Source organism: Clostridium sp. Marseille-QA1073, from assembly GCF_054863625.1.
Genome location: NZ_JBSVQM010000006.1, coordinates 57,672 through 115,342 on the forward strand (window position 1 = coordinate 57,672; position 57,671 = coordinate 115,342).

The window sequence follows — 57,671 nt, forward strand, 5'->3', positions numbered from 1 at the left end:
GTTTTTCATAAATAAAATCTTAAATATTAATTCTAATATTGCAAAAATCAAGGATTTAATATTTGGATAAAACTTTTAAAAGAACATTTTAAATTCTTAGGATTACTATGCCAATGTACTATGGAATAATAATCCTATTAATGAAAAATTATCTTTTAGCACAACAGGTTATAATATAATTGCTTATTATTGTTATAAAAATTTTTAGCATAGCTTGTCTACTGTTTAAAATTCTTAATTTTAAATTTAATAAAATAAATACTTTTATCTTTTCTATAATAATGCTTTAATTTTATATTCCATATTGATATTATATTCTTTAACTTAATAAAGTAAATGTTTTCATTTTTTCTTATTCTTCTCTTATTACCTATTATTGTTATAAGGTTTTTGAAAATCTTAACTTTTTATTTATTTTGAATCTAAGATTTAAAATTTAATTATTAAGATTAAAAATCCTTTTTTAAAATAATAAAAATCTTATAATGTCACAGGCTATTATGTCTATTTTTCAACTTATACCAAATCATATTATTTCTCAAAAGATATTATAGCATAATATCTTCTAACTTCAATTGATAATATGAAATTTATATAATAAATATTCAATTTTATTGTATATTTATTAATTTATAAAATATAACATTAATTCTTCATATATGTTAAAGTTTTTTAAAATTTTTTATATATTTTTTAAAAATTAATCTTCTTCTTTCCATTAGACTCTTCTTAAAATGTGAAAAATTTTAGTATACATATTTTTTAATTTAAAAATATTTATCTACTATTTTACATTATCAGTATTTTTTGTTATAAGTCAACAAATTTATTATCTTTTAAAAATCTTCATCCGTACTTTTAATAATTACTAATATTTGATAAAAATTTTTCTATAAGAACATAGAAAATTCAGCGTCTTATAATTATTTAAATTTACCTATTACTATAACTATTCCATAATTAATTCAATATTTAATTAGCGAAAATAAGCCTTATAATAATATCCTTATATAATATTACAATAAAGGTAGCTATGGTTATAAAAGGTGTATAAGGAATAGTTTTTTTTCTACTTTCTCCTTTAGCTATCATGTATATACATATAATAGTAGCTAATATGTTAGCCAATACAAAAATTAATATACTACTTGTGGTTCTAAAAATTCCTATTATAATTGAAATTTCTAAATCTCCGTATCCTATTACTTCTTTTTTATATATAAATCTAGTAATAAGAATCAAAGTTAAAAAAACTCCGCCTCCTAATATAGCTCCAAGAATATAATCTTTAATAGGATATCCATTAATATATTCTATTAGCATAAATGTACTGCCTAAAATTATAGCCCCATAAGCAGTATTATCATATACATATCTTGTCTTAAAATCTATAACTCCAATTATAATTATGAAACAAGATAAACCGTAAAGTTTTATTAATTGCAAACATAATCCATATTTAATGTATAAAAGTAAAAACATAGTGCCCGTTACTAGCTCAAGCAATAAACTCTGAAAATTATACTCACAATTTTTATTTTATTTTCCTCATCATTTTTAATTATTTCATTTATGCAAAAGTTTAAGAATTTTCCTAAAAAAACTCCAACTACAAATATAAAACTATATACTAATGCCATGCTACCTCCAATTTTAATTACATGCTATTTCAAAAATCTTAATATCTTTACCTTCTGATACTTGTGTATCATTTTTTAAACTAGGATAAACTTGTCTAGTTCCCGTAAATATAAATATTTCTCCATCACTTTTTATATGTATAGAAAATTTATTTGGTAAGCTATTATCTACTAAAGCTTGTTGTTTTATTTCTTCGTTATTAAAATACTGTTTAACCACCTTTTCATCTATTTGAAGGGGTGATTTTCCTTTTGATAATTCTGTATTTATTGCCATTGCTATATTTTTAGCAGTTGCTACGTCTGCCTTTTGCTTAGCATTCTCCTGTATATTTCCAAATTTAGGTACAGCTATAAAAGCTAATATAGCAATAATTGATATAACTACTATTATTTCTATAAGAGTAAATCCCCCTCTTTTTTTCTTAGAATAACTCACTGTTTTACCTCCTTTTATTTATAGTACTCATTTAATTGTTATTATTGACAATTATAAGAATAAATAACATATTTTTTTTATTCTAAAATTATACTATGAAATTTTATTTGTATAAAAATTTTATATTGAGCCTTTCTAATAAATAAGAGAAAATAAAAATAGAATGTTTTTCGTAGCAATGAAAAAACATTCTATCATTCTTATAATTTTATTTATACAAATAAATCTATAAAACTTTCTGTACTAAATTCATATAACCCTTTAGTAGTTAGTTTGATTTCAGGAATCACCGGAAGGGATAAAAAAGAAAGAGTTATAAATGGATCAAAATCATGCTTTATTCCATAGCTTCTTGCTATTCTATTAAGTCTTTTTACATTTTCACAAACAATATAAGGTTCTTGAAATGTCATTAATCCTCCTATTGGAAGTGATAAATGTGATATTAATTTTCCTTCAGAAACTATAACTATTCCGCCTCCTATAGTAATAAGAGAATTAACAGCTACCTCCATATCCTTATCATTATCACCAATTACAATAATATTATGAGAATCATGTGCAATAGTTTGGGCTATAGCACAATCTTTTAATCCTAATCCTTCAACATATCCTATAGAATACTTTTTACTTCTTTTGTGCCGTTCAAATATTGCCAATTTTAAAGCATCTTTACTATTTATTTTTGAAATATATCCATTTTCCGCCGTAATTTTTCTTATTTCTTTTATAGTCTCTAAAGATTGTGGCCTAACTTTTATTACATTAATTTCATTTCCTATAGCAGGAATCTTGAAATCATTAACTGATACAAAATCTACATTCATAGAGGTCTTAATATTATAAATAACACTTGCCTTAGCATTTAATGAAGGATCTTTCCCATTTTTTAATACTCTTTTAATATTTATTTGTTTAAGACTTTCAAAAATAACTAAATCTGCTTTATATCCCGGAGCTATAGCTCCAATATTTTTTAATCCATAACACTGCGCAGCATTAAAAGTTGCCATTGTAAAGGCTTTAACAGGATCTATCCCCTCTCTTATAGCTATTCTTAAACAGTTATCAATTGATCCTTCTTCCATCAAATCCTCTATATTTCTATCATCGGTACAAAATAAAAATCTATGATAATTCTCATCTTTAACAGCTTTTAATAAAGACATTAAATTTTTAGCTGCTGATCCTTCTCTCATTAATACATACATACCTTTTGAAATTTTGTTTAACGCATCTTTGTAATTTGAACATTCATGATCAGTCTTAATGCCACTAGTAACATAAGCGTTTAGTTCTATAGGAGATATTATGGGACTATGGCCATCTATGGGCTTGTCATTAAAAGATTTAAGTTTACATAATATCTCTTCCTCTTTATTCATAACTGCCTGAATATCCATTACTTCTCCTAATCCTAAGACTTTAGGATGCTTTGACAATTTTAAAAGCTCTTCGCAATTTAAAGTATATCCATTATCTTCAAAACTTGTAGCAGGAACACAAGATGGTAACATAAAGTATATATCAATCATAGCATTTTCAGAGTTTTTAAGCATAAATTCAATTCCCTTTATTCCCTCTACATTTGCTATTTCATGGGGATCTGCTATTACAGTGGTTACTCCATTTTTAATTGCTATTGAAGAGTATTTTTCTGGTGTTATCATTGTGGATTCAATATGAATATGGGAATCTATAAAACCTGGAGCTACATATTGTTCTGAACAATCAATTTCTACATCTCCCTCATATTTACCAATCCCTATGATTGTATCATCACATATCCCTATATCTCCCTGTTCAATTTGTCCATTAAACACATTGATATAAAATGCATTTTTTAAAACTAGATTACACTTTATTTCTCCAAGACTCATCTCAATTTTTTCCTTTATTTTTTCCATTGCTACCCCTTTCTTATAACTAATTGTTATGATTTACATTTTCAATTGCGCCTATATAAGCTTTAATAATAGAGTCAGAATACTGTGGATTCAATTCTTTAATATATAAGCTTTCTTTAATTTTATTCATAATAATATTTATTACAGATTGCTTATATAAATAATCAATAGGTTTACCTTCTAATAGAAGCTCAACTTCATAAATTCGTATAGCTTTTTCATGCTCTATAGTAAAAGCTACATTAAATTTTTCTATTCTATTATTTTTATGTCTTAGATAAACAATACTGTCAATGTCTGGGGATAATGATTTATTTTCGCTATTTATTCTAAAAAATCCTTTATATTTTCGTTTATTTAATAATTCTTCTACCTCTCTAAATGCATCTAATTGTTTTTTTCTATTTGTTGATATATTAGTATTAGAAATCATTTTATATACCCCCTAAATATTTATGTAGTAACATATAAAATAATATGTAGAAGACTTATTATTTTTTAGATTATTACTATATTTATTACAGTACTTTATAATATATAACATAAAAATATTAAAAGCTGTAACTAAATGGATTAAAACACCACTTAGCTACAGCTATTGTTTTCAATAACTTTATAATCAATTTTTTCTTCGTATTTAACAACATTTTCTTCTTCAATATCTTCAATAGAAGGAAATATATATTTATTCCAATTTACATATATATAAAACAAACTAACTACATCTTGCATATTGTATAATAAAATTTTTTCCTTTTTATCCACAGGCATTCTATTAAAATATTCTTCATCTTTCATAATTTTACTAAAAGTTTTAGCTAAATTTGATCCGCTAATTATTTCACTTTCTCTTGTAATATTAAATTTACTTTCTAAATTTTTAAGTCCTATAGAAGTTTTCATAGACTTCTCATAATATTTTTGTAAATCTATATCTTTAAAATGCTCTTCTATTTTAAAATTTATCTTATGTTTCTCATACAAATAATTAATTACTGTAAAATCATTATTACCTGAAAAAGTTATTATATATTTCTTATTGTATTCTTCAATCATAGTTTTAAAATAATCTTTTGATAATCTTAAAAGTTTTTTTAGTTCATATTTATTTTCAATCATATATTGAGTTATTCTTAAAGAATTTTCATTTTCATCATAATATGCACTACCAAAAACTCCTATACATATAGGCTTTTTATACACATAATGCTCTAAATCAAAAAAAATAGCATCTTTAAATAAATCCTTTTTATCATCAACTGTTAAACAATTCTCTTCATTAAAATCCTCTACATAAATCACATTTTCTTTAATAATCACCATATCACTCTTTTCTAAATTAAAGTTACCAAAATAATTAATACATAATTTATATTAAAATATTAAAATAATGGTAAATACAACATATTGATTATTATATCACATTCACCTATTTATTTTCTACAAATTATATATATACAAATACTTAAAATTATCATTGCTAAAAAAACTTTCTATAACTTATTATTATTTCCAAATACTATTTTAAATAACCTATTTTTCTAAAAAATATTGACTTTTTCAATAAATAATCATATAATGATACTGATAATTGTTATCAACAAGAGGTGAAAATTATGAGCATTAATAATTTAAATTTAAGTAAGGCTGCTTATGTGGAAGTAGAAGACTTAAGCATTAATGATTTAAATCTAGGCGATATCGCTTATATACAAAAATTAAATTGTGATGAGAAATTGTCTAAAAGACTTTTAGCTTTAGGATTTATTGAAGGTACTAAAATTATGATGAAAAAAGTTGCTCCCCTAGGAGATCCCATTATAATTAATTTGCGTGGAACGGATTTTGCTATAAGAAAAAAAGACGCAAGAAATATTTTTATAACGATGGAGGGGAAAAATTAATGGTTACTGTTGCATTACTTGGTAACCCTAACGTAGGAAAAACAACTCTTTTTAATTCTCTTACAGGTTCTAACCAATATGTTGGAAACTGGGCCGGGGTTACTGTTGATAAAAAAGAAGGCTACGTAGGAAAAAATGTTAAAATTGTAGACTTGCCTGGTATCTATGCTATGGATACATTTTCAAATGAAGAAAAAATTTCTAAGCAATTTTTACAAAGTGATGAAGTTGATCTAATTGTAAACATTGTAGATGCTACAAATTTAGAAAGAAATCTATATTTAACTTCACAACTAACAGAATTTAAGAAACCAATGGTTTTAGTCGTAAATATGATAGATGTTGCTAAATCTAAAAATATTCATATAAATTTTGATTTACTTTCTAAAAAATTAGGAGTAAATATCCTTCCTATCTCAGCTTCTAAATCAAAAGGTATTGATGAAGTTAAAAAACTTTTAAATAGTGAAGACTTTAATAAATTGGATACAACAATAAATGTTAAGCATAATTTTGGCAAAATGAATGAAGCTGAAGCATATGCTTATATAGAAAACATTATAAAATCTTGTGTAGAATTACCCAAAATTAAAAAAGAAACTGTTAGCGAAAAAATTGATAAGGTTGTATTAAATAAATTTTTAGCTTACCCAATATTTCTAGCACTACTATGGATTATATTTAAATTTACTTTTGAGTGGGTAGGTGCACCTCTTCAAGATTGGTTAGAAGGATTAATTACTGAAGATTTTGCAGGATTAGTTGGAGGACTTTTAGAAAATAGTAGTCCTTGGTTTAGTTCTTTAATAGTTGACGGTATAATTGGCGGTGTTGGAGGAATCATAACTTTCGTGCCAATTATATTAACTTTATTTTTGGGTATGTCTATATTAGAAGACAGTGGATATATGGCAAGAGCTGCTTTTATTATGGATAAGCTTATGAGAAAATTTGGCCTTTCTGGAAAAGCTTTTATTCCACTTATGATGGGATTTGGTTGTTCTGTTCCTGGAATCATGTCAGCTAGAACTCTTGAAAGTGAAAAAGATAGAAAGATAACTGCTCTAATACTACCTTTTATGTCTTGTAATGCTAGACTACCAATCTATGCACTATTTACCGGAGCATTATTTGCTAGTCACCAAACAGAAGTAGTATTTGGACTTTATTTACTTGGAATTTTAGTAGCATTTTTAGTAGCTATTATACTAAAAAATACTTTATATAAAAAAGCTGAAGAACCTTTTATAATTGAATTGCCTGAATATAAAGTGCCTGAAGCTAAAACAGTACTTCATCATACTTGGGAAAAAGGTAAAGGTTTCTTAAAGAAAGCGGGAACAATTATATTTGCAATATCAGTTATTGTTTGGTTCTTACAAAGCTTTAATATGAGTGGTATGACAGAAATTGATGAAAGCTTCTTAGCTTCTATTGGTAACTTTATTTCTCCTATATTTGCACCTTTAGGTTTTGGTACATGGCAAAGTTCTGTATCATTACTTACTGGACTTGCGGCTAAAGAAGTTGTTGTAAGTACAATGGGTGTGTTATATTCTGGAGAGTTAGGGGCCGCTATTGCAGCTAACTTTACTACTCTAAGCGCATTATCATTCTTAGCTTTCTCATTACTATATACTCCTTGTATTGCAGTAATAGGAGCTATGAAAAAAGAATTTGGTGGTAAATTCGCCTTATTCTCTGCTGTTTACCAAATAGCAGTAGCTTGGATAGCTGCATTCCTTATATATAATATAGGAGGCCTTATATTTTAATTGAGGTGATAATATGATAGAAATCTTAGTAACAGGTGGTATTCTCATAGCTTCAGCAGTTATATTAGTTAAACAAATTAAGAAAAAAGGCAAAGGTGAATGTAACTGTGGAAGTTGTGCATCCAAATGCCCTAATTACAAAGACACAATTTCAATAAAAAAATCTAATCAATAAAAAGAGCATGACATGAGTCATGCTCTTTTATGGCTCTGTAAATAATTTTGTGTAAACTGAATAATGAACTAAAGATAGTAAATAAATTACATGTCAAGGACACTCTTAATACTGGTGTGTTTTTATATTAGTCGTAAACTTTAAGGAAGTCTTCCTTCATACATTATGAATAGTTCTCTATAAACTTTCCCCCAGTTTCTAAGTGGTAAATTCCACTTTTTTATGGCTCCAAAAGTTGCTAAGTACAATGCTTTAAGTAAAGAAGTGTCACTTTGAAATACACTTTCCTAACGATTCAATCTACGATAAGTATTGTTAAGGATTTCAATAGCATTCGTTGTGTATATAACCTTACGTACATCAACAGCAAACTTAAATATAAGCTTATAACATCCTAATTAACTGACCAGCTTTTCATTTCATCGGGATAGTGTTCTTTGCTATTTTTCAGTAACTTTAACTATATGAGCATGTCCTTGTTCTTCAGCTGCTGCATGATATATAGTTTTTAAATCTGCAGCAAATTCTTTTTTACCTTTATCAACAATATACTTCAAAGTATTACGAACTTGATGCACTATATATTGTTGATATTCAGTGTTAGAAAAAGCTACATTAATAGACTCTTTAATTCCAGAAAATCCATCAGCATAAAGAATTAGTATATCTTTTACACCTCTATTTTTCAACTCATTTAGTTACACTACGCAAGTATTTGCTGCTTTTATTTTGACCTATTTGAATACTAATAACTTCTTTTTTCACTTCTTCATATCTTCTATTTGATCTGAAATTTGACGAGCTGTAAGATCTTTAGCATACATTTCAATTATTTTATCTTAAATGTTAGAGATATTCTTTTGTCTCTTTTTAACAACCTTCAGTTCAAAAGAGCAGTTATGATTCTGTAGTACATCGATTTCCATTTCAGCATATTTACTACGAATAAGTTTTTGCTTATTTCTATTTCCTGCATTTGAGTTATCTTTACGCACGTATGACCCATAACCTAGATGATTGTCCATTTCAGCTGCAAGTATACTCTCAAATACCTCTAAGTAGGTCTTTCAAATCCTCTTGAATATCTTCAGTATTTATCAAGCTATCCTCCTAGTTCCTAAGATTCTTTTACGTATTTTAATTTATAATTTATAATTTCTAAAATTCTTAAATCTTTCTTTAATATATTTATGCTTTCATTATAATCTTCTAATATTCTAAAATTGTTATCATTAGCTATTTTATTTAATATTTTTATTAATTTTTCTTCTATATCTTTTGTTAATATTTTATGCCCATACTTTACACCCAATACTTATGATATTGTATTGAATATACGTCTTCACGTCCATAATATAATAACCACTCCTTATAATTATTTGTATATATCATATGTAACTACCTTAAGCATGTTCTAACTCATGACTGAAGTCACGATGGTTTCATCAAATAAAAAAATCTATTTTTCAAGTGATCACTTATTAGATACTTGAAAAATAGATTTTTCATTTTTTATTTTGACTTAGTAGGTTTACATGAGCTATGACAGTCACAACAATCTCCGCCACAACAATTGCCATTTTTTTTATCTTTATAAACTTTGAATCCAACAAGAACAAATGATCCTAGTACTAATGTACCAATTATAAATGTAGACATATTTATTATCTCCTTATGCGCTATGCGCCAATATTCTCTACTTTATCACCTTTTATATTAGTTGAATTAGAAGAATCCTTATAAGGTCTAAATAGCATATACAAGAATCCTGCTAATAATACTAAAGCAACTAAAGTTCCAACGCCAAATCCTTTTCCTGTAAACAGTGATCCTAATTGATAAACTGTAAGTGCCACTACATAAGCTAATCCAGTTTGATATCCTATAGCTGCCCAAGTCCATTTAGTACTACCCATTTCACGTTTAATTGCACCAACTGCTGCAAAACATGGAGCACATAATAAATTAAATAGTAAGAATGAATATGCAGATAGTTGTGTAAATGAGCCTTGTAGAGTATTCCAAATTTCTACACCATCTTCTGCTACTTCTCCAACTCCGTATAAAATACCAAATGTACCAACTACATTTTCTTTTGCAACTAATCCTGAAATAGTTGCCACTGCTGCTTTCCAGTCGCCCCATCCTAATGGATTAAATATAGGTGCTATTACTTTACCAATTGAAGCTAATATTGAATCTGAAGTTTCTACCATTTCTAATGACCAATTGAATGTACTCAAGAACCATATTAATCCACAAGCAAGGAATATTATAGTACCTGCTTTTTTAACGAAGGATTTTGATCTATCCCACATATGAATAAGCACACCTTTTACACTAGGCACATGATATTTTGGTAGTTCCATAACAAATGGAGCAGGCTCACCTGCAAAAGCTTTTGTTTTCTTTAAAATTATTCCAGAACATATAATAGCTGCAATTCCAACAAAATATGCTGAAGGTGCTACCCAAGCTGCCCCTGGGAATAATGCCCCTGCAATTAAAGCTATTATTGGCAATTTCGCAGAACAAGGCATAAATGTAGTAGTAATAATAGTCATTTTCCTATCTGATTCATTCTCAATAGTTCTTGATGCCATAATTCCTGGAACACCACAACCTGTTCCTATAAGCATAGGAATAAATGACTTACCTGAAAGACCAACCTTACGGAATATTCTATCCATTATAAAAGCTATACGTGACATATAACCACAATCTTCTAAAATCGCAAGACATAAAAATAATACCATCATTTGTGGTAAGAATCCAAGTACAGCTCCTACACCGGCAATAATACCATCAAGTATTAAAGAATTTAACCAATCAGCAGTTCCTATAGATGTAAGGAAGCCTTCTACTGCAGGAGGTATAATATCACCAAACAACACATCATTTACCCAATCTGTAGCGCCAGTACCTATTGTTGAAATAGATAAGTAATAAACAAGGAACATAATAGCTGCAAATATAGGTAATCCTAAAATTCTATTAGTAACTATTTTATCTATTTTATCAGAAGTCGTTAACTTAGATTTGTTTTTCTTAACTACACATTTACTAATTATTTCACTTATGTAATTATAACGTTCATTAGTTATAATACTTTCTCCATCATCATCTAATTTATCTTCAAAGCTAGCTACAATTGCTCTAATTTTATCTTTTGAAGATTTTGAAATATTTCCTTGTTCAATTGCCTTTTCATCATTTTCAAATAATTTTATAGCAAACCAACGTAAATGTTCTTTCGGAACTTGATTTTGAATTTCATTCTCAATATCAGATAATACTTTTTCCACATCATCTGAAAAAGTATGTTCAATTGCATTAACTTTGTGTGATTTAGCTAATTCTATTGCTTTATTAATTAACTCTTTACATCCATCACCTTTTAAAGCAGATGTTTCAACTACGGTACACCCCATAGCCTTTCCCAACTTGTCCTTATTGATGATATCTCCATTTTTTCTGACAATATCCATCATATTTAAAGCTATTATAACAGGAATTCCAAGTTCCATTACCTGAGTTGATAGATATAAATTTCTTTCAAGGTTTGTACCGTCTACTATATTTATAATAACCTCTGGTTTTTCTGTAATAAGATAGTTTCTTGTTATAACTTCTTCTAAAGTATATGGTGAAAGTGAATATATTCCAGGCAAATCTATTACTTTTACATCTTTATATTGTTTTAATTTACCTTCTTTTTTTTCTACAGTTACTCCAGGCCAGTTACCTACATACTGTGAACTACCAGTTAAATAATTGAACATTGTAGTCTTACCACAGTTAGGATTTCCTACAAGAGCAATTCTTATATTTTCCATTTTATTCCCCCCTAAAAGGATTATAATTTATTTTTTTACTCTACTTCTATCATTTCTGCATCTGCTTTACGAAGTGTTAACTCATAATTTCTAATATTTACTTCTATTGGATCTCCTAAAGGTGCCAATTTACGAACAAAAATTTCAACCCCCTTAGTTATACCCATATCCATAATTCTTCTTTTTACAACTCCTTTTCCATGGAGTTTTACTACAGTTACTTTTTGTCCACACTCAACATCTTTTAACGTCATCATAGATAATTCTCCTCTCTAAATAATGATTCTATTAGCCATACTTTTGCCAATAGCTATTCTTGAATCTTTTACGTTTATTATCATATTTCCTGATATCTCTGATATGACAGTAACACTTTCTCCTTCTACAAAACCTAACTTTGCAAGAAATTGTCTCACATTGTCTCTACCTGTTATTTTCTTTATTTTATTTACTTCACCTTCTCTTGCCATAGCCAATGTCATAACACTCACCTCCTCTTAGGGCAGTTATTCAGAATGAATATTTTTATTCTAAAATATTCTATAAAATATCCTGTTTTTTAAATTTGATCTATTAAGTTATTAGCTAAAGTATTATATAATCAGATTTTTTCTATGTTAGTCTAAGCTAACCATTGTACAAAATAGATAAGTTAGCTCTACTACTTTGTTAATTTTAGTACAATGCTATTATATCATTATTGATAAAGGTTTTCAATGGGTATTGAAAACCTTTATCAAAATAATAACTTTCTTTCATATATCTGGAGCTGTCTCATTAGCAGTTAAAAACCACTGATACATAAGATTTTTTATTGATATATTATACAAATTCTCGTATAGATTTATTTATCCTCATTTTATAAGTTGCTATACTTAAAAATGCTAGAGTGAATAATATTAATATAGCTATATTGGGAATTAAAGCTTTAAAATGTAAATTACTCTGTATTTTTTCTATTCCATCTATAACATAGCTTTGAGGCATTAAGAAAGATATTTTTTTAAATATTTCTCCCCTACTGCTTATGGGCCAAAAGCATCCTCCTAACATGCAACTAGGGACTACTATAAAGTTTGTAATTCCCCCTATTGACATTGAAGAATTTGCAAAAGATATAATTAGAACTCCAAGGGATACTACAACGGTACCAAAAGTCATCATCAATATAAAGAAATTTAAATAATTTGTACTAAGTTTTATTATTTTTGTTAAAATTAATATTACTATAAATAGCTGAAAACCTATAACTAATAGATTTGTAAACATATTCCCAAGTATATACTGTTTTGAAGAAAAAGGGGCTACGCATATTCTGTAATAGGTTTTTTCTCTCTTCTCTTTTATTATAAGCTTAGAAATATTTATAGATGTATACATTAAAAACATTATAAATATTCCCATAGAATTTGTCGTAAAAACTTTTTTAGCGGTAATATCTTCTGTAGTTCTTCCCTCTAATGATAATCTTCCATTAAATTTATACCCTTGATATATATCATAAAATTCTTTGCTATTTTTACTTATATCGCTTATTATCTTTAAATTTTCTATATACATATTTATATAATTTTTAATCCATACTGTTGCATCTTGACCTTTTATAGTTAAAATTTCTATATTTTTAGGTTGATTTTTTAATATGCTATTTTCAAAATTTTCTGGAATTATAACAGCATAAGAAATCTCTCCTTTAGTAACTTTATCCTTTACTTCACTCTCCTTTATATTCAATAGAGTAAATTTTTTAGTATTCTCTAGATAACTTATCATATCTTTAGATAAAATCCCACTATCTTTATTTATAACTCCTATATTATATACTTCTGTTTTACTTAAAAATTGAATAAATAATAAAAATAATAAACTAAATATAGGGAGTAGTATATATGTGAATATAGAAGATTTCTTTTTAAATATTATTTTAAAATTATTTTTTACTATAAGAAAAGAATTTCTCATATTAATCCCCCATTCTTTTAAATAACATCATTGATATTAAAAATAATATTGCTGCAATACCAAAATTTAATGCTAAAGTATTATAAAATTTTGAGTAATCATTTGCGTAAATTACGCTGAAAACACTATTATTTGCCCATCGAACTGGTGAAATATTAGTTAATTTCATTAAAAATTCACTATTAAAGCTTTCTATAGATATATAACTTCCACCTAGGAAACATATAAATGCCAATAATATATTTAAAACTCCATAGCACTTTTCTTCTGGAATCATTAAAGACATTGAACATCCAATAGATATAGCTAATATACCAAGTGATGCTATAATTAATATTATGCTTATAAAATCATCTCCAAAATTTATATTAAATAAATATTTAAGCACAGATATTACTATAGTAAACTGAATACAATTCACTATAAATGCTCCTATTGTCATTGCAATAAACAGATTAAGTCTATTTATTGGAGCAATTATAAGTCTATCTAAAGTTTTACGATATCGTTCAGTATTAACTATAGACATTCCACCCATGGCACAATACATTACCATAGTTAATAGCATCATTATTCCACTGTAGTCTTTCGCAGAAGGACCTTTTAATTTATCTAAAGATTTTACTTCTACATAGTTATGGTTTTCAGATTTACTTACGGTATTTACTTTCGCTAAGCTTCCATTAGTGACTTTATTTATCTCCATAAGAATATTAAATCTTTCTACAAAAGAATTTAGAACCAGTTCCATTAATGATCCTTCAATATTATAATTTTCATTCTTATATATAATTACTTTATCTTCATTAGCATTGAGTTCAATGTAAGCAGAGGCTTTATTATTCTTAATTTGTTCAATTCCTTCTTCTAAACTATAAATTTCCTTTTTATCTATATTATTTAATTCTTTTATCATAGTTTTAAAGGCTTCAGATGATTCTCCTTGTCCTTCTATACAATATATTACAGGTTTTGAGTTGAAAACTATTTCATTTTCTAAATCGCCACCAGTAGCACTTACTAAAATTGCTGTTAAAAATATAGGAAATAAAATCATCAGCATCATATATGTTTTATCTCTTAAATGCTGTTTCATTTCCTTAACTATAATACTAATAAATTTCACTAATATCACTCCTCTTAATTTCTGAGCTTTCTACCAGTTAATTTTAAAAACACATCTTCCAAATTAGGCATTACAGTATTTATTTCTCTTATAGAAATATTATTATCTACAAAAACTCTCACTATCTTATCTATATTTATAATATCTTTATTAATCTCAAAAATAATTGTATTTTCTTTAATATTTATATTATTAATACCATTAATGTTTTTAAACTTTTCAATATCTAGATTATCCATATTATCTACATTAACTTTTATATAATTATAATCGGTAATAAGTGCCTTTAACTCTTCTTTAGTACCTTCAGCGATTAATCTTCCATGATCCATTATACCAACTTTACTGCATATTTCCTCTACTTCCTCCATATAATGCGAAGTATAGATTATGGTACTTCCCATTTTATTAAGTTTCCTTACAGAGTTTAATATATGATTTCTTGATTGAGGATCAATTCCTACTGTAGGTTCGTCCATTATTATAATTCTAGGTTTATGCACTATAGCACAAGCTATATTTAACCGTCTACTCATTCCCCCTGAAAAGTTTCTACAGGGCTCTTTAATTCTATCTATAAGTCCTACAAACTCTAATGCTTCTAATGATTTTTCCTCCAATTCTTTTCCTTTTAATCCATATAAACTACCAAAAAACTTTACATTTTCTAATGCTGTAAGTTCCCAATATACAGCCATATTTTGAGGCACAAGGCCTATATTTTTCTTAGTAGAATTCATATTTCTCTTTATATCACTTTCTAATATCTTCATTTCCCCTGTATCACTACTTATAAGTCCACAAATCGTATTTATTACAGTGCTCTTTCCTGCACCATTAGGTCCTAATAATCCGTAAATTTCCCCATCTTCTATTGAAAAATTTATATTATCAACAGCGGTTAAATCCTTAAATTTTTTAGTTAAATTATTTATTTCTAAAACCTTCATATCAAAATCCTCCATAAATTCTTTACTTATAAATATAATATAAAAAAATAGACCTTCTCTTAAGTGGAGAAGGTCATAATTTCAATATTACTAAAGTCACACCTTATATAGATAAACTACCCTAAAATTTAATATATGTCTGAACATAAGTTACATTTTGATATATTAATTTAAAACTCAGAACAATTCTCAATTCACAGTTCACAATGCACAATTATGGTTGAAATTATTTTTAGACAAAATAATTTCTTAAAACGTATTTTTGATTAGCAATATAAAATTGCTAGTAATTATGGCGAACACTGTTCATCTCTACAGAATAAATTCTAAATTTCTCAGAGGTAGCTGAGAAATTTCCATAATTGTGAATTGTGAATTAATTAAAGTAGTCCTTTTAAATAATATATAGCAATTTGAGTTCTATGATTGAGGCAAGTTTTGTCCAATATGGAGGAAATGTAATTTTTAACCGTTCCCTCAGATATATATAAATTTAATGCTATTTCTTTATTGGATAACCCTTCAGAAATTAATTTTATAATTTCCTTTTCTCTTTCAGTAAATTTATTATTTTCAGTAAAATTAACTTGATTTTCTTTATCATGGCTTATTATTTTATTTATAATAGTATCTTGAAGTACTATATTTCCATTAATAACTGTATATATAGCATTTTTAATTTTATCTGGAGAATTATTTTTAAGCAAATATCCCATAGCTCCATATTTTAGTGCGTCTTTTATATATTCATCTTCATCAAAAGTAGTTAGTATCAAAGTCTTTGTGCTACATTTCGATACAATCTCCTTTAAAGCCTCTACACCATTCATAACAGGCATTCTAACATCTAACAGTGCCACATCTATATCTTCCTTTAAGCAAGCTTTAACAGCCTCTAAACCGTTACTAGCAGTAGCTACTACTGAAATTTTTTCATCCATATTTAAAATAATCTTTAAACTTTCTCTAATAAGTTCATCATCATCTGCTATTAAAATTTTAACACTCATAATATCCCCCTAAAAATCAATAGGAAGTAGTGATATTACAGAAAAACCATCACTTCCATCAACTATAAGCTTTCCACCTATGCTTTCACATCTTTCCTCCATTCCCCTTATTCCCATACCCTTATTTATCTTCTTTACTCCTATTCCATTATCCTTTATTTCTAATTTTATAAGTTTATTATTAATTACAGATATGTTTATTGTTATTTTATTAGTTTCTGAATGTTTCAAACTGTTGGTTATGGATTCTGTAATATTATCATATATAATTTTCCAATGAATAAAAGAAATCTTATCTATATAGTTATCATGAAACAAAATAATTTCAACATCGCTATTTCTTCTTATTTCTTCTAATAATAGCATTATTTTGCTAATACCTATTTGCTCTTTCCCTGGCTTAATTTCTTTCAATGTATTTCTTATATTATCCATACCATCTCTTAACTTATTAATAGAATTACCGATAAAAGTTTTAGCTTTTTCTATATCCTTATCTAAAAGTAAATTTGCTGCTTCTAATTGAAATACAGTACCAGAGAGAGTATGTCCTAATTCGTCATGAATTTTCTGAGATATATTATTTCTCTCCTCTAATATAAAAGTATATTTTAATTGGGATTCAAATTCTTCTTGTCTATATATTTTATTTTTTAAAGTTTCATTTTTATTCTTTAAAGTAACTGTGTCTTTTACTAACTTTTCTATAGAATTATTAAAATGATTTAATATATAATATATAAAATACATAACTAAAGTTATAAATGTATATATCTGGATCAAATCATTAGGTAGTACTAATAAAATAATTAAAGCAATAAATACTTTTATATGTGGATAACTATTTATTTTAATATTTGTATATAAATTTAATGGTAAAAAAATAATCGTCTTACTATCTACATAAAAATATCCAAAATAAATTATCATAAATTTAATTAAAGTTAATATAAGATAAATACTTTTTTATGAAATATATTTTGTCCCATTGTAATAATGATATAAACTAGTATAAAAGCTACAGATAATATGCCAAAGTTAAAATTATTTATAATTTCTAAAACATAATATACTATTAATATAAATTCACTTATAAGCAAATAAATATCCATATTAAAATTCAAACCCCTTTTATATATTTTATTTAATACATCTTTAAATTACCTAATAATACTTTATTTTACATAGCTAATATAACTATTATAAAAAATTTATATTATTATCACAACAAAATACAATAATATTTTATTTGATAATGATTTTCACTTGCATTTAATTTCTTCATATGTTACTATTAAAAAGAAGAGCAAATAATATAAAATCATATATAAAAATGGGTGTTCAAAATTTATATTATAGGATTTTTTAAAATTTGCATTGTCCATTAATTACATCCAAATCTTCTAAATATACACATAAAAGGAAGCAAAAACTCTGCTTCCTTTTACGCTTTTTTGTAGATTTTAAACTTTTAGTTTTATTAAAATTTTACATATTAAAATGATTTTTATAAAAAATTAAGGTTGTTATACTAAAAGTATAACAACCTTAAAGCCTTTATAAATTCATTACTCTAAATCTACATTACTTCGATATATTACTTAGAATAATACTCTATAACCAATTGCTCAGTTATTTGTATTGGAACATCACTTCTATCAGGTATTCTTAGAAGTCTTCCAGAAAAACCTTCCATGTCTTTCTCTAAGTATGGTAAATGTCCTATTAAGGTAGATTCAAAATTCTCCTTAAACATTTCATTTTTTCTTGATGCTTCTTTTAAAGTAATTATATCTCCTACTTCAATTCTATAAGAAGGTATATCTACTTTTTCTCCATTTACCAAAAAGTGACCATGGTTAACCATTTGTCTAGCTTGACGAATAGAATTTGCAAATCCTAATCTATAAACTATATTATCTAGTCTACATTCTAGCATTTTTATAAGTGCTTCCCCTGGAATTTCTTTATTTCTCTTAGCATCTTTAATAGCTTTTTTAGCATATCTACTAAATTGCTTTTCAAGCACTCCATAGTAAGCTCTTAATCTTTGTTTCTCTAAAAGTTGAACACCATAATCTGATAATTTTTTATCAGCTCTAGAAGTTCCTCTCACTGCTCTTTCCATTGCTTTAGGATGACCTACAACATTTAGTCCTAATCTCCTACATAATTTAAAGCGTGGTCCCATCATTTTTGCCATATAAATTTACCTCCAATTTTTTGGTTTGCCGCGGTATAATTTAAATGCCAAATATATTATACAATAATAAATACCAATTGAAAATAGTTTTCAATAAAAAATATATTTTTTTATATAACTTTTTTTATAAAATACTAGCAATTATATTGCTAGTAAAAAATTCATTAAAGAAATTAGTTTTAATTAAACTAATTTCCACCATAATTGTCAATTGCCCATTAATTACATTTTATCTACTACTTCTAATCCTATTAAACCTAATCCATTTTTTAAAACTTGAAGTGTGGATTTAACTAAATTGATTCTAGCATTCTTTGTACCTTCATCTTCTGAGTTTGCGATATTATGAGCATTGTAAAATTTATTAAATGCCTTAGCTACTTCTATACAATATCTTGTAACTACAGAAGGTTGAAGTTTTTCTATGGCATTGTTTATTGCATTTTCAAAGCTAGCAAGCTCTTTAGCTAATTCAAACTCCTCCTTAGAATTCAATTTTCCATAGTCTACTTCTCCTGTTACTTCTTCTCCTACTTTTCTTAATATACTCTTGCCTCTTGCATAAGTATATTGAACATAAGGACCAGTTTCTCCTTCAAAACTTAACATTTCATCCCAGTTGAATACTATATCTCTTTCTCTTGAATTTTTTAGATAAGTAAATACTATTGCACCAATACCAACCTTTTTAGCTACTTCTTCTTTATTTTCAAGATCTGGATTTTTTTCATTTATTATTTCTAAGGTTTTAGCCACTGCCTCATTTAATAAATCTTCAAGGAATACTACATCTCCCTTTCTTGTAGAAAGCTTTTTATCAGCAAAACGTACTAATCCAAATTCAACATGAATACAATCATCTGCCCAATCATGGCCCATAAGCTTAATTGTAGTAAATACTTGTTTAAAGTGAAGTGCTTGATCTTTAGCAACTACGTATATATTTTTATAAAAATCGTAAGTCTTCTTTCTATAGAAAGCTGCTGCTAAATCACGGGTTGCATAAATTGTTGCTCCATCTGCTTTTTTAACTATGCATGGTGGCATATTATACTCATCAAGCATTACTACTTTGGCACCATTACTATCAGTAAGTAGTCCCTTTTCATCTATTTCCTCTATGACAGCATCCATTTTATCTGTATAAAAACTTTCTCCAGCAAAAGAATCAAAACTAACATTTAGGATTTTAAATAATTTATCAAACTCTTTTAAGCTTAATTCTTTAAATCTAGTCCAAAGTTTAACTTCTTCTTCATTGCCTTCTTCTAATAGTCTGAAGTGTTTTCTACCTTCATCTTCAAGTGCTGGATTCTTTTCAGCCTCGTCATGGAATTTAACATAAACTCTTAACATTTCTTTTATTGGATCACTTTCAAGAGCTTTTTCATCACCCCAGTTATTATAAGCATAAATTAGTTTTCCAAACTGTGTTCCCCAGTCTCCAAGGTGATTAATTCCTATTGCATTATATCCGTGAAAGTTAAATAATTTGTATAGAGAATTTCCAAGCATTGTTGTAAATAAATGTCCAACGTGGAATGGTTTCGCAATATTAGCAGAACAATATTCAACTATTACATTTTTTCCTTCTCCATTATTATTTGAACCATAATCTTGTTTTTCGTTTAATATTTTTTCAATAATATTTTTAACAAAGCTTTCTTTATTAACGAAGAAATTTAAATATGGCCCAAAAGCTTCTATTTTTTCAAAGTTTTCGTCTACTATTTTTTCTTTTAGTTCAGCTGATATCATATTAGGAGCTTTTCTCATAGTCTTTGCTAAACTAAAACAAGGAAAAGCAAAATCCCCCATCTCTGGTTTTGGTGGTATTTCTATTAATTTTTCTATATTTTCCTCATCAATTTCTATATGCTTACACAATAATTTAGCTATATAATTTTTATAATCCATTATTAAACCTCCTATAACATATTAAGTTATTATTTTCTATTGAAAACAAAATTATAACTTAATAAATTAATATTTCATTTATTTTTTACATAAAAAACCCGTCTCTAAAATAAGAGACGGGTGTAATATCCGCGGTACCACTCTAGTTGACAAAAGTCCACTCAATATTTTAACGCTTCTAGCGACAAACCCTATGCAAATAATAAATAAATTTTATAGTTAAAACCTATTTTATTCTTTCAGGTAGCTTCTCCAAGGTTCTCTTCCTATCTAATTATTAGATGCCTCTATGTTACCATTTTGGCTTCTTATTTTCTTACAGAGCTTCCACCATTCCTCTGCTCGCTTTAAGGTTTATAAGAAAGTACTGTCCTCTTCACAGAATTTTAATATTAAATTATGTTATATATTATATCCAATTTTTAAATTTTGTCAACAAAATAACTAGTTTATTTATACATTTCCGCAACTTTTCCTTGAACTTCCTCATTTTCTAAATATTCATCATAAGTCATTACTCTATCCATAATTCCTTTAGGAGTTATTTCAATTACTCTATTTGCAACTGTTTGTATAAATTGATGATCATGAGATGTAAATAATATAGTTCCACTAAAATTTATTAAACCATTATTAACTGCTGTAATAGATTCAAGATCTAAATGGTTAGTAGGCTCATCTAAAATTAACACATTAGCAGAGCTTAACATCATTTTAGATAACATGCAACGAACTTTCTCTCCTCCTGATAAAACAGAAGCTTCTTTTAGCGCTTCCTCTCCTGAAAATAACATTCTTCCCAAAAATCCTCTTATAAAACTTTCAGATTTTTCTTCTGAAAATTGTCTTAGCCAATCTACTAAATTTAAATTACAATCATTAAAGTATTCAGAGTTATCTTGTGGAAAATAAGCTTGAGATGTAGTAATACCCCACTTAAATTCTCCACTATCTGCTTCCATTTCTCCCATAAGTATTTTAAATAGTGTAGTTTTAGCTATACCATCTCCTAAAAATGATATCTTATCACCTTTATTAACCATAAAGCTAACATTATCTAAAACTTTAACTCCATCTATAGTTTTACTTAAATTTTTAACTTCTAATAAATCATTTCCTGCTTCTCTTTCTGGCTTAAATCCAACAAAAGGATATCTTCTTGAAGATGGGCTAATATCTTCAAGTGTAAGTTTATCTAATTGTTTCTTTCTACTTGTAGCTTGCTTAGCCTTTGAAGCATTGGAACTAAATCTAGCAATGAAAGCTTGAAGCTCCTTAATTTTTTCTTCTTTCTTTTTATTTTGGTCTTTAGACATTTGAAGAGCCAATTGGCTTGATTCATACCAAAAGTCATAATTTCCTACATAAAGCTGAATCTTTGCAAAATCTATATCAGCCATATGAGTACAAACTTTATTTAAAAAATGCCTATCGTGAGAAACAACTATAACTGTTCCTTCAAAATCAAGAAGAAAATTTTCAAGCCATTTAATAGATTTTACATCTAAATGGTTAGTAGGTTCGTCCATTAATAGTATATCTGGCTTTCCAAAAAGAGTTTGTGCTAATAGCACTTTAACTTTTTCTGATCCATTTAAGTCTTTCATTAATTTATAATGTAATTCTTCATTTACTCCTAATCCATTTAACAGTGTAGCTGCTTCACTTTCTGCTTCCCAGCCATTAAGTTCTGCAAATTCGCATTCAAGTTCTGAAGCTCTTATACCATCTTCATCAGAAAAATCTTCTTTAGCATATAATGCGTCTTTTTCTTCCATAATTTTAATTAATCTTTGATGACCCATAATAACAGTTTTTAAAACTTCTACTTCATCATAAGCAAAGTGGTCCTGCTTTAATACTGCTAGTCTTTGTCCTGGGGTTATTGAAACTTCTCCTGTATTAGCTTCTAGTTCTCCAGATAATATTTTCAAAAATGTAGATTTACCTGCACCATTAGCACCTATAACTCCATAACAATTTCCTTCAGTAAATTTTATATTAACATCTTCAAACAGCTTACGTGCACCGTATCTTAAGCTAACATTAGTTGCTTGTATCATATGTTATTACCTCCAACTTTATTATTCTTTTTATTACATTGATAATTATAAATTTATTTAAAATAATTAATTTTTTTACTTTCTTTGATTTATGTATAAATAACCTTTATAAAACGCAAGTCCTATTATATCATATAATAGGACTTTAACCTAATAAATTTCAGTATATATTATTATTTAAATTTTTTCTCAGAAGTTTTCTTGTTTTTTGATTCTTTATATGTTTTTTCTTTACTATTTTTATTATTCTTAAATTTAGTTTTTGGCTTAGACGTTATATCTTTATCTTTCTTTATAGACTGCTTTTCTTTAGGATTAATAATTTTACCATAATATATATCTTTTAAATCAATATTAATTTTAAATTTCTTTTTGTATTGAGAAATGATACTTTCTTCTCTTTCTGTTACTATTGATATAGCTACGCCTCTTTCATTGCCTCTTCCACATCTTCCTACCCTATGTATATAATCCATTGGATTCTCCGGTAAATCTAAGTTTATAACATGGGTGACACCTTTAATATCAAGTCCTCGAGAAGCCAAATCAGAAGAAACTAATATATTAGACTTACCATTAATAAAAGCATCCATAGCTTTTTTTCTATCACTTTTAAAAGATGTACCATGAATTGATTCAGCTTTTAGTTTATGATATCTAAGCTTCTCTGCCATTATTTCAATCTCATCACTTTTATTGATAAATACTATTGCTTTTCTAGGATTTAAAGCTGCTACCAGTTTTCTTACCATAATGATTTTATCTCTTCTATCGCAAACAAAATATATATGATCAATATTTTTATTTACGATATTTTCAGCTTCGCTTTTTATAATAATTGGTTCTTTCATCATTTCCTTTGAAAAATTAATAACCTCTTCTGTTAAAGTTGCTGAAAAACATAAAATTTGTCTTTCTCTTAAAGTAGTCTTTATTACAGCTTTTATATTTTCTATGTTGTTTATATCTAATAGTTTATCGCATTCATCTATAATTATAGTTTTTATTGTGTGACCAGAAATCTTCTTCATTTTTATTAATTCTAATATTCTTCCAGCAGACCCAACAATTATATGAGGTTTTTCTTTTAACTTTTCTGCCTGGCGCTTAATATTTACATTTCCAATTATAACTGAAGAAGTTATATTGTGATTGCTATTTTTAGACAAAGTATCTACTACTTTATGTACTTGCACTGCTAGCTCGTGGGTAGGAGTTAATATTATAGCTTGATTCTCTCTTTTTGAAGTATCGACTTTTTGAAAAAGAGGTAGCAGATAAGCTAAAGTTTTTCCACTACCAGTTTCTGACTGTGCAACTACGTCTTTATTGTCAGATATGTATGGTATAGATTTCTGTTGTATTTTCGTTGGTATCTTTATTTCTTGTGCCTCTAAACTCTTAATTATATTTTCACTTATATTTAAATCACTAAAACTATTTATCATCTTTCTCTCTCCTTAAGCTTTTCTATAAGGCATCTGAAAGAAAATAATAGATCAAAGATGTTAGTATATTTTAAGCATATGAAATAAAATAGCTAGTTAAAGATGGGTCATATATTTTGCATCCGACAAGAAGACAGGTTTTCATCATAGCTTAACTATCATGAAGTTCTGACAACGCAGTATGATACAAAACAGATAAGCATACTGACTAGTTATTTTTTGAATATGCTTCAATCAGACAAGGCGTTAGGTTCTGCTCATAGCGGCGCTATGGGCGGGTTCTGACGACGTAGTATGATGGAAAATAGGCTAATATACTGGTCTATTATTTTTTGAAGATGCCTGACTTTGTAAACTACATAAGTATACAGGAAAAAATGTTAAATTGAAATAATTTTTAATTTCAACTTTATAATTAGTATTATTAAAATTTATTTATTTATTATAGTCGCACTGTAATTACATGTCCTCTATAGAACATAAGTTTGATATTTAAAATCTCTTATGATATAATTTCTCTAAGAAATGAGGTGGTTCTATGGCTGATATTAAGAATAATAAACAAATTGAAATATATGAATTTTTAAAAGAACAAATATCCACAAAAGGTTATCCGCCTTCTGTTAGAGAAATATGTGAAGCAGTAAATTTAAAATCAACCTCTACGGTTCATGGTCATCTATCTCGTCTTGAAAAAAAAGGACTTATAAGACGTGATCCTACCAAACCTAGAGCAATAGAGCTTTTATTAGACTCTCCAATAAAAAAAGAGTTAATAGATATTCCTATAGTAGGTAAAATAACTGCTGGGGAGCCTATACTTGCTCATGAAAGTATTGAAGATACATTTTCTATACCAATAAATTTTATAAAAAATAGAAATGACCTTTTTATATTAAAAGTTTCTGGAGAAAGCATGATTGAAGCTGGAATATTTGATGGTGATTTAGCAATTATAGAAAAAACTTCTGTAGCTAATAATGGCGAAATTGTAGTAGCTCTTATCGAAAATGAGGCTACAATTAAAACTTTTTATAAAGAAGATGGCTATATAAGACTTCAACCAGAAAATGCTTCAATGAATCCAATTTTAGTAAAAGACTGCACTATTCTTGGAAAACTTGCAGGGCTATATAGAAAATATTAATAAAGCGTGACAAAATGTCACGCTTTATTACGCAAATATTTTTCCTAATGCAATCAATATTCCTGTTTTGGCGTGGTCAAAAGTCAATCCACCTTGAAGATATGCTATAAATGGATCTCTAATTGGAGCATCAGCAGATAATTCTATTGAAGAACCTTGAATAAAGGCACCTGCTGCCATTATAACTTGATCACTATATCCCGGCATATCCCACGGCTCACACTCTACAAAAGAATCTATTGGTGAACCTGCTTGAATTCCTTTGCAGAATTTTATTAATTTTTCTTTATCATTAAACTTAATTGCCTGAATTATATCGCTTCTTTCATCATTATACTTTGGAAGAACCTCAAAACCTGCTAATTCCATAATTCTAGCACAAAATATTGCTCCTTTAACAGCTTCAATAGCAATATGAGGGGCTAAAAATAATCCTTGAAATAGTGTTCTCATAACTCCAAAAGTAGAACCACATTCTCCACCTATTCCTGGTATAGTTAACCTATATGCTGCTTGATTTACGTACTCTTCTTTCCCAGCTATATATCCTCCAGTTGGAGCTATACCTCCACCAATATTTTTAATGAGTGAACCTGCTACTAAGTCTGCACCTACGTCTGTAGGTTCGATGATTTGTATAAATTCACCATAACAATTATCCACAAAACATATTATATCTTTATTTATTTCCTTAACTGCTTTAATTATCGGTCTTATATCTTCTACTAATAAAGAATTTCTCCAGCCATAACCTGTAGATCTTTGAATATGTACTAATTTTACAGTGTTATCTTCTCTTAATATAGATTTCATAGCTTCTATATCAACTTTTTTATTTTCCCCTAAATCTATTTGTTTATAATTTACACCATACTCTTTTAATGAACCTATATTTTCTTCTTTACTAATTCCAATTATGCTATGAAGAGTGTCATAAGGTGCTCCACAAACACTAACCATTGTATCACCAGGTCTCAAATTTCCAAATAAGGCTGCACCAATAGCATGGGTACCATTAACAAAATGAGGTCTAACTAAAGCAGCTTCAGTATTAAATACTTTAGCATAAACTTTATCTAATGCCTCTCTTCCTATATCTCCATATCCATACCCAGAAGAATTAGTAAAATGCATATCACTTATTCTTTCCTCTTGAAGTGCATTTAAAACTTTGAGCTGATTATATTCTCTTATTTCATCTAATTTTTCAAATTGTGGTTTTACATCTTCTAATGCATTTTCATAAAGCTCTAAGAGCGTAGAATTTATATTATATTTTTTCATTAGAAACTCTTTAGTTATATCTATCATAATTTATATCTCCTTATACAAAAACTACCTTCATAATACTAACATAGTAAATAATAATAATCAAATCTCAATAACTTGTTTAAATAAGAGTTTTATAAATTAGCTCATATTCAAAAATAGTTATTATAACGTTAAATATACAATATCTTGGTTAATTATTTTTTATACGCCTAAAATAAAATATACCTAGATTTTTTAATCTAAGTATATTTTATGTATTTAATCTTCATTGGAATTTTCATTTGAATTGTTGAATAAAATTGGTTTTAGAGGAGTAATTGTTGATATAGCGTGTTTATAAATTAACATTTGTTTTCCATCAGAATATAAAATAACTGTAAAGCTATCAAAACCAGTAACATTACCCTTTATTTGAAATCCATTTGTTAAATGTATTGTAACTGGTACTTTGTTTTTTCTAGCACCATTCAAAAATATATCTTGTAAATTATTTGTAGATTTACTCATTAAAAACACCTCCGTAAATATTAATTAACTTATTCTATGAATAATTATAAAATCCTTTTATTTGGAAAATTATTTAGTTTTAATTATTCATTAATATTTTTCTTTTAAAATCTTCTTCGATAAATTTAGTAACTTCATCATCATCATTAAACGTATCTTTGTCTACCCAAACTACTCTAGGATCTTTTCTAAACCATGTAAGCTGTCTCTTAGCATAATTTCTACTAAATTGTTTAATCATATCAATAGATTTTTCTAAAGATATCTCACCTTTTAAGTGATATAGTAGTTCTTTATACCCTATTCCTTTCATAGATTGCATATCTTCAGTATACCCTTTATTTTTTAATGCAATTACTTCTTCCAATAGTCCTTTTTCCATCATTATATCTACTCTTTTGTTAATTCGTTCATAAAGCTTTTCTCTATTCATTGTTAACACATAGTAATATACATTATAAGGTATATCATAAATATTTTGTTCAGCTAAATACTCACTCATAGTCTTACCTGTAGTCTTATATATTTCTAATGCTCTAATCACTCGTTTTAAATCATTGGGATAAAGCTTTTGAAAACTATCTTCATCTATTTCTTTAAGCATATTATGAACATAATCCTTGCCATTTTGCTCTGCTAGACTGCTTAAATACTCTCTATACTTTTCATCCTTACTGGTATCACCAAAACTATAATTGTAAATAAGGGAGTTAATATAAAGTCCTGTACCTCCTACCACCATAGGTAGCTTACTTTTATCATAAATTTTGTGGATAGCTTCCTCAGCGTATTCTTTAAATTGAGCTACACTAAATTCTTCACTTGGATTAATAATATCCACTAAATAATGCTCTATTCCCTTCATTTCCTCTTTAGTTATCTTAGCAGATCCAATATCCATTTCTTTATATATTTGCATTGAATCACAAGAAATTATCTCACCATTTAGTTTTTTTGCCAGCTTAATGGATATTTCAGTTTTTCCCACTGCAGTTGGTCCTGCAAGAATAAACAAATCCTTCATAAAATCTCACCTAAACTCTATTGTATTCTTTTAAATCTTTTTTCTAGTTCATTTAATGTTATTTTAATCATAGTAGGTCTCCCATGAGGACAAGTAAATGGTTCTTCAATATAACGCAAATCTTCCATTAACTTCTCCATCTCCATTATTGATAACTTATCATTAGCTTTTACTGCTGCTCTACAGGCAAGAGAGGCTATTTTATTATACTTAACTTCTGTAGTTTCTCCACTGCCTAGTTTTTTTAAATTATCTAATATTTCGTAAAATAGAGATTTTACATCAGGCTTACCTAAAAACATAGGTACTTCTCTTATACTTATAGTATTATCGCCAAAATCTTCAATTTTGAACCCAGCATTTTCAAAAGCCTCTACATTTTCACTATAATAAGGAAAATCCTCATAAGTTAGTTCAATAACTATTGGAGTTAATAAAATTTGAGAAACTACTTCTAAATTTTTTATTGATTTCCTATATTTTTCGAAAAGATATTTTTCATGAGCAGCATGCTGATCAATTAATATTAACTCATTATTACTCTCACCTATTATATAAGTATTATTAAACTGTCCAATAATATTTATATGTCCAAACTTAGGTTGTAAGTTTAAGTTTTCTATAGAGCTTTTTTCTATATTATTTGTTTTTAAAGTTTTAGTACTTATAGTTTCATTTTCAAATTTTTCTTCAGCTTTTTTTACTACTTCTTCTTTTCTTTCAAAGTTATTTATTAAATCTACATTTTTTAATGGTTTTAAATCTATAGGTATGGATTGAAATTCAATATCCTTATTTGATATTTTTCTTTCAAAAATACTGTCATTAAAGGCTTCTTGTTCATATTTAGGCTGTATATAATTATTATCTACATTTTCCTCTTCCTTTACAACTAAAACATCTTCTTCAATACTAAAAGAATACTGCATATATTCCCTTAATGCACTATGAACTCCATCAAATACTAGCTTAAATATAGATCTATCATCAAAGAATTTAATCTCTGCTTTAGTAGGATGGACATTAGGATCAATGAATTCAGGAAAAATATCTAAGAATAATACAAAGAAAGGAAATTTATTTATTGTTAAGAAAGATTTAAAGGCATTCTCTACTGCTGCAGTTATTGTACTATTTTTTATAAGTCTCTTATTTACAAATATAGATTGCCTATTTCTACTTCCTCTACTTATCTCAGCATTTCCTATAAAACCATGAACAGAAACTATATCATTATGCTTTTCAAAAGGAATTATATTTTCCTTTACTTCTTTTCCATATAATACTCTAATGGTCTCTACTATATCTTCTGTACCATAAGTATTTATAGTTACCTTACCTTTGTTAATTAGTTTAAAGGATATATCATGGTTTCCTAAGGCTAGTCTCAGCACTAAATCAGAAATTAATGAAGCCTCCCTTTGAGCTGATTTTAAAAACTTTTGACGAGCAGGCACATTGAAGAATAAATCTCTTACCTCTATAGTAGTTCCATCATTACAAGCTGTATCCATAATATGAACTACTTTGCCTCCCTCAACATATATTTCCTTTCCAAAGGGTTCATCCTTAGTTTTACTTTTTAATGTAACTTTTGATATAGCTGCTATGCTGGAAAGAGCCTCCCCCCTAAAGCCAAAACTATTAATATTATATATATCTTCTATACCTCTAATTTTACTCGTGGCATGTGGCATAAAGGCTTTTTCTATATCTTCAGGATGAATACCATCTCCATCATCACTGATTTTAATCAATTTATTTCCACTATCTTCTATTTCAATAATGATATTTTTTGAATTAGCATCAACACTATTTTCAACAAGTTCCTTTACAACAGAACTTGCTCTTTCTACAACCTCACCTGCCGCAATTTTATTTGAAGTTTCAAAATCTAAAATATTAATTCTTTTCAAAAAATCACCTCCTAATAAGAAAAGGTATTTTTATAGTGATTTTGCTTTCTTAATTAGTTCATATAGTTTATTAAATCCTTCCATTGGAGTCATATTCAAAATATCAATATTTTTGATTTCTTTCATTAAATTCATGCTTTGAATATCCTCGAATCCAAGCTGTATTTCTTCTAATACCTCAACTTTATTTTCTTTTTTAACTACTTTTTCTACATTTACTTTATCTATAGCTACTTCATTATTAGTAATTTCCTTTTGTAAGTCTTTCTCCTCTACAATTGCAGCGTTATTTTCAGTATAAATAGTAGTTATATCTTTATTATTGTTATTATCTTCAAGATGAGAGAGTATTTCTCTTGCTCTATCAATAACTTTATTTGGTATACCCGCTAATTTTGCAACTTCAATTCCATAGGATTCATCAGCACCTCCTGGAATTATTTTTCTTAAAAAAATTATACTATTCTCAACTTTTTTAACTGCAATTGAATAATTTTTAACACCTTTTATCTTGTTTTCTAACTTTGTAAGTTCGTGATAATGAGTTGCAAATAGAGTTTTACATTTAATATTGGAACTTTTACATATATATTCAATAACTGCCCAAGCAATACTTAATCCATCATAGGTGCTTGTTCCTCGTCCTACCTCATCTAATAATATTAAACTTTTATTAGTAGCATTTTTTAATATATTAGATACCTCCCACATTTCAACCATGAACGTACTCTTCCCTCCAGCTAAATCATCAGAAGCTCCAATTCTAGTAAAAATTTTATCGCATACAGAAATATCTGCTGATTTCGCAGGTATAAAGCTTCCTATCTGCGCCATTAAAGTTATAAGCGCAACTTGTCTCATATAAGTAGATTTTCCTGCCATATTAGGTCCAGTTATTAATAACATTTGATTATCTTTTCCATCTAACAAAGTATCATTTCCTACAAAGCTATTTATTGGTAACATTTTTTCTACTACAGGATGTCTTCCATCTTCTATTTTCAATATACCTTTTGTATTAATAGATGGTTTTATATAATTATTATCCCTTGCAACCTTACACAAACTACATAGTGAATCCAATTCTGATATAAGCTTTGCAGAAGTCTTCATCCTATCAACATGTTTTTCTACTTCTTCTCTAATAGTTACAAAAACTTCGTACTCTAAAGAAATTAATTTATCCTCTGCACCTAAAATTTTATCTTCCATTTCTTTAAGCTCAGGAGTTATAAATCTTTCAGCATTAGATAGGGTTTGTTTTCTTATATATCTTCCCTCTGGAATTAAGGATAAGTTACTTTTAGTTACTTCAATAAAGTAACCGAATACTTTATTATAACCTATTTTTAAAGATTTAATTCCAGTTGATTTCTTCTCATTACTCTCAAGATTGGCAATCCATTGTTTACCACATTTCTTTGAATTTCTAAGCTCATCAATTTCTTCATTATAGCCCTCTTTTATTATATTACCTTCTTTTACAGAAATCGCTGGACTTTCACTAATAGAACAATGTAAAAGCTCATAAATATCTTTTAAATCATCTAAGTTTTTTTCAATATCTATAAGTAAATCTTCACTAAAACTTGATAGTAAGTCTTTAATTCTTGGAATTTTTTCAATAGAGTTTTTTAGTGCTAAAAGTTCTTTAGCATTTATGCTTTTAGAGCTAATTTTACCAACTAATCTCTCTATATCATAAATATCATTTAGAGCCTCATCAAGATCTTCTTGTAGTGAAATATTTTTTATTAGTTCTTCAATAGCATTTTGTCTTAGTTCAATCTCTTTTTTATCTACCAATGGCTGCTCTATCCATTTTCTAAGTCTTCTTGCTCCCATAGCAGTACTAGTTTTATCTAATACTGAAAGCAATGACCCTCTCTTAGTTTTATCCCTTAAACTTTCTGTTATCTCTAAATTTCTTCTTGAGTTGCCATCAATTACAAGGTAATCAAAAATATTATAAATTTCAATAGTATCAATATTGGATAGCGTAACTTTTTGTGTTTCAACTATATAATTTAATAAACCATTACATCCTCTTACTAAACTTTCACTAAATTGAAGCTCTTCATAATTTTTAAATTGATTTTGTAACTTTTCTTCTTCTGTGGAGAAAAAATCCTCATCAAATCTTGATATAGAAACTTCAAATCTTTCTCTAATTTCCTTTAGTATTTCTTCACTAACCATATTTGATATTACTAGTTCTTTAGGATTAAACTTGGATATTTCATCTATAATAATATTTATATCATAATTAAAATCACTACAATAAAATTCTCCAGTAGATATATCACAAAAACATACGGAAGACAGGTTTTCACTAATATACAGACCCATTAAGAAATTATTTTTATTTTCTTCTAAAAAAGAAGATTCAGTATAAGTACCAGGTGTTACTATTTTTATTATATCTCTTTTTACTATCCCCTTTGCTACAGCTGGATCTTCTACCTGTTCACAAATTGCAACTTTATATCCTTTTGAAACTAATCTAGATATATAAGTTTCTGCTGCATGAAAAGGTACCCCACACATAGGTGCTCTATTTTCTAATCCGCAATCCCTACCTGTTAAAGTTAATTCTAGTTCTTTAGATACTAATTCAGCATCTTCAAAGAACATTTCATAAAAGTCGCCTAATCTAAAAAATAATATACTATCTTTACATTTATCTTTTATTTCTAGATATTGTCTCATCATTGGAGTGAATGACATATTCTTTATCTCTCCTTTATTCTTCTTATAAAAAAAGCGACATTGTCGCTTTTAAAGTTAGCATAATTTTTAAAATGTTAATTTTACTAATAAAAACTTCATTAATCATTTCCTAATTATAAATAAAAGGAATTTCTGTTTTCGCTATTAAGCATCTAAAAGAAAATAGCAAGTTAAAGATATTAGCTTACTTATATACCACAAGCTGTCAGATTTACTCATAGCGGTGCTATGGTAGATTTCTTACAACGCAGCATGATACAAAATAAACTAACATACTGTCTTGCTGCTGCTTTGAATATGCTTTAATTTAAAACAATGCTCTTAACTAAATTTGCTCCCCTATCAAAGAGAAGGATTGTGCTTTTGTTATTTTAACATTAGCAAGTTTTCCTATACTATCAGCATTTCCGGTAAAATTAACTAGCTTTCCTGTTCTAGTTCTGCCTGTTAATTTACTTTCATCATTTTTGCTATAACCCTCAACAAGAACTTCAACAACTTTATCAGCATATTCTTTATTTTTCTTAGCAGAAATTTCATTTACTGCTTCAACTAACCTATTAAATCTGTCTTTTTTAGCTCTTTCATCAACCTGATCTAACATCATATCCGCTGGAGTACCCTTACGTTTTGAATATAAAAAAGTAAATGCTGAATCATATTCAACTTCTTTAACTAACTCCAAAGTTTCAAGGAAGTCTTCTTCACTTTCTCCTGGGAATCCTACAATTATATCAGTAGTTAATGCCACATTGGGAATTCTATGTTTTATTTTTTTTATTAAATCTAAATATTGTTCCTTAGTATAATGTCTATTCATTTTCTTAAGTATTCTTGAAGAGCCAGATTGTACTGGAAGATGTATAGATTCACATAATTTATCACACTCTGCAATAGCCTCAATAACTTCTTCACTTAAATCCTTTGGATGTGAAGTCATAAACCTTACTCTTTCTAGTCCTTCAATTTGATTTATTCTTCTAAGTAGTGCTGCAAAATTAATTTCTGGTTCTAAACCCTTACCATAAGAGTTAACATTTTGACCTAATAGCGTTATCTCTTTATAGCCTGCTTTAACCATTTCTATAATTTCTTTTTCAATTTCTTCTGGTTTTCTGCTTCTTTCTCTTCCTCTTACATGTGGAACTATGCAGTATGTACAGAAATTATTACATCCATACATAATGGTAACAAATCCTTTGATACTACTTGCTCTATCAATAGGTGTTCCTTCTACTATATCCTCTTCCTTATTCCACACTTCTACTATAGGTCTTTCACCACCTAATGCTCTGCTTAAATATTCATTAAACTTATAAGCATTATGAGTACCTATTATTATATCTACATAAGGAAACTTTTTTATTATATTTTCTGCCATTCCTTCTTGTTGCATCATACATCCAGTTATTGCAATTACAAGCTCTGGCTTTTCTTTTTTAAGTTTCTTAAGTGCACCTAAATTTCCTTCAACTTTTTGTTCTGCATTTTCTCTAACACAGCAAGTATTAAATATTATTATATCAGCATCTTCTTTAGAGACTGTTCTTTTATAACCTAGTGGCTTTAATCCGCCTGATAACTTTTCGGAGTCTTCCTCATTCATTTGACATCCCCAAGTTTCAATAAAATATTTCAATTCTTTTATCATTATTCATTCTCCTTTGTAAGATTATAACCATTATTTAATTATATATAATTTCTTTAAATAATAAAAGTTTTTTCTACAGTATTTATTGTAATAAGCCTTTTATTATATTATACTTTAAAATATTAAAAAACTGAAATTGCAACTCCAATAATCTTACAAATGGCTACAGTACTACAATACAGTATTACAAATTATTATTTATATTAGATTATAAGAACTGAAGAATAAATCTATTATTATGTAGAATCTACTCTTTCTATGACATAAAATATTCTCTAATTATTTTCTTTATATATGGCTTAAAATTATTTAAAAATCATAATTTTTATAATTAAGCAAAATTTTCCTATAACCTTGAAAACCCCATGATACTTAAGTTATAATTGAAATATACGAAGTTTATTAAATTTTCGTTAAATTTTTATTTTTATTATGAGGGGGTGCAATATGAGTTTACAATATGCAGACAGAATATCAAATATTAAAGCATCAGAAATTAGAGAGTTATTAAAGTTAAGTGAGCAGCCTGAAATTATCTCATTTGCAGGCGGTTTCCCTGCTCCAGAGCTATTTCCAAAGGAAAAATTAGCTGAAGTTACTAGTAAAGTTTTAATTGAGCAAGGAGAAATAGCATTACAATATACAACTACAGAAGGATATTCTCCTCTAAGAAAAATAATTGTTGAAGAAAGAATGGCACCAGCAGGAGTTAAATGTGATATATCAAATATTATGCTAACTAATGGTTCTCAACAGGGATTAGAATTTTCTGCAAAACTTTTTATAAATGAGGGAGATATAATTATATGCGAAAGTCCAAGTTATCTTGGAGCTATTAATGCTTTTAAAGCATACAATCCTAAATTTGTAGAAATTCCTATGGATAAAGACGGTATGGTTATAGAAGATCTAGAAAAAGCTTTAAAAGGACATTCTAATGTTAAAATGATTTATACTATTCCAGATTTTCAAAATCCAAGTGGAATAACTATGTCTTTAGAAAGAAGAAAGCGTATAGCTGAATTGGCAGCAAAATATGAAATTCCAGTTATAGAGGATAGTCCCTATGGTGAATTAAGATTTGATGGTGAAAGATTACCATCTATTAAAGCTTTCGATGAAGCTGGATATGTAGTTACGCTAGGTACATTTTCAAAGACATTCTGCCCTGGTTTAAGACTTGGATGGATTGTAGCAAGTCCAGAAATATTAAAAAAATACGTACTAATTAAGCAAGGTGCTGACTTACAATGTAATACATTATGTCAAATTTCATCTGCAAAATTTATGGAACAGTATAAACTAGATGATCATATTGCTAAAATAATTGAAGTTTATAGAGTTCGTAGAGACTTAATGATAGACAGCATGAAAAAATATTTCCCAAAAGATGTGAAATTTACATTTCCTGAGGGAGGATTATTTACTTGGGTAGAATTAAGAGAAGACCTAGACTCCTCTAAGATTATGGAAGATGCACTTAAAGAAAAAGTTGCCTATGTTCCAGGAGCTTCTTTCTTTCCAAATGGCGGAAAGAAAAACTTCTTTAGATTAAATTACTCTAATATGACTAATGAAAAAATTATTGAAGGTATTAAAAGGTTAGGAAAAGTTCTTTATAAACATTATGGCGATCAGTAAGTTCAGAGCAGTAACAGCAAAATATAAGTAAATATAATAAAAATTCTCCTTTTAGGAAAAACTATACCTAAAAGGAGGATTGTAATATGTATAATGCTAAAGATATTGATAAGCAAAAGAAAATTTCTGTAAGTTACAATGGATTTGAGGAAAGAAGTTATTTTAGCGGAAAGTTTAAAAATTGCACTATTTTTGATATTAAATCTTCTTATACTTCTTTCACTGATATAGCTGAAATAAATAATTCTAATAAAAACAATCTATCTTAGAGTCAAATGGAGGATTAAAAATGAAGTTTTCAAATCGTATTCAAAAAATGCATTATTCATCAATTCGTAAATTAGCGCCTTTTGCTGAAGCTGCTAAGAAAAAAGGTATTCAGGTTTATCATTTGAATATTGGACAGCCTGATATCGAAACTCCTTCTACTTTCATGGAAGGAATAAATAATTATCATGACAAAGTTTTAAAATATGCTCAATCTCAAGGTATCGATGAAACAATTAATAGCTTTAGAAAGTACTATAAAGAATGGAATATAGACTTTGATTACAATGAACTATTAATAACAAACGGAGGTTCTGAAGCTATTTCTTTAGCACTTACGGCTATAGCTGATGATGGAGATGAGATAATAATACCTGAACCGTTCTATACTAATTATTCTGGCTTTGCTCAAGTTGTTGGAGTTAATGTAGTTCCTTTCCTTACAAAAGCTGAAAGCGGTTTTCATCTTCCACCAAAGGAGGAAATAATAAAATATATAAACCCTAAGACAAGAGCTATTATGATATCTAATCCTGGAAATCCAACAGGAGTAGTTTATACTGAAGAAGAAATAAGAATGCTTGCTGATATAGCTAAAGAACATGATATATTCTTAATTTCTGATGAAGTATATCGAGAGTTTGTATATGATGATTTAAAATATACTTCAGCACTATATATGGAAGATGTACAAGATAGAATCATACTTATTGATAGTATTTCTAAGCGTTATAGCGCTTGTGGTGCTAGAATAGGTTTAGTAGCATCTAAAAATAAAGAACTGATTGCACAAATTTTAAAAATTTGTCAAGCAAGATTATGTGTTCCAACTATAGAACAGTTAGCTACTGCCAATTTAGTTAATACTCCAAAAGATTATTTTATTAAAGTTAAAGCTGAATATGAAACAAGACGAAATATATTATTTGAAAAACTTTTACAAATTCCAGGAGTAACTTGTGAAAAGCCAACGGGAGCGTTCTATGTTATGGTCAAGCTTCCTATAAAAGATTCAGAAGATTTCGCTAAATGGATGCTAACAGAATTCAATCATAATAATAAAACTGTTATGTTTGCACCTGCTGAAGGCTTTTATGCTACAGAAGGTTTAGGTAAAGATGAAATAAGAATTTCTTATTGCTTAAATAAAGAGGCTTTGAAAGATGCTATGGATATTTTTGCTTTAGGATTAGAAAAATATAGAGTTTTAGAAAGATAAAATAAAAAGATAGATTGATTTATCAATCTATCTTTTTTTATACTGTGTAGCCCCAAGTACAAAATTCTTTTTCAATTTTAAAATCATGTTCCTTATATAACTTTAAAGCTTTGATATTATCACTATTACATTTTAAATATATTTCTTTAAAATTATTATCTATAGCTATATTTAATAGATGTTTTAACAAAATCTTACTATAACCTCTATTTCTAAATTCATCTAATATTCCAAAATTCACTATTGAAACCTTGTTATTTTCTTTAATTAATTGACCATATCCTATAAATTTTTCACCATATTTTATAAATATAGAGCCTTCATTTAAATAATACTTTTGTTCTTCTTCAAATACTATATCTTCTATATCTATTTCAACTCTGCTGCTAGTTTTAAAAATTTTATTTTGAAGACTGCATCTGATTTTTTCATCTTCTCCTATTTCAAAAGTTTTAAAGTTTATTTCTGGAGGTAATTTAAAATTATATTTTCTTCTAATATAGATTTCATTTCAAATACTTTATTTACTTCTTTAAATCCTATATCAATTAATAATTTATTAAACTCTCCATCTGCTTCAAATAAACTTCCCTTCTTAAAAGATTCAAAAAATTTTCTATATAATATTGCTTTATCATTACTACAATTTATATACTATTAATCTTATAAAAATTTTTACATATTCTTGTAAACCACATATATCCTATATATTCTCTATTATACTTTAATAATTTAACATTTTTATTATATAGAAGTTTATTAATAGGATTTAAACTATTATAACCTTTAAAAAAATCTTCTTTTGTAAATTCAAAACACACATTTCCTCTGCTCAATTTCTTAAATTTATTAATATTAAACCAACTTAGGTTTTTACATTTATACATATACCCTCTCTTAACACTAACTACTAGATTACTATATTTTACTTTATAACCTTTTCTATTATTCCAAATTTTAAACAATTGAAACTTAATAAGTAAACTAATTTAAGTAGTAGTACATATTTATTATATTAATATATCTTGTTAAGAAGTTAATTACACCTAATATATTTATAAAATATTAAAGCTTTACTATACAAAGGCTCTTGTTTAATAATTAAATATTTTACATTAATAATACTATCTATAATTTAATATTAATTTTCATATTTTATAAAACTACAATCTTGATCTTTTGATTAGTAAAAAATATTTAAATTCGTAGTCTCTTATTTTGATATTTTTAACTCTTTAACTACATATTAAAATTGCTATCTAAATAATTGATTATTACAATTATTTTACCTAACTGAATAAACTATTTATAAATCTATTATACATCAAAAAAGCCATCATGTGATGGCTTTCTATCAATCAACTTATTAATTATAAATAGCAATTCTTAAATTTGTTCTACTGCTTTTATACTTAATGATATTCTTTTATTTTCTTCATCTACTTCCATTATTTCTGCTTTTATATTTTCTCCAATTTTTAATACATCTTTTGGTGTATCTATTTTATTAGTACTAATTTGCGAAATATGAACTAGACCATCAACTCCAGGCTCTAACTCTATAAAAGCACCAAACTTAGCAAATCTAACTACTTTTCCAAGGACAATATTTCCTACAGGATATTTATTTTCCACATTTATCCATGGATCTTCTGTTAATTTCTTTAGACTTAGAGAAAGTTTTTTATTCTCTTTATCTATATCTATAATATACACTTTAATTGTTTGTCCTATTTTTACCATTTCTTTAGGGCTCACTAACTTATTCCAACACATCTCTGATATGTGAAGTAATCCATCTACTCCATCAATTTCAACAAATGCACCAAAGCTTGATATTCTTCTTACAATACCTTCTACTATTTGATCTTTTTCAAGTTTTTCCCAAGTTTCTTTTTCCTTCTTCTCTTTTTCCACTTGAAGAATTTCTCTTCTTGAAGCAACAATCTTCATTCCGATTTTTTGTTTTTCAAATTCAATGATTTTAACCTCTAAAGTTTCTCCAATTAAAGTTTTTAGATCCTTGATTCTCTCTAAAGATATATGTGATGCAGGTATAAATATCTTTATTCCTTTATATGTAGAAATAATGCCCCCTTTTACTTCTTCTATGACCTTAACTTCAATAATTTCTTTATTTTCAAAAATTCTTTTTAACTCTTTATATAACTCTTCTCTCTCAATTTCAACTCTAGAAATAACTATATATCCATCTTGATTTCTAACACTTATTATTTTACCTTCAACCATATCACCAACTTTAAAAATGTCAGTTAGTTTGGCATTTTCATCTTTAGTGACTTCATTGATTGGTAAATAGGCTTCATTTTTTGCCCCTATAGTTAAATATGCTTCTTTATCGGAAATTTTAAATATTTCTCCTTTAATAACTTTTCCTACTCTTAATTCAATACCATCATCCATATACTTTTCATATTCTTGCATTTCACTATTAATCATTGTGTTCTCACCTTTCATTTTTAATATAGCCTCCTTAATTATCCAATCTGGTGTTGATGCTCCAGCTGTCACACCTATTTTTTTTATTTCTGCATCTTCAATAAAATCCGTTGGTATTTGATCAGCATTTTCCACATGAATAGTTCTATTACAATTTTTCTTACATATTTCATAAAGTTTAGTAGTATTAGAACTATTATACCCACCTATAACTACCATAGCATCTACTTTTTTAGAAATATCCTCTGCAGATTTTTGTCTTACTTCAGTAGCACTACAAATAGTATTAAAAGCTACTATTTCTTTACACTGATCTACTACTTTATTCAAAACCTTATGCCAATTACTTTGTTTTTCAGTCGTCTGTGAAACCACACAAATTTTTCTTGGGAGATTTTCTAAATTTTCGCCATCTTTAGATATTATAGCACTATTATTACACCATCCATTTATTCCTATTACTTCAGGATGATTTTCATCTCCGACAATTAAAATACTATATCCTAATTTATAATAGTTATTTACCTTCATTTGAATATTATTAACATAAGGGCAAGTAGCATCTACAATATTTAATTTTTTATTTTTCAAAGTATTTAGGATATTTTCTGAAATCCCATGTGATCTTATTATTACCACATTATCTTCATCTAATTTATTTATATCATCATTACCTATAGAGTATATGTTATTTTCTTTCAATAGCTCTACTACATCATTATTGTGAATTAATGGTCCTAGTGTATATATGTTATCAGTATATTCTTTTTTCTTATTTAAAGCTGTATCTACTGCTCTTTTCACACCAAAACAAAATCCAGCTTTATCTGCTAATAATATTTCCTTCATTTGTTTCACCACCTATTTATTAACTTTAGTATCATTTTATCATATTAAAGAAAATTTAACTAACACAATTAGAAATTTTATTTTTTATATGATTACATATCACTTCAACTACTTCTTCTATCGACAAATTTGAAGAATCTACTTCAATTGCATCCTTAGCTTTAGTTAAAGGGTCAACTTCTCTATTAGAATCAATATAGTCTCTTTTTATTATATCTTCAAGTATACTATCATAATTTACTTCTATATTTTTTTCTATTAATTCGTTATATCTACGCATAGCTCTTGTTTCAGCACTAGCAGTTAAATAAAATTTAAATTTTGAATCTTTAAGTACTACTGTACCAATATCTCTACCATCCATAATAACATCATATTTTTTAGCTATTGCTTGTTGCATTTTTACTAGCTTTTGCCTTACTAAAGATAAAGCTGCATAATTTGATACATTATTACTAATTATAGGCATTGTTAACTCTGATGTAATATCTATTCCATTTAATATCAAGTTGTCTCCCTCAAAATGCATTTCTAAGTTATCTAAAAGACTTATTAACTTATCTGTGTCTTCATAAGAGATTTTTTCTTTCATCGCTACGTAGGTAACAGCTCTATACATCGCTCCAGTATTTATGTACATTAAGTTAAACTTTTTACCTACTATTTTTGCTATGGTACTTTTTCCTGCTCCTGCAGGACCATCTATAGCAACAGACATTCTCATTCACAATCTTCCTTTCTAATCTAAAAACGCTAATTATTTAATGCTGATATCACTTCGAAGTGATGCTGCCTTATGAAGATAAACAAAACTAACATCTCTTTCTTCTTCGTCAAATAAAATAGTTACTCTTATACAAAGCTTTAATGAATTTTCCACTTCCATCTCATTAAAATGCATAATACTAACCTTATTTAAATTAAAATGTTCTCTTACATATGCACCTGGATAAGCTTTTGTTATATCATTAGTACAAGAAAAAAGTAGTACCTTTATATTATTTGTATTTAATGAATTTATTTCTAAAATCTTGTTCATTAATTCAATAGCCTTTTCTTTTATTTCTAAAGGATCATTCTTTTCTATTGTAGTTGCGCCTCTTATCGATAACATAATTAATCACCTATCTTTTGTCCTGCTAAATATCCAGTAGATAATGCAATTTGCACATTATATCCTCCAGTATAGGCATCAACATCAATAATTTCTCCAGCAAAACTTAAATTTGAAATTATTTTTGATTTCATAGTTGAAGGATCTATTTCTTTAGTATCTATTCCTCCGGAAGTTACTATAGCTTCAGACACCGGTCTTAAATTTTTAACTGTTAGTACTAAATTTTGTATTAAATAAACAAGTCTCTTACGTTCCTCTTTAGTTATAGCATTAACCTTTTTATTTTCATCTATGCCACTATATCTAACTATTATAGGTATAAGCTTTTTAGGAAATAAATCATCTAAAGCATTTTTAAAATCTTTATTTAAATATTGGTTAAAATCCCTTTGCACCCTCTTATCTAACTCCTCTTCCCTTAAAGCTGGCTTTAAATTTATTATTATTTTATATTTTTCATTATTCTTTATACTACTACTAGCACTTAAAACTAATGGGCCAGATATTCCAAAATGAGTAAATAGCATTTCTCCTAATTCTTTAAAAAGAATTTTATTTTTGCTATCCTTAAGAGTTAACTCCACATTTTTTAGCGCCAATCCTTGGAGCTCTTTAACAAAATCCTCTTCTATTTCTACAGGTACTAAGGATGGCTTCAATTCAATAATGTTATGACCAATTCCTTTGCAAAGTTTTAACCCTTCTCCATCTGAACCTGTTTGAGGATAAGAAACACCACCTGTACATATTATAAAATAATCACCAGTAATCTTCTTACCATTTTCCAATACTACTTCTTTTATATTGTTATCTTGAAGAATAAATTCTTTTACATTACTATTCTTCATAATATTTACATTCTTCTCTTTTAATTCACCTTCTAAAGTTTTTATTATATCAGAAGATTTATCAGAATTAGGAAATACTCTATCTCCTCTCTCAACTTTTAGCTTTGTTCCTCTACACTGAAAAAAATTCATTGTATCTTCATTGGTAAAAGTATATAAAGAACTATATAAAAAATAAGGATTAGTAGGGATATAATTTAAAAACTCCCCTATTTCCTTAGCATTGGTCACATTACATCGTCCTTTACCAGTTATAAATAGCTTTTTACCTAGTTTTTCATTCTTTTCTAATAATACTACACTATGATTTTCAGCTGCGGATATTGCAGCCATCATACCAGCAGGACCTCCGCCAATTATTACAACTTTTGACATCACTTCACCACCTAAATTTTCTACAAAATTCCTACTTAGACTTATAAATTATACTTCAATATCTAGTATATATCAATTAACTAGAAGAAAATCGTGACAGCTAGTCACGATTTATTAATTAGCAAATTACAGTATATAATTTACAATTTTAATCTTTTTCTTTAAGCATGTTCGACAATAGTCAGTTAATATACTAGTCTAATCTTTACATAATGAATCTTTAAAACTCAATTATATATTATAAAGATCTATAGAACTGTCTTAGATAAACTATAGACTTTAGTTTTGACTAGTTATTTTCTTTCATACATTTTGTATTAAAATAAATCAGTAATTAATTTTAATTATTACATATATAATATTAACAATAAATTACTTGATTATTAAATTATAATAATAGTTCTAATCGTAAAGAAAGAGAATTCCCTAGAGAATTCTCTTCATATATATTTTAAAAATTAATAAATTCCTTGTGCATGCATTGCTTCAGCAACTTTTATAAATCCAGCAATATTAGCTCCTGCAACTAAGTTATAACCAAATCCATAAGTTTCAGCAGCTTTCATTGCATTATTATGAATATTAGTCATGATTTGACGAAGTTTAGCATCAACTTCTTCTCCTGTCCATGATAATCTCATACTGTTTTGTGACATTTCAAGAGCTGAAGTAGCAACTCCACCTGCATTGGCAGCTTTAGCTGGTCCTACAATTATTCCATTATCTAAGAAGTATTGTACTGCTTCGTTCGTACATGGCATATTAGCACCTTCGCAAACAAATTTTATTCCATTCGCAACTATTTGTTTAGCATGTTCTAAATGTATATCATTTTGAGTAGCACATGGCATTATAATATCAACTTTAACACCCCATGGTTTTTGTCCTGGGAAAAACTCTACACCAAATTTATCTGCATAATCTTGAACTTTGTCTCTACCTGAACTTCTCATCTCTAATAAATAACTGATTTTTTCTTCAGTTGTAATTCCATTAGGATCGTAAATATATCCATCTGGTCCTGAAATCGTAACTACTTTTCCACCTAATTGAGCAATTTTTTTACATGCTCCCCATGAAACTTGACCAAATCCTGATAAAGCTACTGTTTTACCTTTAAAATCTGTTCCTTCATGTTTAAGAATTTCTTCACAGAAATATGCTACACCAAAACCTGTAGCTTCTGGTCTAAATAAGCTTCCTCCATAGGATAATCCTTTTCCAGTGAAGACTCCATTTTCAAAAGCTCCTCTTATTCTTCTATAATGTCCGTACATATATCCAACTTCTCTTGCACCAACCCCAATATCACCTGCTGGAACGTCAACATCTGGTCCTATATGTCTATAAAGCTCAGTCATATAACTTTCACAGAATCTTCTGATTTCAGCATCTGATCTTCCTCTTGGATCAAAGTCAGAACCACCTTTACCTCCACCTATTGGAAGTCCAGTTAATGAATTCTTTAATATTTGCTCAAATCCTAAGAATTTTATTATTCCTAAATAAACTGAAGGATGGAATCTTAAACCACCTTTATATGGTCCTATAACTCCGTTAAACTGTACTCTGAATCCCCTATTAACATGTACATCTCCATTATCATCTGTCCAAGGTACTTTAAACATGATTTGTCTTTCTGGTTCACAGAATCTTTCTAAAAGATTAGCCTTTATATATTCTGGATGATTTTCTAAAACCGGTCCTAAAGAGTGTAAAACCTCTTCAACTGCTTGAATAAATTCTGGCTCACTACTATTTCTTTTTTTAACATTTTCTAATACTTGCTCAATATAAGCTTTAGTATCCATGCTATTACCCCCTAATAATGAAATAATTATATTAGATTAAAGTTAATATATTTTAATATTAAAAAAATTAATATTAAATCCTTCATTTATATTATTATAATTCGTTATAAATGCAATTTTTCCTTCTTAATTATTAAAAATTTTTTAACATTTATGAAAGCAACTATACTTTAGAAATTAAGTGACAAAAAATTATTGATTTCTAAAACGATTACATGTCCTACAATTATCATCATAAGACATGTTGTTTCAGAAATCAATAATTTTTTTTTATTTTTCTTCCTTTTTATAAGAATAAACTTGATATTCTTGCCAAACATTCTCAAGATCATTAAAGGTTTTAGAAATTTTTTCCTTTTCTCTTAAACCAACTGCTATTATAAGTGCATTAATAACACTTAACGGTGCTACTAAAGAATCAACAAAAGAAGCCATATTGCTTTCTGCTACTAAAGTGTAATCAGCTCTAGTTGCCAATGGAGATAATACACTATCCGTTATCGCAATTACTGCTGCCTTTCTGGATTTTGCAAAAGTTAGTGCTTCTATAGTACGCATAGCATATCTAGGAAAACCTATACCAATTACACAGTCTTCTTCAGATAAATTTAACATTTGTTCAAAAATGTCACTCATACCATAAGACACAATTTTAACGTTATCTAATATTAAATTTAGATAAAATCCTAAAAAGTCTGCAAGGGCAGTAGAACTTCTTAATCCAATAATATATATATTCTTAGCTTTGAAAATATTATTAACAGCTTCATCAAAAGCTGAATGATTGATTTTTTCTAATGTAACTCGTATGTTTTCAATATCAGATTTCAAAACACCTTTCAATGCATTATTATGACTTATAAAATCATTTGAAAGTTCTATTCTTTGAACTGTTGTAAGTTTATTTTTGATTAGCTCTTGTAGTGCCTTTTGAAGCTCTGGGTAACCACTATAGCCTAATTGATTAGCAAATCTAACTACTGTAGATTCACTTACACCTACACTAGTTCCAAGTTTAGCAGCAGTCATAAAGGCTGCTTTATCATAATGTTTTAATATATACTCTGCAATAAGCTTTTGTCCTTTACTTAGTCTTGGAAATTTTGTTTGTATCATTCTCATAAGATCTTGATTATTGTTATCCATTATTAAACCACCCCTTCATAAAATGAAGAAATTATTAATTACATACTTTTTTATTTACTTCACTTTTAACTTTTTTACTGTTTCATTTTAACATTTTGTGAACCATTTATCAATAAATATTTCATTTTTTTGTATTTTGAAATATTAGCTTCATTTCTTTTTTAAGTTCATATAAAGAATATTTTTTATACACTTTTAAATTATGCATTATTTTTAAGTTGTTATTCTAAAATTCAACGTCTTTGCATGTATATATTAATATTATATGTAAAATATTATTGTATTAAAATAGTTACTCTTTATATTTTAATTGAATTTTTATATCTCATAATTATCTAAATTTACTGTCTATCATTATATTATGTAAAGTTACTTATTATTATTTATAATAAAATTTTTTATAAATTTAATTATTTCTTTTCTATTACAATTAATTGAGGAGCTTTTTCACTTCTATTTAGAACTTTATGAAGCATTACCCCATATTTATCCTTCGGTAAATTAGAAACATATTTTAATATTTCATTTTTTTCTTTCTCTCCTTCTTCATGTCCAATATAAACTGCTATGGTTATTATTCCACCTGGCTTTAATATTTCTACAGAAGATTTTATACTAATTAAGGTTGTGATTGTTTCAGTAGTTATTTTTTTATCTCCTCCAGGTAGGAATCCTAAATTATACATTACTACATCTACATTTTCTTTTACATATTCTTTTATTTTGCTATGACAATCTTTAATTAAAATTACATTTCCCTTTTTCTTTTCAGAATATTTTTCTATAGCTATATCTTGTACATCAAAACTATAAACCTTGTTAAAAAAACTACTTAAAAAATCAGTATCATGCCCATTTCCTAATGTTCCATCAATTGCTACATTATTATCAATTGAATAGTTTTTTATAATATATTGAGATAAACTGCTTACGTCACTTACATATTTAAACAATAACTTATTTCCCACCTTTTAAATATTTTATTTCATCTTCATTTAAAAATCTATATTTACCTTTTGGTAAATTTCCCAATTGAATTTTACCTACGGATAATCTCTTAAGTTTTATAACTTTGTGATTTATTGCATCACACATTTTTCTTACTTGCCTGTTTTTACCTTCATGAATAATTATTTTTAAATCAGATGTTATATTATTTTTATTTTCGGTATTTTTTTTAATTATAGTACATTTCGATGGAGCAGTTATATATCCTCCAATATCTACACCTTTACATAGCTTTTCTATCTCTTCTTTTGTAGGTATACCTTTTACAGTTGCTATATAAACCTTATTAATAACTTCCCTAGGATGTATTACATTATTATAAACATCTCCGTCATTAGTTAATAATATCAACCCTGAGGTATCATAATCTAGTCTACCAATAGGATATATTCTTTCTTTAACATCTATTAAATCAATTATTGTCTTTCTACCTCTTTCATCACTGACAGTAGATACATATCCTTCTGGTTTATGAAGTGCTATATAGACCTTTCTTTCCTCCGGTTTAATTATTTTGTCATTAAATAGTACTATATCTAGTTCAGGGTTAATTTTAAATCCTAATTCTGTAATTACTATACCATTAACTTTTACTTTTCCTTCTAATATTATTTCCTCACATTTTCTTCTAGATGCCACTCCACAGGATGCCATATATTTTTGTAATCTTTCTTCCAAATTACCACTTCCTATTATATTCTAGTTAGTCAAACTCAATAATCATCATTTGAATTATAATATTTAAAGTTATAAAAATCAATTAATAACTTTATAAATTAACCTGTTGTGCTAAAAGATAATTTTCATTAATAGGATTATTATTCCATAGTACATTGGCATAGTAATCTAAAATTTAAAATGTTCTTTTAAAGGATTTATCCAAATATTAAATCCTTGATTTTTGCAATATTAGAATTAATATTTAAGATTTTATTTATGAAAAAACAAAGATTATGGGCTAAAATTTTATTTGTTATTCTAGAAATTAGTCCCCACGCGTTTCAACTCTTTAGATGTTAATTGTCAAGCTTCAGAAAAAGAAGTTTCAACTCTTCGTATGACTTTTTAAAAGTGTTGCTTCTGAACTGTTTTGAAACTTTAACTTAGAATTAGTACGTTTCTTCATAATTCATAGTTTTATGTGATTTTCGAATTTCAAATTAGCAAAGCTAGGCTTTCTCCATCTCGCCTTCTCTCCAATAACTGTTGTAAATGGAGCGGTAGCTGTTGGTCCCATATTGCGACTCTATCGTCTGTATCAGCTGAGAGGTGCAAAGATGAAATCTGATATATATCCATCTAGAGCTATGATAGCATGTAATTTAAACCCATAGTAAGTTTGTTTCTTGGAAGCACATTTACCGTAGGCAGCCTCCGGCTTAAAAGATCTGTGAAAGTGTGCCCTACCAAAAGCGCATACTGGTATAGGCATACTATCTATGATTCTAACCTGATCATGTTGATAGTTAAGAAACTTGTTAGTTCACTTGAATAACTTCAACTACTTTAAAAGAGATTTTCTAGTTCTATGAAATCTTGTTCTAGTACAAAATTTAGGAAATAAATCTCTTAGATTTTTTTCGAAAAATCAAACCATGCTTTCAGAATCAATAGTTAAAAAGTTCACCCACTAAGGATAGAGTTATAATTACTATCTGACATTATTGCTTTATCAATGTTGCGGCGATACTTTATGCTTGTGGAGTTACTTTTTGGTAAATATCATCAATTATAACATAAATAACATGTCGTAAAATCTTTTAAGTTATTTTATTGTTATGGTAAATTTTATTAAGCTCTAGCATATTGCTTTCCTCCTATATTGAATTGTTGGTTCTTTTGATGATAGATTAGCAAAAATGCTAGAGTTTTTCTATTTGTAAATATTGCTAATGATTAACTAGCACAACGAGTTAAATTAATGTTAAACCATTAAATATGGTAGCATTTATGTAGATTTTTTACTAATAAGATTTAAAGAGCTAGACAACTAGCTCTTTAAATCTTATTTTTTTAGTATTTGTTTTGTGTTAGGCATCATTTCCATAAATCCTGTTTTAGAAGTTCTGCTATCTTCACTTTCTTGAACCATAGAAGTCATTTGAGATTTTAATTTAATATCTTCTTTTTTATTTTTCTTAGACATATTTTCACCTCCTAAAATTAGCATTATCATCTTGCAATAATTTATGTGAAAGGTCTAAAAATAACTAGTGGAAAATAAATCAAATATTTTCTATTAAACACAGCTATAATTTTTACTAATAGTATTGTTATTAATTAGTTTTTCATGAAACTCCAATCAAATTTTGTTAACATACTAATATTCATTTTCCTAAAAGGGCTAATACACTCTATAAACATATTTTTATAATTCAACTATTATTGTAGAAAATTTCTAATAACTTCGATATATTTATGTAAAGTCTTTTATTTTAGGAGGTATTACTATGACTAATCCCATATTTTACATGCCAACGAAAATTGTTGTAGGAAAAAATGCTATAAATAATCATAAAAATTTATTAATAAGTATTGGTACAAAAGCATTAATTGTTACTGGTAGAAATTCATCAAGAAAAAATGGTTCTTTAGACGATGTGGAAACATCTTTAAAAGATTTAAATATACCTTATGTTATATTTAATGAAGTTGAAGAAAATCCTTCCTTAGAAACTGTAGAAAAAATTGCAACCTTAGGAAAAGATGAAAAAGTAGATTTTATAATTGGTGTAGGCGGTGGATCTCCAATAGATTCAGCAAAAGCAGCTGGAGTACTTATTAAAAATATTGACTCAAATTTAAAGGATTTATCTATCTCACCATTATTAAATTCTATTCCAATTATAGCAGTACCTACTACTGCTGGTACTGGTACAGAAACTACACCTTATGCTATTGTTACCGATCATGAACTTCAAACAAAAAAAGGTATATCTCAAAGAATATTTCCAACAGTTGCTTTTTTAGATGCAGCTTATCTTATGAATACCCCTAAAGAAGTTACGATGAATACAGGGGTAGATGCACTTTCACATTTAATTGAAGGTTATCTAGCTACTAATGCTAATATCTTTAGTGATGTATTAGCAGAAAAAGGGCTAGAATTATTTGGTCAATGTATTCAATCTTTAAGAAAAAATGAAATCAACTTTGAAATTCGCGAAAAATTATTAATTGCTTCTACCATTGCTGGAATGGTAATCTCACAAGCAGGTACTTCTCTTCCACATGGCATGGGATATGCATTGACTTATTTTAAAAATGTTCCCCATGGAAAGGCAAATGGAATGCTATTAAAATCGTACTTAAACTTTTGTAGTGATAAAGCAAAAGTTAGTAAAATAATATCATTACTTAAATTTAATAGTTTAGATGAACTAGGCGAATTTTTAATAGAAGTTCTAGGAAAGCCAGTAGATCTTACTGATGAGGAAATATTAAGTTATGGTAAGGCAATGGCTAGCAATGATGCTAAACTTAAAAATCATCCATATGTAGTTTGTGAAGATGATATCCTTAAAATATACAAAGATAGTTTAAAATAAGATATTATTTTAATAGATAAAGGTGGATAATATTATTCACCTTTTAACTTACATCATAAAAAATTTTATTTCCATCAATTCTACATACTTTTATTTTAAAAAATAACTATTTATATTTAGCAAAAAAGATTGGAACATCTGCTCCAACCTTTAATATCTTATATTAATTTTTCATTAAATATATTATCTAAGTTTACTTTCTTAACTCTATTATGAATCTCCTCATTATCCGTTGAGTATAATCCTGTTTCTTGCATTCGTTTAAAATATCCAGCTCCTGCAAAGGTGTATCTATTTCTTCTACCTTCTTTAGTTTGTACCTTTTCATTAGCATAAGCAATAATATCTCCAATAGCTAAATTTCTTGGTAAAATTAATAATGGTATTCCAAGATAATTTCTAACTGCATTATGTCCTGCAATAGAACCAGTAGATATAGCTTCTGTATGCCCTACAAACAACCCGCTTTTTTCTCCTCCGCAGAATAAATTATCTAATCCCATAACTTTTAAGTCATCTGTTCTAGGTGCCACAGAAAGATATCTAATAGAATTTCCCTTTCCTCCAGCATAAGGATCTAAAAATTTTGCTGATTCTAATCCTTTAATTTTTCTAAGCTTCTCTAATGGATAATAAGATGTCATCAGTTTTGCATGGCCAGTATCCAGTAAAACTATATTTTCAGCAAACTCTTTAAGTGCATATTGTTGACATACCTTTTGCGTTAATTTATCTAAATTGATATCCTCGACAGGAACAGTTAATACTACTACACCCTTTTCATCAAGTTCCTCTATTATCTCTTTAGAAAGAGTTTCCTTAGCTAGTTTACAAGATCCACTAAAAGCTCCATAAACATCTTCATCTCTTTCTCCCTTTATATCTTCAATCCCTGCCCTGTGACTAATACTTATTCTTGGTCCAAAAGCAGGACATCTTAATATGCACATAGAGCAGCCATTACCATATCTTAAACAATTTCCCATAGGTCCAGTAGATCCTGTGGTTTCTATAAAAACATCTCCTTCAATAAAACTTCCATCCGAAATATATATGCCTTTTAATTTATTTCCTTCTCTTTCTACATCCACTGCTCTAGTTACCAATTTAATATCAATTCCTAATTCTAATAAGTGCTTTCTAACCTCTGGCTCTATTTTATTAACATCATAAAGCCATGCATGCTTATGACCAGGGAAGTCTATATTTTTATGTCTTGAATTATTATCAGTAATGTGAATTAAATCACCTGCACCCAGTGCTATAAGTTCTTCAGCAGCAGTATATCTACCATTATTTCTCATTATTCCGCCTACATTTCCTAGTCCCAATAATAAATCTGTTTTTTCAATTAAAGTAACCTTTGCACCAGCTTTTTTAGCGGATATGGCTGCGGCACAACCGGACCATCCACCCCCAATTACTACGACCTTCAAAACATTCTCCTCCCTTCTAAAACATGCTTTGGTTCAGTCTGTATCTTACAAAGTCTTCTTAACTTCTCGTCATTATTCATAATAGTACACGCTCCACATACTCCTTCTCCACAGCACATTTTTTCATTATTACAACAAGAAAATTTAATATTTTTATCATGACCTTCTATTATTTTCATAACTTGATAATTTAATATATCTGCACCATCGCAATGTACCAATGAGATTTTGTTATTTTCTAGTATATATTCTAACTTATTTTTACATGCTCCACTTAATATTCCGCCAGGAATTATAGTTATACATTCTATAATTTCGTCAGCATATTTAGAGAGTTCTTCCTTAATAAAAATATCTTTAAAAGGATTTTTATCAATTAAGACAATTAATTTATTGTTGTTATACTTTAATTTTTCTAAAACTGATAATAAAGGTGCTTGACCAATTCCTCTAACTACTAGTAAACAAACCTGATTTTTAGCTTCCATTATTGCTTTCAGTCCTAATATTCCATTCCAAAATGGCCCTTTAACTAAGATATCATCACCTATATCCAATTTATCCAGTGATTTGGTTTTAACTCCTTTAAGTTCAATAGCTAAAGTTAATACATTTTCTGAAGTATTACTATCCATTACACAAATTGGAGTGTCAAAATTTTTTTCACAATCTTTTTTTCTAACAAAAACAAAACTTCCTGGATTCACAAGTTCACTAACAAGCTTGTCACTAGCTTTTACTTTTAAAATTAGTATTTTATCTTCAATTTCGTACTTATCTACAACTTTACAACTTTGATATTTTCTTCCAGGTTTGCTTTTAAAGTTATTAGTAACAAATTCTTGATATATACAAACACCATTCCAATTGCAACAATCACAAAAATCTTTGCCATCTAGGTGTGAACATAGAATGCAGTTGCCAGATTCGGCCAAGTGGCAAGGACAAAATTCACTTCCGCAATCTATACAAGTATACGGCTCATAACTCATCTTACAACCTCCTAGATTACTCTAATATTAAGATATTTAATAATTACATATTTGTTACATTTTACAAGTGAAAATCATAATAAAACTTTAAAATAAAGACAGTATTTTTAGATATATTTATTTCTCACACAATCTGCTTTATTTATATATGTCCATATTGCAGTAGATCAGGTGAATCAATTTTGTTCATAAAAAATAAGTGATAAATAATTATCAATGTGATTAATTATTTACCACTTACATTTATATTGATTACTTGATGTTTTAGTAGAGAGTTTTATTGGCAGCTAGGTGAAGATTTTTTTACTCTTACACTTATTCCAATTATTTTACGAAATTCTCACTTAGCTATATGAAGATAAAATCATCTACTTCTTTAAGTGAATAGCTTCACCTATAACTATACACTTAGAACTTGGACTATGACCAATATCATCTGTTTTAACAATTGGAATATTTCTATCCCCTAAAACCTCTCGAATCAGCTCCATAATATCTGGCACATGATTTTCTTCTTGCATTTCAGTAAACTCTCCCAAAATAATTCCCTTAATCTTATCAAATGCCCTACATGCTCTAATTGAAATAATATTGATCCTGTTAAATTAGGTGCTCCACCTAAGCTTTCTAGCAATAATATTTTATCCTGGAAATCTGGCATATATTTTGTTCCTACTATTTTTGAAAGTGCTTGCATATTTCCACCTATAACTACACCACTCATTTCATTGCCTTGAATCCATTCTAAATTGATTTTATAAATATCGTCTTTTCCATTTAAAAATGTTTTTTTAAACATTCTTATTTGTTCCTTTGAACATTCTTCAATTAAATTTGCTATTGTATAATGATAGGTTTTTATATCCGCACATTTATACAATGCGTTTAATATAACTGATAAACCACTCATTCCAAAATAAGGCTTATTACTCTTTTTAATAATTTCATAATCAAGGCACCCTAATATTTGATTGGCAGAAGCTCCACCTGAAACATCAAAAATAGCTTTAATATTTTGATCCTTAAATAATTTCATTAACTCATTTGCTCTTTCTTTTCCTGTTCCTGCAAAAGGTCCTTTTGTCTTATAAATTGTTTTTGCATATTTAAGCTTTAATCCAATGTCATTCAATATTTGTTCGATTTCTTCTATATGTTTTTTATTTTGATTACTTATTCCATCACAACATGAAATTAATCCCACAGTATCACCTTTATATAATTTTATCATTTTTACATTATCCCCCTAATTATTTTTACTAAATATTTCTTGAATTATTAATATTTATTTCATATAATTATGATTAATCTTGCATTCTTACTACAATTTTATTTCTTTATATCATTGTTTAACTTTTTTAAATTTAGTATCCTTATTATAATTTATTTTATTAAATTACATTTAGTTTATATAATATTTATATTTCAGCATTCTATATTTCTTAATTTATATAGTTCATGGATGATACAATTTGTTACCTTCCCTGTGACATTGCAAACTATAGTTGTGCTTTTGTCTACAGTTAATTAATTTCTCTTTATCTAATCTGATATTATTAACTTTAACATTAGGAATTCATTGCTTAATTCTGTAGAGCTATTTTCTTAATTATAAAGCTCTATTATTTATTAGAGAATTTTTTTATAATTATTTTTCTTATCTTACCATTTTTAAACATATCCTTCTTTATATTTATACTTTAATGTATTCAACTTTTTATATCTACAATATTATACTAAAACCAATATTATTTCTCCTTAAAAATAAAAAGCTTAGGGTAAAATAAAAATTTATTTTACTTCTAAGCTCTATTTTTATATTAAATTTGCAAAAATAATTGTCCTAAACTTATATATTTAATCAAATATCTTTTCTTTAAGTATTCGATAAAAAGGTTTTTTATTTACATGATTATTAGTTATTAAAGGCTCACATAATAATTGTCCTTTTTCGTCACTTATGATTATTGATCCAACCATTTCGTCTTTATTAACTGGTGCTTTTAGGGTATTAGGAGCTTTTATTTCTACTTTTAGTTCTTCATCTTTTTTTGCAAGCATGTTTATATCTTTATCTAGAGACAATTCTAACGGTTCTTTTCCATCTTCAATATCTATTTCCTTAACTAACTCACCCTTTGAAAATAGCTTTTTATATTCGTAATTTTCTTTAACATAATTAAATATTTTTTTAGTTTCTTCCCATCTTGGAGTACAATTTAAAGTCACTATTATAATGTCTCCTCCATCCATATTTATTGAAGATACCAAACATTTTCCAGCCTTTCCTGTATATCCTGTTTTTACTCCATTAGCATTTGGCATCTGATATAGTAACTTATTTATATTTTCATAATCTCTTGTAAAATTGTATTGCTCTTTAGAAATAGATTTAGAAGAAACTATTTCCTCAAATTTAGGAATTTCTTTTGCCTTTTTAGTGGCCATTGCTAAATCATAGGCTGTGGAATAATGATACATGCTGTCTAATCCATGAGGAGATTCAAAATGAGAATTTATTAATCCAATCTGCAAACAATGTTCATTCATCAATTTGCAAAACTCTTCTACAGATCCTGAAATTCCTTCTGCTATAGCAATTGCTGCATCATTACCGGATTTAAACATAAGTCCATATAATAACTCATGAAGTGTAATTTTTTCATTTTCTTTATATCCAACAGTTGACCCTCTTATACATGCAGCATTTTTTGATATAACAAACTCCTCATCTAAATTTCCATAGTTTAAAGCTACTAAAGCTGTGATTATTTTAGTAGTACTGGCTATCGCTATTGAAGAATATGCATTTTTTTCATAAACTACCCTGCCGCTATTACCATCTATAGCTATTGCACTTCCTGCATTTACATTTAATTCTTTAGCATAACATATAGAAAACATTGATGAACTTATAATTAATACTGTTAAAATCATTGAAATAAATCTTAAATAGATATTTCTCATTGTATCACCTCGATTAAATAATTAATTACCATATTAAGTCTAATTATGAATAACTTTCCCCATTGTGGCTAGAATATTAACAATAGACTGGAGGATAATTTATGAAAATTTTTATTATACTATTGTTGATTTTTACAATGATATTATTATTACCTATTCCTCTAAAAATAAAACTTATTTATTTAAACAAAAATTTTCAATTATGGATTTATAATAAGCAATTTAATTTAGATAAAAAAGAGGACAGGGCTAAAATTAAGAAGGTAAATAAAAAACTTAAATATAAGGATAAGATTTACAGTAAAAAGTTTACTCTTAATCATTATAGGAGAATAATAAGTAATTTAAGAAAAAACAAATATAAGATTACCATTAAACTATATACTAAAATAAATTATTCTTTTGAAGATGCTGCAGCAACTGCTATAATCTATGGTTTCCTTCATCAAGCTTCTTCTCTTACTTATGCAATCTTAAATCACTTTTTTTATGTTAAAGATTTCAATACTGAAATAAAAGCTGAATATAATAAGTCTTATATAAACTTAGAAATAAAAGGTATAGTTTTGTTTAATTTTGCAAAACTTATATATATCTACTATATAATCAATAAAAGCATTAAAGATGAAAATATGTTACATCAATGTGAAAAATTACAAATTAAGGAGGAGACATAGATGGAAAATCATCCAATAGAAAATTTAATGAAAAGCACAATGGAAAACATAAAAGACATGATTGATGTCAATACTGTAGTAGGTCAGCCAGTAACAGCCTATGATGGTACAGTTATAATTCCTATATCAAGGGTATGTTTCGGATTTGGTTGTGGAGGTACAGAATTTGAAAGTGTAAGAAATAATAATTCACCTCAACATCCTTTTGGAGGAGGATCCGGTGCAGGAGTAACAATTAAACCTGTTGGATTTTTAGTAGTTAAAGGTGACTCTATAAGATTGTTATCTGTTGATCACCATAATACTTATGATAAAATAATTGATACTGTTCCTCAAGTATTTGATATGGTTAAAGATCTATTTAAAAATGATAGTGAAGGTAATGAAAATACTTTTCAGCAACCTCAACCACCTCAACCGCCTCAACCACCTCAACAGCCTTAACAATGATAAAATATAAGAACCATGTTTTTCATGGTTCTTTTTACTCTTCATCTTCAAAACTATCTAAACTTGGAATTTCTTCTATGTTTTCAAAATCAAAATGTTTTAGAAACTCATCAGTAGTAGCATATAAATTAGGTCTTCCTACAACCTCTTTTTTTCCCGTTTCTTTAATTAGATTTTTTTCTATAAGGGTGTAAATTGCTCTATCACTTTTAACTCCTCTAATCTCTTCAATTTCTACTCTCGTAATCGGCTGTTTAT

The 57,671-nt window shown here is 27.5% G+C and carries 50 protein-coding genes and 4 pseudogenes (2 of these 54 cut by a window edge); 11 read left to right on the forward strand and 43 right to left on the reverse strand.

Going from position 1 to position 57,671, the window contains the following annotated elements; genetic code table 11:
• A pseudogene (locus ACY1IQ_RS07130) lies at window positions 1-70 on the forward strand (IS982 family transposase); it begins 866 nt to the left of the window's first position.
• A gap of 902 nt (window positions 71-972) precedes the next feature.
• On the opposite strand, the gene ACY1IQ_RS07135 reads toward ACY1IQ_RS07130, so the two are convergent.
• The 6 genes from ACY1IQ_RS07135 to ACY1IQ_RS07160 form a co-directional block, all read right to left on the reverse strand.
• Window positions 973-1,482, reverse strand: coding sequence for a prepilin peptidase (locus tag ACY1IQ_RS07135; protein ID WP_461613298.1), 510 nt, complete (start codon window positions 1,480-1,482; stop codon window positions 973-975).
• Between the two features lie 11 nt (window positions 1,483-1,493).
• Window positions 1,494-1,640 carry a hypothetical protein gene (locus ACY1IQ_RS07140; RefSeq protein WP_461613299.1) on the reverse strand — a complete coding sequence of 49 codons (147 nt, stop codon included), beginning with the start codon at window positions 1,638-1,640 and terminating at the stop codon, window positions 1,494-1,496.
• 13 nt (window positions 1,641-1,653) lie between these two features.
• A complete protein-coding gene (locus ACY1IQ_RS07145) occupies window positions 1,654-2,079 on the reverse strand; it encodes a prepilin-type N-terminal cleavage/methylation domain-containing protein (protein ID WP_461613300.1) in 426 nt (141 codons plus the stop codon).
• Window positions 2,080-2,291: 212 nt separating this feature from the next.
• The gene (gene ade, locus ACY1IQ_RS07150; RefSeq protein WP_461613301.1) at window positions 2,292-3,986 is read right to left on the reverse strand and encodes an adenine deaminase; all 1,695 of its coding nucleotides are present in this window, start codon (window positions 3,984-3,986) and stop codon (window positions 2,292-2,294) included.
• Window positions 3,987-4,005: 19 nt separating this feature from the next.
• On the reverse strand, window positions 4,006-4,419 hold the full coding sequence (locus ACY1IQ_RS07155) for a hypothetical protein (RefSeq protein ID WP_461613302.1): 414 nt from the start codon (window positions 4,417-4,419) through the stop codon (window positions 4,006-4,008).
• Window positions 4,420-4,571: 152 nt separating this feature from the next.
• Window positions 4,572-5,309: a ribonuclease H-like domain-containing protein gene (locus tag ACY1IQ_RS07160; protein WP_461613303.1), complete on the reverse strand. Its 738-nt coding sequence runs from the start codon at window positions 5,307-5,309 to the stop codon at window positions 4,572-4,574.
• Window positions 5,310-5,602: 293 nt separating this feature from the next.
• On the opposite strand from ACY1IQ_RS07160, the gene ACY1IQ_RS07165 reads away from it, so the two are divergent.
• Genes ACY1IQ_RS07165 through ACY1IQ_RS07175 form a run of 3 tightly spaced genes read left to right on the forward strand, consistent with a single transcriptional unit; the run spans window position 5,603 to window position 7,840 of the window.
• Window positions 5,603-5,890 (forward strand): FeoA family protein, encoded by a 288-nt coding sequence (locus ACY1IQ_RS07165; RefSeq protein WP_461613304.1) that lies wholly within the window; start codon window positions 5,603-5,605, stop codon window positions 5,888-5,890.
• Complete coding sequence (gene feoB / locus ACY1IQ_RS07170) at window positions 5,890-7,665, forward strand: ferrous iron transport protein B (RefSeq protein ID WP_461613305.1); 1,776 nt, start codon at window positions 5,890-5,892, stop codon at window positions 7,663-7,665. The genes ACY1IQ_RS07165 and feoB (ACY1IQ_RS07170) overlap by 1 nt, the downstream gene beginning before the upstream one ends.
• A gap of 13 nt (window positions 7,666-7,678) precedes the next feature.
• A complete protein-coding gene (locus ACY1IQ_RS07175; RefSeq protein WP_461613306.1) occupies window positions 7,679-7,840 on the forward strand; it encodes a FeoB-associated Cys-rich membrane protein in 162 nt (53 codons plus the stop codon).
• Between the two features lie 140 nt (window positions 7,841-7,980).
• On the opposite strand, the pseudogene ACY1IQ_RS07180 reads toward ACY1IQ_RS07175, so the two are convergent.
• The 15 genes and pseudogenes from ACY1IQ_RS07180 to ACY1IQ_RS07250 form a co-directional block, all read right to left on the reverse strand.
• Window positions 7,981-8,941: pseudogene (locus tag ACY1IQ_RS07180) on the reverse strand (IS256 family transposase).
• Between the two features lie 16 nt (window positions 8,942-8,957).
• Window positions 8,958-9,152, reverse strand: coding sequence for a hypothetical protein (locus tag ACY1IQ_RS07185; RefSeq protein WP_461613307.1), 195 nt, complete (start codon window positions 9,150-9,152; stop codon window positions 8,958-8,960).
• A 200-nt stretch (window positions 9,153-9,352) separates the two neighbouring features.
• Window positions 9,353-9,499: a FeoB-associated Cys-rich membrane protein gene (locus tag ACY1IQ_RS07190; protein WP_461613308.1), complete on the reverse strand. Its 147-nt coding sequence runs from the start codon at window positions 9,497-9,499 to the stop codon at window positions 9,353-9,355.
• Between the two features lie 20 nt (window positions 9,500-9,519).
• Window positions 9,520-11,676, reverse strand: coding sequence for a ferrous iron transport protein B (gene feoB / locus ACY1IQ_RS07195; protein ID WP_461613309.1), 2,157 nt, complete (start codon window positions 11,674-11,676; stop codon window positions 9,520-9,522).
• 35 nt (window positions 11,677-11,711) lie between these two features.
• Window positions 11,712-11,933 (reverse strand): FeoA family protein, encoded by a 222-nt coding sequence (locus ACY1IQ_RS07200; RefSeq protein WP_461613310.1) that lies wholly within the window; start codon window positions 11,931-11,933, stop codon window positions 11,712-11,714.
• 15 nt (window positions 11,934-11,948) lie between these two features.
• Window positions 11,949-12,158, reverse strand: a complete 210-nt coding sequence (locus ACY1IQ_RS07205; RefSeq protein WP_039630332.1) for a FeoA family protein — start codon at window positions 12,156-12,158, stop codon at window positions 11,949-11,951.
• A gap of 340 nt (window positions 12,159-12,498) precedes the next feature.
• A complete protein-coding gene (locus ACY1IQ_RS07210; RefSeq protein ID WP_461613311.1) occupies window positions 12,499-13,638 on the reverse strand; it encodes an ABC transporter permease in 1,140 nt (379 codons plus the stop codon).
• A gap of 1 nt (window position 13,639) precedes the next feature.
• A complete protein-coding gene (locus ACY1IQ_RS07215) occupies window positions 13,640-14,764 on the reverse strand; it encodes an ABC transporter permease (RefSeq protein WP_461613312.1) in 1,125 nt (374 codons plus the stop codon).
• 14 nt (window positions 14,765-14,778) lie between these two features.
• Entirely contained in the window at window positions 14,779-15,714 is a 936-nt protein-coding gene (locus ACY1IQ_RS07220; RefSeq protein WP_461613313.1) for an ABC transporter ATP-binding protein, read from the reverse strand.
• A gap of 380 nt (window positions 15,715-16,094) precedes the next feature.
• A complete protein-coding gene (locus ACY1IQ_RS07225) occupies window positions 16,095-16,724 on the reverse strand; it encodes a response regulator (RefSeq protein WP_461613314.1) in 630 nt (209 codons plus the stop codon).
• A 9-nt stretch (window positions 16,725-16,733) separates the two neighbouring features.
• Complete coding sequence (locus ACY1IQ_RS07230; protein WP_461613315.1) at window positions 16,734-17,654, reverse strand: sensor histidine kinase; 921 nt, start codon at window positions 17,652-17,654, stop codon at window positions 16,734-16,736.
• A 667-nt stretch (window positions 17,655-18,321) separates the two neighbouring features.
• Window positions 18,322-18,927: a 30S ribosomal protein S4 gene (gene rpsD / locus ACY1IQ_RS07235; protein ID WP_461613316.1), complete on the reverse strand. Its 606-nt coding sequence runs from the start codon at window positions 18,925-18,927 to the stop codon at window positions 18,322-18,324.
• A 222-nt stretch (window positions 18,928-19,149) separates the two neighbouring features.
• Window positions 19,150-20,844 carry an arginine--tRNA ligase gene (argS, locus tag ACY1IQ_RS07240; protein ID WP_461613317.1) on the reverse strand — a complete coding sequence of 565 codons (1,695 nt, stop codon included), beginning with the start codon at window positions 20,842-20,844 and terminating at the stop codon, window positions 19,150-19,152.
• A gap of 449 nt (window positions 20,845-21,293) precedes the next feature.
• Window positions 21,294-22,907 (reverse strand): ABC-F family ATP-binding cassette domain-containing protein, encoded by a 1,614-nt coding sequence (locus tag ACY1IQ_RS07245; protein WP_461613318.1) that lies wholly within the window; start codon window positions 22,905-22,907, stop codon window positions 21,294-21,296.
• Window positions 22,908-23,080: 173 nt separating this feature from the next.
• The gene (locus ACY1IQ_RS07250) at window positions 23,081-24,355 is read right to left on the reverse strand and encodes a DEAD/DEAH box helicase (protein ID WP_461613319.1); all 1,275 of its coding nucleotides are present in this window, start codon (window positions 24,353-24,355) and stop codon (window positions 23,081-23,083) included.
• Between the two features lie 538 nt (window positions 24,356-24,893).
• Here ACY1IQ_RS07250 and lexA point away from each other — a divergent pair.
• Entirely contained in the window at window positions 24,894-25,502 is a 609-nt protein-coding gene (gene lexA, locus ACY1IQ_RS07255; RefSeq protein WP_461613320.1) for a transcriptional repressor LexA, read from the forward strand.
• Between the two features lie 27 nt (window positions 25,503-25,529).
• Here lexA and ACY1IQ_RS07260 read toward each other — a convergent pair whose 3' ends face one another.
• The 6 genes from ACY1IQ_RS07260 to miaB all read right to left on the reverse strand — a co-directional run bounded on the left by ACY1IQ_RS07260 (window position 25,530) and on the right by miaB (window position 34,602).
• Complete coding sequence (locus tag ACY1IQ_RS07260; RefSeq protein WP_461613321.1) at window positions 25,530-26,813, reverse strand: methionine gamma-lyase family protein; 1,284 nt, start codon at window positions 26,811-26,813, stop codon at window positions 25,530-25,532.
• Between the two features lie 219 nt (window positions 26,814-27,032).
• Entirely contained in the window at window positions 27,033-27,281 is a 249-nt protein-coding gene (hfq, locus tag ACY1IQ_RS07265) for an RNA chaperone Hfq (protein ID WP_461613322.1), read from the reverse strand.
• Window positions 27,282-27,360: 79 nt separating this feature from the next.
• Window positions 27,361-28,305 carry a tRNA (adenosine(37)-N6)-dimethylallyltransferase MiaA gene (gene miaA / locus ACY1IQ_RS07270; protein WP_461613323.1) on the reverse strand — a complete coding sequence of 315 codons (945 nt, stop codon included), beginning with the start codon at window positions 28,303-28,305 and terminating at the stop codon, window positions 27,361-27,363.
• Between the two features lie 17 nt (window positions 28,306-28,322).
• On the reverse strand, window positions 28,323-30,221 hold the full coding sequence (gene mutL / locus ACY1IQ_RS07275) for a DNA mismatch repair endonuclease MutL (RefSeq protein ID WP_461613324.1): 1,899 nt from the start codon (window positions 30,219-30,221) through the stop codon (window positions 28,323-28,325).
• A 30-nt stretch (window positions 30,222-30,251) separates the two neighbouring features.
• Window positions 30,252-32,948, reverse strand: a complete 2,697-nt coding sequence (gene mutS / locus ACY1IQ_RS07280) for a DNA mismatch repair protein MutS (RefSeq protein WP_461613325.1) — start codon at window positions 32,946-32,948, stop codon at window positions 30,252-30,254.
• Window positions 32,949-33,276: 328 nt separating this feature from the next.
• Window positions 33,277-34,602, reverse strand: coding sequence for a tRNA (N6-isopentenyl adenosine(37)-C2)-methylthiotransferase MiaB (gene miaB, locus ACY1IQ_RS07285; protein ID WP_461613326.1), 1,326 nt, complete (start codon window positions 34,600-34,602; stop codon window positions 33,277-33,279).
• 447 nt (window positions 34,603-35,049) lie between these two features.
• Here miaB and ACY1IQ_RS07290 point away from each other — a divergent pair, with 447 nt between their 5' ends.
• The 3 genes from ACY1IQ_RS07290 to ACY1IQ_RS07300 all read left to right on the forward strand — a co-directional run bounded on the left by ACY1IQ_RS07290 (window position 35,050) and on the right by ACY1IQ_RS07300 (window position 37,729).
• Window positions 35,050-36,243: an aminotransferase-like domain-containing protein gene (locus tag ACY1IQ_RS07290; RefSeq protein ID WP_461613327.1), complete on the forward strand. Its 1,194-nt coding sequence runs from the start codon at window positions 35,050-35,052 to the stop codon at window positions 36,241-36,243.
• A gap of 86 nt (window positions 36,244-36,329) precedes the next feature.
• Window positions 36,330-36,512: a hypothetical protein gene (locus ACY1IQ_RS07295; protein WP_461613328.1), complete on the forward strand. Its 183-nt coding sequence runs from the start codon at window positions 36,330-36,332 to the stop codon at window positions 36,510-36,512.
• A gap of 20 nt (window positions 36,513-36,532) precedes the next feature.
• Complete coding sequence (locus tag ACY1IQ_RS07300) at window positions 36,533-37,729, forward strand: pyridoxal phosphate-dependent aminotransferase (RefSeq protein WP_461613329.1); 1,197 nt, start codon at window positions 36,533-36,535, stop codon at window positions 37,727-37,729.
• A gap of 37 nt (window positions 37,730-37,766) precedes the next feature.
• Here the strand turns inward: ACY1IQ_RS07300 and ACY1IQ_RS07305 are convergent, their stop codons facing one another.
• From ACY1IQ_RS07305 to ACY1IQ_RS07355, 11 genes and pseudogenes are all read right to left on the reverse strand, one after another.
• On the reverse strand, window positions 37,767-38,234 hold the full coding sequence (locus ACY1IQ_RS07305) for a GNAT family N-acetyltransferase (protein ID WP_461613437.1): 468 nt from the start codon (window positions 38,232-38,234) through the stop codon (window positions 37,767-37,769).
• A gap of 881 nt (window positions 38,235-39,115) precedes the next feature.
• Entirely contained in the window at window positions 39,116-41,038 is a 1,923-nt protein-coding gene (locus ACY1IQ_RS07310; RefSeq protein WP_461613330.1) for a bifunctional 4-hydroxy-3-methylbut-2-enyl diphosphate reductase/30S ribosomal protein S1, read from the reverse strand.
• 55 nt (window positions 41,039-41,093) lie between these two features.
• Window positions 41,094-41,762 carry a (d)CMP kinase gene (gene cmk, locus ACY1IQ_RS07315; RefSeq protein WP_461613331.1) on the reverse strand — a complete coding sequence of 223 codons (669 nt, stop codon included), beginning with the start codon at window positions 41,760-41,762 and terminating at the stop codon, window positions 41,094-41,096.
• Window positions 41,763-41,795: 33 nt separating this feature from the next.
• Window positions 41,796-42,152 (reverse strand): chorismate mutase, encoded by a 357-nt coding sequence (aroH, locus tag ACY1IQ_RS07320; RefSeq protein WP_461613332.1) that lies wholly within the window; start codon window positions 42,150-42,152, stop codon window positions 41,796-41,798.
• 2 nt (window positions 42,153-42,154) lie between these two features.
• Window positions 42,155-43,378, reverse strand: coding sequence for a BaiN/RdsA family NAD(P)/FAD-dependent oxidoreductase (locus ACY1IQ_RS07325; protein WP_461613333.1), 1,224 nt, complete (start codon window positions 43,376-43,378; stop codon window positions 42,155-42,157).
• Window positions 43,379-43,836: 458 nt separating this feature from the next.
• Window positions 43,837-45,189 carry an NADP-specific glutamate dehydrogenase gene (gene gdhA / locus ACY1IQ_RS07330; RefSeq protein WP_461613334.1) on the reverse strand — a complete coding sequence of 451 codons (1,353 nt, stop codon included), beginning with the start codon at window positions 45,187-45,189 and terminating at the stop codon, window positions 43,837-43,839.
• A 270-nt stretch (window positions 45,190-45,459) separates the two neighbouring features.
• The gene (locus tag ACY1IQ_RS07335) at window positions 45,460-46,335 is read right to left on the reverse strand and encodes a MurR/RpiR family transcriptional regulator (protein ID WP_039630280.1); all 876 of its coding nucleotides are present in this window, start codon (window positions 46,333-46,335) and stop codon (window positions 45,460-45,462) included.
• Window positions 46,336-46,745: 410 nt separating this feature from the next.
• Entirely contained in the window at window positions 46,746-47,288 is a 543-nt protein-coding gene (gene mnmM / locus ACY1IQ_RS07340) for a tRNA 5-(aminomethyl)-2-thiouridylate-methyltransferase MnmM (RefSeq protein ID WP_461613335.1), read from the reverse strand.
• 4 nt (window positions 47,289-47,292) lie between these two features.
• Window positions 47,293-48,021 carry a pseudouridine synthase gene (locus tag ACY1IQ_RS07345; RefSeq protein WP_461613336.1) on the reverse strand — a complete coding sequence of 243 codons (729 nt, stop codon included), beginning with the start codon at window positions 48,019-48,021 and terminating at the stop codon, window positions 47,293-47,295.
• A 197-nt stretch (window positions 48,022-48,218) separates the two neighbouring features.
• A pseudogene (locus ACY1IQ_RS07350) lies at window positions 48,219-49,113 on the reverse strand (IS982 family transposase); the annotation flags it as partial.
• Between the two features lie 235 nt (window positions 49,114-49,348).
• Entirely contained in the window at window positions 49,349-49,489 is a 141-nt protein-coding gene (locus ACY1IQ_RS07355) for a hypothetical protein (RefSeq protein ID WP_160289172.1), read from the reverse strand.
• Between the two features lie 304 nt (window positions 49,490-49,793).
• Between ACY1IQ_RS07355 and ACY1IQ_RS07360 the strand changes: the two genes are divergently transcribed.
• Window positions 49,794-50,891 carry an iron-containing alcohol dehydrogenase family protein gene (locus ACY1IQ_RS07360; protein ID WP_461613337.1) on the forward strand — a complete coding sequence of 366 codons (1,098 nt, stop codon included), beginning with the start codon at window positions 49,794-49,796 and terminating at the stop codon, window positions 50,889-50,891.
• Between the two features lie 158 nt (window positions 50,892-51,049).
• Here ACY1IQ_RS07360 and ACY1IQ_RS07365 read toward each other — a convergent pair whose 3' ends face one another.
• The 4 genes and pseudogenes from ACY1IQ_RS07365 to ACY1IQ_RS07380 all read right to left on the reverse strand — a co-directional run bounded on the left by ACY1IQ_RS07365 (window position 51,050) and on the right by ACY1IQ_RS07380 (window position 56,286).
• A complete protein-coding gene (locus ACY1IQ_RS07365) occupies window positions 51,050-52,327 on the reverse strand; it encodes an FAD-dependent oxidoreductase (protein WP_461613338.1) in 1,278 nt (425 codons plus the stop codon).
• Window positions 52,324-53,319: a sulfide/dihydroorotate dehydrogenase-like FAD/NAD-binding protein gene (locus ACY1IQ_RS07370; protein WP_461613339.1), complete on the reverse strand. Its 996-nt coding sequence runs from the start codon at window positions 53,317-53,319 to the stop codon at window positions 52,324-52,326. The genes ACY1IQ_RS07365 and ACY1IQ_RS07370 overlap by 4 nt, the downstream gene beginning before the upstream one ends.
• A 368-nt stretch (window positions 53,320-53,687) precedes the next feature.
• Window positions 53,688-54,550 (reverse strand): annotated as a pseudogene (locus ACY1IQ_RS07375) (LD-carboxypeptidase).
• 626 nt (window positions 54,551-55,176) lie between these two features.
• Window positions 55,177-56,286 carry a D-alanyl-D-alanine carboxypeptidase family protein gene (locus tag ACY1IQ_RS07380; RefSeq protein WP_461613340.1) on the reverse strand — a complete coding sequence of 370 codons (1,110 nt, stop codon included), beginning with the start codon at window positions 56,284-56,286 and terminating at the stop codon, window positions 55,177-55,179.
• Between the two features lie 101 nt (window positions 56,287-56,387).
• On the opposite strand from ACY1IQ_RS07380, the gene ACY1IQ_RS07385 reads away from it, so the two are divergent.
• Together ACY1IQ_RS07385 and ytfJ are read left to right on the forward strand one after the other, a co-directional pair.
• Window positions 56,388-56,963, forward strand: a complete 576-nt coding sequence (locus tag ACY1IQ_RS07385; protein ID WP_461613341.1) for a DUF2953 domain-containing protein — start codon at window positions 56,388-56,390, stop codon at window positions 56,961-56,963.
• Window positions 56,964-57,407 carry a GerW family sporulation protein gene (ytfJ, locus tag ACY1IQ_RS07390; RefSeq protein WP_461613342.1) on the forward strand — a complete coding sequence of 148 codons (444 nt, stop codon included), beginning with the start codon at window positions 56,964-56,966 and terminating at the stop codon, window positions 57,405-57,407.
• Window positions 57,408-57,447: 40 nt separating this feature from the next.
• Here ytfJ and scpB read toward each other — a convergent pair whose 3' ends face one another.
• Window positions 57,448-57,671: the 3' portion of an SMC-Scp complex subunit ScpB gene (scpB, locus tag ACY1IQ_RS07395; RefSeq protein ID WP_461613343.1), read on the reverse strand. 346 nt of this gene lie beyond the right edge of the window; 224 of the gene's 570 nt are visible here — the last part of the coding sequence; its start codon lies beyond the right edge, outside the window — the gene reads right to left on this strand; it ends in the stop codon at window positions 57,448-57,450.

What these genes read in the sequence shown, in the direction of transcription:
- ACY1IQ_RS07190 (WP_461613308.1), bottom strand. Translation starts at nt 9,499, where the DNA reads ATGTCTACATTTATAATTGGTACATTAGTACTAGGATCATTTGTTCTT.
- ACY1IQ_RS07385 (WP_461613341.1), top strand. Translation starts at nt 56,388, where the DNA reads ATGAAAATTTTTATTATACTATTGTTGATTTTTACAATGATATTATTA.
- ACY1IQ_RS07165 (WP_461613304.1), top strand. Translation starts at nt 5,603, where the DNA reads ATGAGCATTAATAATTTAAATTTAAGTAAGGCTGCTTATGTGGAAGTA.
- ACY1IQ_RS07200 (WP_461613310.1), bottom strand. Translation starts at nt 11,933, where the DNA reads ATGATGACGTTAAAAGATGTTGAGTGTGGACAAAAAGTAACTGTAGTA.
- ytfJ (WP_461613342.1), top strand. Translation starts at nt 56,964, where the DNA reads ATGGAAAATCATCCAATAGAAAATTTAATGAAAAGCACAATGGAAAAC.
- ACY1IQ_RS07160 (WP_461613303.1), bottom strand. Translation starts at nt 5,309, where the DNA reads ATGGTGATTATTAAAGAAAATGTGATTTATGTAGAGGATTTTAATGAA.
- ACY1IQ_RS07380 (WP_461613340.1), bottom strand. Translation starts at nt 56,286, where the DNA reads ATGAGAAATATCTATTTAAGATTTATTTCAATGATTTTAACAGTATTA.
- ACY1IQ_RS07290 (WP_461613327.1), top strand. Translation starts at nt 35,050, where the DNA reads ATGAGTTTACAATATGCAGACAGAATATCAAATATTAAAGCATCAGAA.
- lexA (WP_461613320.1), top strand. Translation starts at nt 24,894, where the DNA reads ATGGCTGATATTAAGAATAATAAACAAATTGAAATATATGAATTTTTA.
- ACY1IQ_RS07370 (WP_461613339.1), bottom strand. Translation starts at nt 53,319, where the DNA reads ATGAGTTATGAGCCGTATACTTGTATAGATTGCGGAAGTGAATTTTGT.
- argS (WP_461613317.1), bottom strand. Translation starts at nt 20,844, where the DNA reads ATGGATTATAAAAATTATATAGCTAAATTATTGTGTAAGCATATAGAA.
- miaB (WP_461613326.1), bottom strand. Translation starts at nt 34,602, where the DNA reads ATGATAAAAGAATTGAAATATTTTATTGAAACTTGGGGATGTCAAATG.
- ACY1IQ_RS07260 (WP_461613321.1), bottom strand. Translation starts at nt 26,813, where the DNA reads ATGATAGATATAACTAAAGAGTTTCTAATGAAAAAATATAATATAAAT.
- gdhA (WP_461613334.1), bottom strand. Translation starts at nt 45,189, where the DNA reads ATGGATACTAAAGCTTATATTGAGCAAGTATTAGAAAATGTTAAAAAA.
- rpsD (WP_461613316.1), bottom strand. Translation starts at nt 18,927, where the DNA reads ATGGCAAAAATGATGGGACCACGCTTTAAATTATGTAGGAGATTAGGA.
- ACY1IQ_RS07220 (WP_461613313.1), bottom strand. Translation starts at nt 15,714, where the DNA reads ATGAAGGTTTTAGAAATAAATAATTTAACTAAAAAATTTAAGGATTTA.
- mutS (WP_461613325.1), bottom strand. Translation starts at nt 32,948, where the DNA reads ATGTCATTCACTCCAATGATGAGACAATATCTAGAAATAAAAGATAAA.
- feoB (WP_461613305.1), top strand. Translation starts at nt 5,890, where the DNA reads ATGGTTACTGTTGCATTACTTGGTAACCCTAACGTAGGAAAAACAACT.
- ACY1IQ_RS07175 (WP_461613306.1), top strand. Translation starts at nt 7,679, where the DNA reads ATGATAGAAATCTTAGTAACAGGTGGTATTCTCATAGCTTCAGCAGTT.
- ACY1IQ_RS07205 (WP_039630332.1), bottom strand. Translation starts at nt 12,158, where the DNA reads ATGACATTGGCTATGGCAAGAGAAGGTGAAGTAAATAAAATAAAGAAA.
- hfq (WP_461613322.1), bottom strand. Translation starts at nt 27,281, where the DNA reads ATGAGTAAATCTACAAATAATTTACAAGATATATTTTTGAATGGTGCT.
- ACY1IQ_RS07140 (WP_461613299.1), bottom strand. Translation starts at nt 1,640, where the DNA reads ATGGCATTAGTATATAGTTTTATATTTGTAGTTGGAGTTTTTTTAGGA.
- ACY1IQ_RS07310 (WP_461613330.1), bottom strand. Translation starts at nt 41,038, where the DNA reads ATGAAGGAAATATTATTAGCAGATAAAGCTGGATTTTGTTTTGGTGTG.
- cmk (WP_461613331.1), bottom strand. Translation starts at nt 41,762, where the DNA reads ATGAGAATGTCTGTTGCTATAGATGGTCCTGCAGGAGCAGGAAAAAGT.
- ACY1IQ_RS07355 (WP_160289172.1), bottom strand. Translation starts at nt 49,489, where the DNA reads ATGTCTAAGAAAAATAAAAAAGAAGATATTAAATTAAAATCTCAAATG.
- ACY1IQ_RS07300 (WP_461613329.1), top strand. Translation starts at nt 36,533, where the DNA reads ATGAAGTTTTCAAATCGTATTCAAAAAATGCATTATTCATCAATTCGT.
- ACY1IQ_RS07230 (WP_461613315.1), bottom strand. Translation starts at nt 17,654, where the DNA reads ATGATAATTTATTTTGGATATTTTTATGTAGATAGTAAGACGATTATT.
- ACY1IQ_RS07295 (WP_461613328.1), top strand. Translation starts at nt 36,330, where the DNA reads ATGTATAATGCTAAAGATATTGATAAGCAAAAGAAAATTTCTGTAAGT.
- ade (WP_461613301.1), bottom strand. Translation starts at nt 3,986, where the DNA reads ATGGAAAAAATAAAGGAAAAAATTGAGATGAGTCTTGGAGAAATAAAG.
- ACY1IQ_RS07325 (WP_461613333.1), bottom strand. Translation starts at nt 43,378, where the DNA reads ATGTCAAAAGTTGTAATAATTGGCGGAGGTCCTGCTGGTATGATGGCT.
- ACY1IQ_RS07335 (WP_039630280.1), bottom strand. Translation starts at nt 46,335, where the DNA reads ATGGATAACAATAATCAAGATCTTATGAGAATGATACAAACAAAATTT.
- miaA (WP_461613323.1), bottom strand. Translation starts at nt 28,305, where the DNA reads ATGAAGGATTTGTTTATTCTTGCAGGACCAACTGCAGTGGGAAAAACT.
- ACY1IQ_RS07360 (WP_461613337.1), top strand. Translation starts at nt 49,794, where the DNA reads ATGACTAATCCCATATTTTACATGCCAACGAAAATTGTTGTAGGAAAA.
- ACY1IQ_RS07135 (WP_461613298.1), bottom strand. Translation starts at nt 1,482, where the DNA reads ATGTTTTTACTTTTATACATTAAATATGGATTATGTTTGCAATTAATA.
- feoB (WP_461613309.1), bottom strand. Translation starts at nt 11,676, where the DNA reads ATGGAAAATATAAGAATTGCTCTTGTAGGAAATCCTAACTGTGGTAAG.
- ACY1IQ_RS07210 (WP_461613311.1), bottom strand. Translation starts at nt 13,638, where the DNA reads ATGAGAAATTCTTTTCTTATAGTAAAAAATAATTTTAAAATAATATTT.
- ACY1IQ_RS07155 (WP_461613302.1), bottom strand. Translation starts at nt 4,419, where the DNA reads ATGATTTCTAATACTAATATATCAACAAATAGAAAAAAACAATTAGAT.
- ACY1IQ_RS07250 (WP_461613319.1), bottom strand. Translation starts at nt 24,355, where the DNA reads ATGATAAATAGTTTTAGTGATTTAAATATAAGTGAAAATATAATTAAG.
- ACY1IQ_RS07225 (WP_461613314.1), bottom strand. Translation starts at nt 16,724, where the DNA reads ATGAGTGTTAAAATTTTAATAGCAGATGATGATGAACTTATTAGAGAA.
- ACY1IQ_RS07245 (WP_461613318.1), bottom strand. Translation starts at nt 22,907, where the DNA reads ATGATACAAGCAACTAATGTTAGCTTAAGATACGGTGCACGTAAGCTG.
- aroH (WP_461613332.1), bottom strand. Translation starts at nt 42,152, where the DNA reads ATGTTATCGATAAGAGGCGCAACTACAATAGAAAAGAATGATCCTTTA.